50 protein-coding genes, 2 tRNA genes, 1 other RNA gene, 1 pseudogene and 1 riboswitch (1 of these 55 running past the window's edge) are annotated in these 57,671 nt (G+C 60.6%); of the genes and pseudogenes, 42 read left to right on the top strand and 12 right to left on the bottom strand.

Annotation, left to right across the window (positions count from 1 at the left end; translation table 11 throughout):
• The first annotated feature begins 210 nt into the window (after positions 1–210).
• The 4 genes from I2G43_RS05240 (at position 211) to I2G43_RS05255 (ending at position 3,343) form a co-directional block, all read left to right on the top strand.
• The gene (locus I2G43_RS05240) at positions 211–549 is read left to right on the top strand and encodes a hypothetical protein (protein WP_195535356.1); all 339 of its coding nucleotides are present in this window, start codon (positions 211–213) and stop codon (positions 547–549) included.
• 83 nt (positions 550–632) lie between these two features.
• Positions 633–1,328 (top strand): Bax inhibitor-1 family protein, encoded by a 696-nt coding sequence (locus I2G43_RS05245; RefSeq protein WP_195535357.1) that lies wholly within the window; start codon positions 633–635, stop codon positions 1,326–1,328.
• A gap of 139 nt (positions 1,329–1,467) precedes the next feature.
• A complete protein-coding gene (locus I2G43_RS05250; RefSeq protein ID WP_195535358.1) occupies positions 1,468–2,604 on the top strand; it encodes a TIGR02452 family protein in 1,137 nt (378 codons plus the stop codon).
• A 79-nt stretch (positions 2,605–2,683) separates the two neighbouring features.
• Positions 2,684–3,343 carry an SGNH/GDSL hydrolase family protein gene (locus tag I2G43_RS05255; protein WP_195535359.1) on the top strand — a complete coding sequence of 220 codons (660 nt, stop codon included), beginning with the start codon at positions 2,684–2,686 and terminating at the stop codon, positions 3,341–3,343.
• A 248-nt stretch (positions 3,344–3,591) separates the two neighbouring features.
• Here the strand turns inward: I2G43_RS05255 and thiD are convergent, their stop codons facing one another.
• Positions 3,592–4,422: a bifunctional hydroxymethylpyrimidine kinase/phosphomethylpyrimidine kinase gene (gene thiD, locus I2G43_RS05260; RefSeq protein WP_195535360.1), complete on the bottom strand. Its 831-nt coding sequence runs from the start codon at positions 4,420–4,422 to the stop codon at positions 3,592–3,594.
• Positions 4,423–4,600: 178 nt separating this feature from the next.
• Positions 4,601–5,935, bottom strand: a complete 1,335-nt coding sequence (gene thiC, locus I2G43_RS05265) for a phosphomethylpyrimidine synthase ThiC (protein ID WP_099431544.1) — start codon at positions 5,933–5,935, stop codon at positions 4,601–4,603.
• A riboswitch (TPP riboswitch) is annotated at positions 5,928–6,043 on the bottom strand. Its footprint overlaps the gene before it by 8 nt.
• Positions 6,044–6,106: 63 nt before the next feature.
• Between thiC and I2G43_RS05270 the strand changes: the two genes are divergently transcribed.
• A complete protein-coding gene (locus tag I2G43_RS05270) occupies positions 6,107–6,622 on the top strand; it encodes a hypothetical protein (RefSeq protein WP_195403970.1) in 516 nt (171 codons plus the stop codon).
• A gap of 40 nt (positions 6,623–6,662) precedes the next feature.
• On the opposite strand, the gene I2G43_RS05275 is transcribed toward I2G43_RS05270, so the two are convergent.
• Entirely contained in the window at positions 6,663–7,472 is an 810-nt protein-coding gene (locus I2G43_RS05275) for a YaaA family protein (protein ID WP_195535361.1), read from the bottom strand.
• A 103-nt stretch (positions 7,473–7,575) separates the two neighbouring features.
• Positions 7,576–8,973, bottom strand: coding sequence for an aminopeptidase (locus I2G43_RS05280; protein WP_118094086.1), 1,398 nt, complete (start codon positions 8,971–8,973; stop codon positions 7,576–7,578).
• A 166-nt stretch (positions 8,974–9,139) separates the two neighbouring features.
• Between I2G43_RS05280 and polA the strand changes: the two genes are divergently transcribed.
• Complete coding sequence (polA, locus tag I2G43_RS05285; RefSeq protein WP_195535362.1) at positions 9,140–11,884, top strand: DNA polymerase I; 2,745 nt, start codon at positions 9,140–9,142, stop codon at positions 11,882–11,884.
• A gap of 211 nt (positions 11,885–12,095) precedes the next feature.
• On the opposite strand, the gene I2G43_RS05290 is transcribed toward polA, so the two are convergent.
• Positions 12,096–12,923, bottom strand: coding sequence for a Cof-type HAD-IIB family hydrolase (locus I2G43_RS05290; protein ID WP_195535363.1), 828 nt, complete (start codon positions 12,921–12,923; stop codon positions 12,096–12,098).
• 553 nt (positions 12,924–13,476) lie between these two features.
• On the opposite strand from I2G43_RS05290, the gene I2G43_RS05295 reads away from it, so the two are divergent.
• From I2G43_RS05295 to ndk, 4 genes are all read left to right on the top strand, one after another.
• On the top strand, positions 13,477–14,703 hold the full coding sequence (locus tag I2G43_RS05295; protein WP_195535364.1) for an argininosuccinate synthase: 1,227 nt from the start codon (positions 13,477–13,479) through the stop codon (positions 14,701–14,703).
• 233 nt (positions 14,704–14,936) lie between these two features.
• Complete coding sequence (locus I2G43_RS05300) at positions 14,937–15,107, top strand: hypothetical protein (RefSeq protein ID WP_156058436.1); 171 nt, start codon at positions 14,937–14,939, stop codon at positions 15,105–15,107.
• Between the two features lie 118 nt (positions 15,108–15,225).
• On the top strand, positions 15,226–16,656 hold the full coding sequence (gene argH / locus I2G43_RS05305; RefSeq protein ID WP_195535365.1) for an argininosuccinate lyase: 1,431 nt from the start codon (positions 15,226–15,228) through the stop codon (positions 16,654–16,656).
• A gap of 377 nt (positions 16,657–17,033) precedes the next feature.
• Positions 17,034–17,438, top strand: coding sequence for a nucleoside-diphosphate kinase (gene ndk, locus I2G43_RS05310; RefSeq protein WP_195535366.1), 405 nt, complete (start codon positions 17,034–17,036; stop codon positions 17,436–17,438).
• A 183-nt stretch (positions 17,439–17,621) separates the two neighbouring features.
• Here the strand turns inward: ndk and rpiB are convergent, their stop codons facing one another.
• The gene (gene rpiB, locus I2G43_RS05315) at positions 17,622–18,089 is read right to left on the bottom strand and encodes a ribose 5-phosphate isomerase B (RefSeq protein ID WP_055251633.1); all 468 of its coding nucleotides are present in this window, start codon (positions 18,087–18,089) and stop codon (positions 17,622–17,624) included.
• Between the two features lie 270 nt (positions 18,090–18,359).
• On the opposite strand from rpiB, the gene I2G43_RS05320 reads away from it, so the two are divergent.
• Positions 18,360–19,679 carry a serine dehydratase subunit alpha family protein gene (locus I2G43_RS05320; RefSeq protein ID WP_117629410.1) on the top strand — a complete coding sequence of 440 codons (1,320 nt, stop codon included), beginning with the start codon at positions 18,360–18,362 and terminating at the stop codon, positions 19,677–19,679.
• Here I2G43_RS05320 and I2G43_RS05325 read toward each other — a convergent pair.
• Positions 19,676–20,434 (bottom strand): HAD family hydrolase, encoded by a 759-nt coding sequence (locus tag I2G43_RS05325; RefSeq protein ID WP_324249503.1) that lies wholly within the window; start codon positions 20,432–20,434, stop codon positions 19,676–19,678. The genes I2G43_RS05320 and I2G43_RS05325 overlap by 4 nt on opposite strands.
• A 316-nt stretch (positions 20,435–20,750) precedes the next feature.
• Between I2G43_RS05325 and rpsA the strand changes: the two genes are divergently transcribed.
• The 3 genes from rpsA to I2G43_RS05340 all read left to right on the top strand — a co-directional run bounded on the left by rpsA (position 20,751) and on the right by I2G43_RS05340 (position 23,454).
• Complete coding sequence (gene rpsA, locus I2G43_RS05330) at positions 20,751–21,917, top strand: 30S ribosomal protein S1 (RefSeq protein ID WP_022095232.1); 1,167 nt, start codon at positions 20,751–20,753, stop codon at positions 21,915–21,917.
• Positions 21,918–22,240: 323 nt separating this feature from the next.
• Positions 22,241–22,602: RNase P RNA component class A (rnpB, locus tag I2G43_RS05335), an RNA gene on the top strand.
• 213 nt (positions 22,603–22,815) lie between these two features.
• A complete protein-coding gene (locus I2G43_RS05340; RefSeq protein ID WP_195535368.1) occupies positions 22,816–23,454 on the top strand; it encodes a YigZ family protein in 639 nt (212 codons plus the stop codon).
• Between the two features lie 67 nt (positions 23,455–23,521).
• Here the strand turns inward: I2G43_RS05340 and I2G43_RS05345 are convergent, their stop codons facing one another.
• Entirely contained in the window at positions 23,522–23,968 is a 447-nt protein-coding gene (locus I2G43_RS05345) for a C-GCAxxG-C-C family protein (RefSeq protein WP_117635734.1), read from the bottom strand.
• Between the two features lie 233 nt (positions 23,969–24,201).
• On the opposite strand from I2G43_RS05345, the gene I2G43_RS05350 reads away from it, so the two are divergent.
• The 4 genes and pseudogenes from I2G43_RS05350 to I2G43_RS05365 form a co-directional block, all read left to right on the top strand.
• The gene (locus I2G43_RS05350) at positions 24,202–25,485 is read left to right on the top strand and encodes an O-acetylhomoserine aminocarboxypropyltransferase/cysteine synthase family protein (RefSeq protein WP_195535369.1); all 1,284 of its coding nucleotides are present in this window, start codon (positions 24,202–24,204) and stop codon (positions 25,483–25,485) included.
• Positions 25,486–25,626: 141 nt separating this feature from the next.
• Positions 25,627–26,931 (top strand): MFS transporter, encoded by a 1,305-nt coding sequence (locus tag I2G43_RS05355; protein ID WP_195535370.1) that lies wholly within the window; start codon positions 25,627–25,629, stop codon positions 26,929–26,931.
• A gap of 157 nt (positions 26,932–27,088) precedes the next feature.
• Positions 27,089–27,667, top strand: coding sequence for a xanthine phosphoribosyltransferase (locus tag I2G43_RS05360; protein ID WP_195535371.1), 579 nt, complete (start codon positions 27,089–27,091; stop codon positions 27,665–27,667).
• Between the two features lie 156 nt (positions 27,668–27,823).
• Positions 27,824–28,132: pseudogene (locus tag I2G43_RS05365) on the top strand (peptide chain release factor-like protein); the annotation flags it as partial.
• Between the two features lie 87 nt (positions 28,133–28,219).
• Here the strand turns inward: I2G43_RS05365 and I2G43_RS05370 are convergent.
• Together I2G43_RS05370 and I2G43_RS05375 are read right to left on the bottom strand one after the other, a co-directional pair.
• Entirely contained in the window at positions 28,220–29,182 is a 963-nt protein-coding gene (locus tag I2G43_RS05370) for a diacylglycerol/lipid kinase family protein (protein ID WP_195535372.1), read from the bottom strand.
• A gap of 86 nt (positions 29,183–29,268) precedes the next feature.
• Positions 29,269–30,690 (bottom strand): chloride channel protein, encoded by a 1,422-nt coding sequence (locus I2G43_RS05375; protein ID WP_195535373.1) that lies wholly within the window; start codon positions 30,688–30,690, stop codon positions 29,269–29,271.
• Between the two features lie 211 nt (positions 30,691–30,901).
• Between I2G43_RS05375 and glp the strand changes: the two genes are divergently transcribed.
• From glp to I2G43_RS05455, 16 genes are all read left to right on the top strand, one after another.
• The gene (gene glp / locus I2G43_RS05380; RefSeq protein ID WP_195535374.1) at positions 30,902–32,164 is read left to right on the top strand and encodes a gephyrin-like molybdotransferase Glp; all 1,263 of its coding nucleotides are present in this window, start codon (positions 30,902–30,904) and stop codon (positions 32,162–32,164) included.
• A 10-nt stretch (positions 32,165–32,174) separates the two neighbouring features.
• Complete coding sequence (locus tag I2G43_RS05385) at positions 32,175–32,654, top strand: MogA/MoaB family molybdenum cofactor biosynthesis protein (RefSeq protein WP_195535375.1); 480 nt, start codon at positions 32,175–32,177, stop codon at positions 32,652–32,654.
• Between the two features lie 204 nt (positions 32,655–32,858).
• The gene (modA, locus tag I2G43_RS05390) at positions 32,859–33,731 is read left to right on the top strand and encodes a molybdate ABC transporter substrate-binding protein (protein WP_195535376.1); all 873 of its coding nucleotides are present in this window, start codon (positions 32,859–32,861) and stop codon (positions 33,729–33,731) included.
• 245 nt (positions 33,732–33,976) lie between these two features.
• A complete protein-coding gene (modB, locus tag I2G43_RS05395; RefSeq protein ID WP_229071603.1) occupies positions 33,977–35,242 on the top strand; it encodes a molybdate ABC transporter permease subunit in 1,266 nt (421 codons plus the stop codon).
• A gap of 3 nt (positions 35,243–35,245) precedes the next feature.
• A complete protein-coding gene (locus tag I2G43_RS05400) occupies positions 35,246–36,316 on the top strand; it encodes a sulfate/molybdate ABC transporter ATP-binding protein (protein ID WP_195535377.1) in 1,071 nt (356 codons plus the stop codon).
• Positions 36,317–36,745: 429 nt separating this feature from the next.
• Positions 36,746–38,029 (top strand): double-cubane-cluster-containing anaerobic reductase, encoded by a 1,284-nt coding sequence (locus I2G43_RS05405; RefSeq protein ID WP_195535378.1) that lies wholly within the window; start codon positions 36,746–36,748, stop codon positions 38,027–38,029.
• 154 nt (positions 38,030–38,183) lie between these two features.
• Positions 38,184–39,347 carry a double-cubane-cluster-containing anaerobic reductase gene (locus I2G43_RS05410; protein ID WP_195535379.1) on the top strand — a complete coding sequence of 388 codons (1,164 nt, stop codon included), beginning with the start codon at positions 38,184–38,186 and terminating at the stop codon, positions 39,345–39,347.
• Positions 39,348–39,447: 100 nt separating this feature from the next.
• The gene (locus I2G43_RS05415; RefSeq protein ID WP_195535380.1) at positions 39,448–40,212 is read left to right on the top strand and encodes an acyl-CoA dehydratase activase; all 765 of its coding nucleotides are present in this window, start codon (positions 39,448–39,450) and stop codon (positions 40,210–40,212) included.
• A 12-nt stretch (positions 40,213–40,224) separates the two neighbouring features.
• Positions 40,225–41,457 (top strand): glycosyltransferase family 4 protein, encoded by a 1,233-nt coding sequence (locus I2G43_RS05420; RefSeq protein ID WP_195535381.1) that lies wholly within the window; start codon positions 40,225–40,227, stop codon positions 41,455–41,457.
• Complete coding sequence (gene selD, locus I2G43_RS05425) at positions 41,450–42,499, top strand: selenide, water dikinase SelD (protein WP_195535382.1); 1,050 nt, start codon at positions 41,450–41,452, stop codon at positions 42,497–42,499. Before I2G43_RS05420 ends, selD begins: the two co-directional genes overlap by 8 nt.
• 60 nt (positions 42,500–42,559) lie before the next feature.
• On the top strand, positions 42,560–43,186 hold the full coding sequence (yedF, locus tag I2G43_RS05430) for a sulfurtransferase-like selenium metabolism protein YedF (RefSeq protein WP_195535383.1): 627 nt from the start codon (positions 42,560–42,562) through the stop codon (positions 43,184–43,186).
• A gap of 19 nt (positions 43,187–43,205) precedes the next feature.
• On the top strand, positions 43,206–43,457 hold the full coding sequence (locus tag I2G43_RS05435) for a DUF3343 domain-containing protein (RefSeq protein ID WP_195535384.1): 252 nt from the start codon (positions 43,206–43,208) through the stop codon (positions 43,455–43,457).
• Positions 43,454–44,593 (top strand): aminotransferase class V-fold PLP-dependent enzyme, encoded by a 1,140-nt coding sequence (locus tag I2G43_RS05440; RefSeq protein WP_195535385.1) that lies wholly within the window; start codon positions 43,454–43,456, stop codon positions 44,591–44,593. Before I2G43_RS05435 ends, I2G43_RS05440 begins: the two co-directional genes overlap by 4 nt.
• Before the next feature lie 77 nt (positions 44,594–44,670).
• Positions 44,671–46,029: a branched-chain amino acid transport system II carrier protein gene (brnQ, locus tag I2G43_RS05445; RefSeq protein ID WP_195535386.1), complete on the top strand. Its 1,359-nt coding sequence runs from the start codon at positions 44,671–44,673 to the stop codon at positions 46,027–46,029.
• A gap of 91 nt (positions 46,030–46,120) precedes the next feature.
• Positions 46,121–46,197: transfer RNA gene (locus I2G43_RS05450), tRNA-Pro, on the top strand.
• Between the two features lie 6 nt (positions 46,198–46,203).
• Positions 46,204–46,277: transfer RNA gene (locus I2G43_RS05455), tRNA-Gly, on the top strand.
• A gap of 767 nt (positions 46,278–47,044) precedes the next feature.
• Here I2G43_RS05455 and I2G43_RS05460 read toward each other — a convergent pair.
• Positions 47,045–47,500, bottom strand: coding sequence for a PIN domain-containing protein (locus tag I2G43_RS05460; RefSeq protein WP_195535387.1), 456 nt, complete (start codon positions 47,498–47,500; stop codon positions 47,045–47,047).
• Complete coding sequence (locus I2G43_RS05465) at positions 47,493–47,816, bottom strand: type II toxin-antitoxin system RelB/DinJ family antitoxin (RefSeq protein WP_117765829.1); 324 nt, start codon at positions 47,814–47,816, stop codon at positions 47,493–47,495. The genes I2G43_RS05460 and I2G43_RS05465 overlap by 8 nt, the downstream gene beginning before the upstream one ends.
• 429 nt (positions 47,817–48,245) lie before the next feature.
• On the opposite strand from I2G43_RS05465, the gene I2G43_RS05470 reads away from it, so the two are divergent.
• The 8 genes from I2G43_RS05470 to I2G43_RS05505 form a co-directional block, all read left to right on the top strand.
• Positions 48,246–48,764, top strand: a complete 519-nt coding sequence (locus I2G43_RS05470; protein ID WP_022095206.1) for a 4Fe-4S dicluster domain-containing protein — start codon at positions 48,246–48,248, stop codon at positions 48,762–48,764.
• 76 nt (positions 48,765–48,840) lie between these two features.
• On the top strand, positions 48,841–51,063 hold the full coding sequence (gene fdhF / locus I2G43_RS10610; protein WP_082421866.1) for a formate dehydrogenase subunit alpha: 2,223 nt from the start codon (positions 48,841–48,843) through the stop codon (positions 51,061–51,063).
• Positions 51,064–51,141: 78 nt separating this feature from the next.
• Entirely contained in the window at positions 51,142–51,759 is a 618-nt protein-coding gene (locus I2G43_RS05480) for a 4Fe-4S dicluster domain-containing protein (RefSeq protein ID WP_195535388.1), read from the top strand.
• Positions 51,752–53,770, top strand: a complete 2,019-nt coding sequence (gene hyfB, locus I2G43_RS05485; RefSeq protein ID WP_195535389.1) for a hydrogenase 4 subunit B — start codon at positions 51,752–51,754, stop codon at positions 53,768–53,770. Before I2G43_RS05480 ends, hyfB begins: the two co-directional genes overlap by 8 nt.
• A gap of 12 nt (positions 53,771–53,782) precedes the next feature.
• Positions 53,783–54,709 carry a respiratory chain complex I subunit 1 family protein gene (locus tag I2G43_RS05490; protein WP_195535390.1) on the top strand — a complete coding sequence of 309 codons (927 nt, stop codon included), beginning with the start codon at positions 53,783–53,785 and terminating at the stop codon, positions 54,707–54,709.
• Positions 54,710–54,724: 15 nt separating this feature from the next.
• Complete coding sequence (locus I2G43_RS05495) at positions 54,725–56,182, top strand: hydrogenase 4 subunit D (protein ID WP_195535391.1); 1,458 nt, start codon at positions 54,725–54,727, stop codon at positions 56,180–56,182.
• Positions 56,183–56,195: 13 nt separating this feature from the next.
• A complete protein-coding gene (gene hyfE, locus I2G43_RS05500; RefSeq protein WP_195363860.1) occupies positions 56,196–56,849 on the top strand; it encodes a hydrogenase 4 membrane subunit in 654 nt (217 codons plus the stop codon).
• A gap of 3 nt (positions 56,850–56,852) precedes the next feature.
• A protein-coding gene (locus tag I2G43_RS05505; RefSeq protein WP_195535392.1) for a hydrogenase 4 subunit F crosses the window boundary here: on the top strand, positions 56,853–57,671 show its 5' portion. The gene runs 741 nt beyond the window's last position; the window shows 819 of its 1,560 coding nt (coding positions 1–819); the start codon lies at positions 56,853–56,855; its stop codon lies beyond the right edge, outside the window.

Consider the following 57,671-nt stretch of genomic DNA (forward strand, 5'->3'; position numbering starts at 1 on the left):
AACTGCGGGAACGGCCTATCCGCTCAATGTGTTCGGCTGAGATCGGAAATCAACCAAGTGAATTTTTGGCACTAAAATTGAGTATTGCCCTGTTGACCGTGGGTGTTCTTTTTGCTAACACGCCATGAGGACACGCGTGCGCGCCCCGACACTTCAAAACCACAGTCTGTTCGCTTTACAACATGCAAACATGCGTTCGATAATAGGGGCATGGAATATCGACAGACAGATGGCAAAACACGGCGCGTGCACAAGCAGTACGTGGACGTCGTGGCCCGCATCCTCGCGGGCGGACAAGTCGTGCCGGTCACCGTCTGCTGGGTCGACGGCCGTTGCTTTACGATTGACGAGATCGTCTCGACCACCGGGTTCGGTCTGACGGTTCACGGCATCCGTACGGCAACATATAAGGTTCGTTTTGGCGGGCATGCGACCGAGTTATATCTGGAGGACCAGGCGCGCGAACGGGCGGATGGCTCGCAGGCGCATGTGATGCGTTGGTGGGTATGGGCGTTCGACCGCACACTCGAGGGGGAGCGCCGTAGGTAAGAGCACGCAGCATTCGGGTACAATGGCAGAAATCTTGTCATCTACGGCGCCGTCATTCGCGGCGCTTTTTGAAAGGACGAAGTATGAACGATATTCAGGGTTATCAGAACGGCCCCATCGAGACCGGTGCAAGCCGCGCTAAAGAGATGTCGCCGCGTGCGTACAACCTTGCCATGTCCGCCCTCATCTTCTTGGGCTTTTGCGTCATGGGCGCCGGCGCCTACTTTACGAGCACCATGTCGTTTGCCCGCATGATGATGAGCGGCGCCGCTCTGCCGCTGGTCTTTGGCTCGTTTATCCTGACCATTGTCGGCATCGTCATGATGTCGGCCGCTGCTAGCAAGCAGTCGGTGGGCCTGTCCCTTGTGGGCTACGTGGTCTTTGCGAGCACCTTTGGCCTGACGGCGTCGTTTGGTCTTGCCAACTACGACCTGCCCACCATCAACACCGCCTTTATCGCCACTGCTGCCATCACCTTTGTCTTTGGCGCGCTGGGCGTAACATTCCCCAAGTTCTTCCGACGCGTATATGGCATTGGTTTTGGCATTCTGCTCGCCACCATTCTGGTCGAGATCGTGCTCATGTTCATGGGCGTTTCGCAGACCATCACCGATCTGATCGTGATTGTGGTGTTCGCCGGCTTTATTGGCTACGACACCTATGTTGCCACGACGGTGCCGCCCACGCTGCCCAATGCGGTGCTTATGGCGTCCAACCTGTTCGTGGATATCATCAACGTGTTCCTGCGTGTTCTGAATATCCTCGGTCGTCGCGACTAGTGCGATGCCTTGCGTTGCTCTTATCGGGCGCGGTAAAACGATGCGAAAGGCGGTCCTTCGGGGCCGCCTTTTTTATGCGTGGCGGGGTATCATGGATGGAAAAAGCCGATAGCGGCAGCGACAGGAAAGGTGACCACTTATGGCAGACGTCGACAACAGGAACCGTAACCGCAGGCCCAACCGCGCGGGGCAGCCGAACCCTAAGCGTGAGGCTCGCGCCAAGGCTGCCGAGCGTCATGTGGCGGCTGTGTCCGAGGCCTGCGCCAAGGATATCGAGCGCTCGCTTGCCGGCGTTCGCGAGTTCGACGGCATGCCCGCCGGCTTTGTCGCGGCGATGAAGGCCAAGGCCCAGGCGGTCGTGGCTGCTGAGGAGGCGGTTGTCGAGGAGACGAAGGCCGCCGAGACCGTTGAGGTCGACGCCGCCGAGGTCGAAGCTGCGGTTGAGGCCGAGCCTGCGCCCGCCGAGGATACCGCCGAGGATGCCGCCGAGCCTGCGCCTGCCGAGGAGCCCGCTCCGGTCCTGCCCGAGGTCACCGTGCTCGATGCTTCGGCCACGCAGGCCATCCTAGACAACGGCCGTGGCTATGCGCAGTTCTGCGATATGGCCGTGCTCGCCTTTGCCTCGTTTACCAATCCGGGCGGCGGCTATATCCAGGGTTATCTGGGCCAGGAGGCGACGCTCTGCGCCGATTCGTACCTGTACAACGTGCTCGACAAGCAGCGTAAATGGTATGGCGAGAACCGCCGTCGCAACATCAACTGCGAGCTCTACCGTAACCGCGCCCTGGTGGTGCCCGCCGTGCGCTTCGACCGCAACCACGTGCATGCGTATGCCGACGTGATCGTGGCCGCAGCGCCCAACGTCAAGCGTGCCCGTCAGGAGTACCGCGTGAGCGACGACGCCCTGCTGGACGCCCTGCGCGACCGTATCCGCTTTGTCCTCGCCATCTGCGACGAGCTGGGTCGCGAGAAACTCGTGCTGGGAGCTTGGGGCTGCGACAACAACGGCTTTGACGCCGAGGCTGTGGCAGAGCTCTTCCGCAAGGAGCTCGCGTCGGGCGACTTTAAGGTCAAGCAGGTCTTCTTCGCCGTGCCTTCCACGCGCTGGGACGAGGACTTCGCTAAGTTCGAGCACGTGCTGGCAAACTTCCCCGAGCGCAACGAGGAGTCCTATGCCCAGGTTGCCGCCCGCGCCGCGGCTGCCCGTGCTGCCGAGCAGGCGAAGTCTGCTGCTGAGGATGATGAGGACGAAGACGATTGGCGCAAGTACCTGTAGGGCGACGCGCGCGATGTGACATGCCAAGCCGGCGGGAGGAGCTGCTCCTGACGGCTTTTTACTGAGTGAGGAGCTCAAGATGAAAAACGTTCTGTGCTTTGGCGACAGCAACACGTATGGCTACGATCCGGCGGGTATGCGCGACGGCACCGCGGTGCGCTATGCGCAAGATGTGCGCTGGTGCGGTGTGGCCCAGCGCGATCTGGGCGAGGGCTGGCATGTGATCGAGGAGGGCCTGAACGGTCGCACGACGGTGCGCGACGATATGTACCATCTGGACACCAACCTCAACGGCATTCGCGCGCTGCCGATGCTGCTGGAGTCGCATAAGCCGCTGGATGCCATTGTGATTATGCTGGGCACTAACGACTGCAAGACCGCTTTTAACGTAACGGCCACCGATATCGCTGACGGTGCCATGGCACTCGTTCGCACGGTCCGCGTGTTTCCGTGGACTGATGCCGCACCCTGCCCGCGCATTCTGCTGGTGGCTCCCATCAAGATTAAGCCGCAGATTGCCGATGTGTATATGACCGAGTTTGGCGAGCATGCCGTGGAGGCGTCGGAGCATTTTGCCGAGTACTACGCGTGGGTGGCCGAGCAGCTCGGCTGCGACTTTATGAATGCCGCCGACTTTGCCGAGGCGGGGGATATTGACTATCTGCACATGATGCCCGAGGGTCACGAGAGCCTGGGCCACGCCGTGGCGGCCAAGCTCCAAGAGATGCTCGGTGAGTAGTCCGACCCCAAACCACCACAGCCATCTTTGCGGTGGTTTGGGGCGTTTGTTTGTCTCGATCTGTAACATCTGGGGTTGATTTTGCCGAGTAATTGTTACAGATTGAGATAAATAAAAGGGTGCGAATAAAAAATCTCGATCTGTAACAGGTAGACCTAGAAATGGACTCTAACTGTTACAGATTGAGATATTTGCGGGAACCACCACGAAGGTGCCTGTCCCCTTTGTGGTGGTTTTGACTGTGGGTTTTAGTACTGCCACATGTGGTTGACGGGGCCGGAACCTTTGCCCATGTCCAGGCCGGCGGCGAGGGCGCCTGTTAGGTAGGCTTTGCCGGCATTGATGGCGTCGGCGAGGTCCATGCCCTGGGCCAGCGCGCAGGCGATAGCGGACGAGAGCGTGCAGCCAGTGCCATGCGTGTTGCTGGTCTCGATGCGCTTGTGACGGAACCACGTGGTGAGCGGATCACCCAGGTGGTTTCCCTCGTCATCGAGCGGCGCGGGCTCGGCCAGCACGTCGTTGGCCTCATTGACAAAATGCCCGCCCTTAACGAGGGCCGCGCAGCCAAAGCGGCGGGTGAGGAGCATGGCGGCATTTTGCTGCGTACGCTCGGAATCGACCTCATAGTCGAGCAGCGCCATGGCCTCGGGAATGTTGGGCGTGATAACCGTCGCCAACGGGAATAGGCGGCGGGTGAGCGCCTCGGCGGCATCTTCGGCAATCAGCCGTGCGCCCGAGGTGGCTACCATGACGGGGTCGACTACCACGTTTGTCGCGTTCCAGGCGCTCAGGCGGTCGGCGATAACATCGATAATCTCGGCAGCCGAAACCATGCCAATCTTGACGGCGCTCGGGCGGATGTCGTCAAAGACCGCATCGATTTGCGCAGCGACGATATCAGGGGAGATATTCTGCACGGCGGTGACACCGAGCGTGTTTTGTGCGGTGATGGCGGTGATGGCCGTCTCGGCATACAGGCGGTGCGCCGTGATGGTCTTGATGTCGGCCTGAATGCCGGCGCCACCGCTGGAATCGGATCCTGCGATGGACAGGACGGCAGGTACCTTACTGCGATCCATGTTTGCTCCCTTGTTCGGTCGGAATCAAATGGGTCTTTAAGCCAGCATTATAAAGATGCCCGGGCCGACTCTATGTCGAACCCGGGCGGGCGATGCAATCTTTACGCAAGTGTAAGCAAATGTTCACACGTCAACAATTGACGAACACCATGTTACCGATTGTGGCTCCGGTGACGAGTTAGTCCTCCATGCCGAGGTCGATCGTCGTGCCTTCGAACACCTTGTTAACGGTGCGGACGGCGCACATCTTGCCGCACATGGTGCAGGTGCCCTCGGTGGCGGCGGGGGATTCTTCGTAGCGTTTCTTGCCGGTGACCGGGTCGAGAGCACACTTCCACATGGCATCCCAGTCGAGCTTGCGGCGTGCCTGGCCCATCTTGTCGTCCATGTCGCGGGCGTGCGGCACCTTCTTGGCGATATCGGCGGCGTGCGCGGCAATCTTAGTGGCCATGAGGCCATCGAGCACGTCCTGGGCGTTGGGCAGGCACAGGTGCTCGGCCGGCGTCACGTAGCACAGGAAGTCGGCACCGGAGCTGGCGGAGATGGCGCCGCCGATGGCAGCGGTGATGTGGTCGTAACCCACGCCGATATCGGTCACCAGCGGCCCGAGCACATAGAACGGGGCATTGTGGCACAGGCGCTTCTGCAGTTTCATGTTGGCGGCGATCTCGTCGAGCGCCATGTGACCCGGGCCCTCGACCATGACCTGGACGCCGGCGGCCCAAGCGCGCTTGCACAGCTTGCCCAGCTCGATCATCTCAGCGGTCTCGGTGGCATCGTTGGAGTCGTAGAGGCAGCCCGGACGGCAGGAGTCGCCGAGCGAAATCGTCACGTCGTACTCGTGGCAAATCTCGAGCAGCTCGTCAAAGTACTCGTAGAAGGGGTTTTCGTTGCCGGTGACCTCCATCCAGCCAAACAGCAGCGAGCCGCCGCGACTGACGATGTTCATCAGGCGGCCGGTCTCCTTAAAGGTCTTGGTGACCGACTTGTTGATGCCGCAGTGGATGGTCATAAAGTCCACGCCGTCCTCGGCGTGCGCGCGCACGACCTCGAACAGGTCGTCCTTGGTCAGCTTGACCAGCGGCTTTTCCATGTAGCCGATGGCGTCGTACATGGGGACGGTGCCCACCATGAGCGGCGTCTCGTCGATGAGCTGCTGGCGGAACTGGCGCGTCTTGCCCGAGTTGGAAAGGTCCATGATGGCGTCGGCGCCAAAGTCCTCGGCGATCTTGACCTTCTTCCATTCCTCGGCGGCATCGGCTTTATCGCCCGAGATGCCCAGGTTGACGTTGACCTTAGTAGACAGGCCCTCGCCGACACCAAAGGCGCGCATGCCTTTTTTGATGTGCACGATGTTGGCGGGAATGGCGATGCGGCCGTCGGCCACGCGCTCGCGGATGTACTCGGGGTCGCGATGCTCGCGCTCGGCGACTTCCTTCATCTGCGGCGTGATCTGCCCGGCGCGGGCGAAGTCGATTTGCGTGACGAGCTTGGGCTCGGTCTGTGTGCTCATTGGCACGGCTCCCTTCGTTGGCATTACCCATATCAGGTTTGCGGGTCAGGGCGGGCGCGCCCAGTCTCAGCCTGCCGTCTTGTCCTGCAAGCTCCCCGTTTATGTAATGGGCTCAAGTATAGCTCGAATGGGTACGATTGGCCTAACGAGCGTGCCTGTGGGGAGGCGAACATGGAAGACAAGCATCTATATCGAGAGACGCAATGGGATGTATCGGCCGAGGAAAGCCGTGCGCACCATGGCCTTGTCGCGATTGGTTTTGCGGTGCTTGCCGTGCTGGTGATTGCCTTTTGTATCTGGACGTTTGGCGGTCACGGCGGCGCTGCATGGGAGTTCGAGGCCGACGATGCCCTGCCGATCATGACAGTGAAGGTTACGGGCGGCAATACCGTTGCCGCGCCGGGCGACTATTGGTATCCGCGCGACGAGTTTGTGCAGCTGCAGTTGAGCGGCGGGTCTATTCCGGGCGAAGAAATCGAACGCGTGACGTATGATGCGGCGCTCAAAACGCTGACGGTGAAGCTCAAGAATCAGGGCGACGTGCCTACGACTATGGATATCGCGCTGACGGAATGGCGCTTGGAGCCCCCATCGGGTGTTGCGGTGTCCGAGGTAGAGCACGTTAAGATTACCTACCAAGATGGCTCGACAAACGAAGTTGCCAAAGCCGACGGCTTGGCGGAATAGACGCCGTGCCTAGGCAGCACATTCAAAAGTAGCGGTGGTCCTACAAGGTCTGTTCGTTCAGGAAGACCAAAGTGTTCTTATTTGAAAGCTCGGGAAAGTGACGATAACCAACATCAAACGCGGTGAGCCCGCTTACATCCTCGAGCTTGTTTTCTGCCATCCAGCGCACCATGGAACCACGTGCCTTTTTGCTGGCGGTCGAGCGCTGGATGGGCTTGCCGTTGCGGATGCCTTCGCCAAAGAGGCACGTGACGACCGTGGCGTCGCCCGCGAGATGGGGCAGAACGGCTTTGGCGTACTCTACGCTGGCGAGGTTGACGATCGTGGTGTTTGAGCCTGCCGGGGCGATAGTCCGCGCGAGCTTGTCGCTCCAAAACGCATAGAGGTCTCGGGCATCGTCAACGGCGAGCTTTGCGCCCATTTCCAGCCGATATGGTTCGACGGCATGAAAGGGGCGAACGCACCCGTAAAGGCCCGAGAGGATCCACAGATGGTCTTGCAGCCATGCGAGCTGCGCGGAATCCATCACCTCGGGCGCCATGCTCTGGTATTGAATGCCGTGGTAGGACATGACGGCAGGGGAGAGGTGACAGGCGAGTGCGGGATTGTCGAGATCGCCGTTTTTCAGGATGGGCCCGAACTCATGCAGGGTGTTGAGGCAAGGCCCCAGCAGTTTGTCACTCACGTTCCATAGCGCCTGCAGGCTGTCGCTGCCTTCATTCCGCTCGATATCTAGCAGTGCGCGGTGGAGGCGAGCCGTCTCGCGCGCAAAGGGTGGAATGCCCAGGACTTCAAAAGCATCTTGGGCCGCGCGCATCTGCTTGGCGGGCGAAATGACGACCTGCAGCATGGACTCTCCTCTGCCAAAAAGGAAGTTGCGGTGGAATACGGTCTGTTTTGGCCGTTTATGGGCCAGTTTAGTCTGTATTTCACCGCAACTGATGAAGGGTTGGTTACGCGCGCTCGATGAAGGCCTTGTAGCCGCGATAGGCCTCGTAGATATCGGCCTTGTTAGCGACCTCCCACAGGGCGTGCATGGACAGGACGGCAACGCCAGAGTCGATGACGTTCATGCCGTACTTAGCCATGATGTATGCGATGGTGCCGCCGCCGCCCGCGTTGACGCGACCGAGCTCGCAGGTCTGGAAGTCCACGCCGGCCTCGTCCATGATGTCGCGGATGAGGGCCACATACTCGGCGTCGGCGTCGTTAGAGCCGCCCTTGCCGCGGCTGCCCGTGTACTTGTTAAAGCACAGGCCGCGACCCATAAAGGCTGCGTTCTTGGTTTCGAACTTGCCGGCGTAGCCCGGGTCGAAGCCGGCGGACACGTCGGAGGAGAGCATGCGGCTGCGGGCGAGCGCGCGGCGCAGGGCCAGCGGGCTATCCTCGCCGGCGAGCGTCATGATCTCGGCGACGGTGTTCTCGAAGAAGCGGCTCGTCATGCCGGTGGCACCCACGGAACCGATCTCCTCCTTGTCGACGATGAGTGTGATGCTCGTGCGCTCCACGTTGGCGACGTTGATCTGGGCGAGCATGGACGGATAGGCGCAGACACGGTCGTCGTGGCCATAGCCCAGAATCATGGAGCGGTCGAGGCCCATGTCACGGGCGGGGCCGGCGGGCACGACCTCGATCTCGGCGGAAAGGAAGTCCTCCTCCTCGACGTCGTACTGCTCCTTGAGGATATCCAGGAACATCTGCTTGACGGGCTCCTTGGGAGCGTCCTTGTCGTCCTCGTCAAACTTGACGGGGCGGCCGCCCACGATCACGTCGAGGATCTCGGCGTCGACGGCGTCCTTGGCGGGCTTGGCCATCTGCTCGCTCGAGAGGTGGATCAGCAGGTCGGAGATGGTAAAGACCGGGTCGTCGGCCTTGTCACCGATGTTGATGTCGACGGTGGTGCCGTCCTTTTTGCAGATGACGCCCACGAGTGCGAGCGGGGAAGCGACCCAGTGGTAGCTCTTGACGCCGCCATAGTAGTGCGTGTCGAGATAAGCCATGTCGCCGGCCTCGAAGGCGGGGTTCTGCTTGAGGTCCAGGCGCGGCGAGTCCACGTGGGCGCCCAGGATGTTAAAGCCCTGCTCGAGCGGGGCGGTGCCCAGGTTGACGAGCATGAGGTCCTTGCCGTGGTTGGCGGCGTACACCTTGTCGCCGGCCTTGAGCGCGCGGCCCTCGGCGATCACGGTCTCCAGATTGACGTATCCCGCCTCCTCGGCCATCTTGATGCCGGCCTTGACGCACAGGCGCTCGGTCTTGTTCTCACTCAAAAACTGCTTATAGCCGCGGCAAAGCTCCTCGAGCTCCTCGATTTGCTGTGGCGTGTACTTTTTCCATGCGCAGGGACGCTCCATGACGCAGGCTCCTTTCGGATCGATCGTGCTGGTTGATGTACCGTGAGCCATCGTATCACGCGCGGGCCCGCGGCGGCAGGGAAGCCTGATGTGCGGTGGCCGCGGGGCGGGGAGCGTGTAAACTGGTGTGAGCAAACCGTGCCCAGCCCAAAGCGAGGTATTCAATATGTCTGAAAAGCGCCGTACCTTTGCCGTCATCGACGGCAACTCGCTCATGCATCGCGCCTTCCACGCCGTGCCGCCGACCATGAACGCGCCGGACGGTCGCCCCACCAACGCGATCTTTGGTTTTCTGAACATGTTCCTCAAGATGATCGATGCCTTTAATCCCGACGGCGTTGTCGTGGCGTTTGACAAGGGCAAGCCGCGCGTGCGTATGGAGATGCTGCCGCAGTACAAGGCGCAGCGCCCGCCCATGGACCCCGACCTGCACGCGCAGTTCCCCATGATCAAGGAGCTGCTCGCCGCGCTCAACGTGCCCATTTTGCAGTCCGAGGGCTGGGAAGGCGACGATATCCTGGGAACCATGGCGCGCCTGGGCGAGGAGGCCGGCTGCGACATGCTGCTGGTGACCGGCGACCGCGACATGTATCAGCTCGTGACCGAGCACGTCAACGTGGTCTCGACTCGCAAGGGCCTGTCCGACGTGGCGATCATGACGCCCGAGAGCGTGGACGACCTGTATCACGGCATCACGCCGGCGCTCGTGCCCGATTTTTACGGTCTGAAGGGCGATACGTCGGACAACATTCCCGGCGTACCGGGCATCGGCCCCAAAAAGGCGAGTGCGCTCATCGCGCAGTACGGCAGCCTTGACGAGGTCATCGCGCATGCTGACGAGGTCAAGGGCAAGATGGGAGAAAACCTGCGCGCACACATCGACGACGCGCTGCTGAGCCGTAAGGTGGCGACCATCCGCACCGATGCACCCGTTGAGCTCGATTTTGAGGCGACGTCCTTCCCGGCGTTTTCCGCCGATGAGGTTTCCGCGGCGCTGGGCACGCTTGGTATCACCGCCATGCAGAACCGTTTCTTGGCGCTGATCGGCGGCGAGGGCGGGGCAGCTGCCAGCACGTTTGAGATTCCCGCCGTTTTGCGCGCAGCCGCCGGCGATGCTGGCGCGCTTGGTGCCGTTGCGGCTGAGGTCTCCCGCGTGATTGATGCCGGCGAGTGGGTCGCCGCCGTGGTGGACGATGACAAGGAAGAGGGCGCGCTCTTTGGGCTGACGCGCACGCTGTGGTTGGCGACGTCCAAGGGCCTGTTTGCGCTCGAGGAGGGCGACAGCGGTGCGGCGGCTGAGGTTGAGGGCTTCAACTTCGCCCACGGCGTAATTGCCGGCGTGCTCGCGCGTCTGTTTATGGAAGGCCGTGTGGCGAGCCCGGATATGAAGGCGCTTCTGCATGAGCTTTCGCCCATCGATTCTTCTGAGCTCGAGCTCATGGATCCGCTGGCAGTCGATTCCACGCGCATCTTCGATACCGTTGTTGCCGCCTACCTGTTGGATTCCGACCGCTCCGAGTTTGACGAGGTGTATCTGGCCGATACGTATCTGCAGATGGCGCTGCCTGCGGCGCGCGGCGCAGAGGGTGCTGGCGAGGACGCTCCTGCGCCCGCCGCTCGCACGGCGGCCTTGACGCTGGCGCTGGTTGCACCGCTGCGCGAGCGCATGGCGCGCGAGAACGCCGCCAACGTGTTCGACGGCATCGAGATGCCGCTCGTGCCGGTGCTCGCCAAGATGGAGCGCGCAGGCATGCTCGTGGACCCCGACCGCCTGCACAGTCTGTCCGAGGGCCTGGCGACCCAGATTGCCGATGTCGAGCGCAGCATTCGCGACCTGGCCGGCGACGAGACCTTTAACATCGGCAGCCCCATGCAACTCTCGCACGTGCTGTTTGATGTTATGGGACTTCCGACCAAGGGCCTCAAAAAGACCAAGCGCGGCTACTATTCGACCAACGCCAAGGTGCTGAGCGACCTTGCCCGCGACCACGAGATCGTGCGCCTGATTTTGGACTGGCGTGAGAAGTCCAAGATTAAGTCGACCTATCTGGACACGCTGGGCCCGCTGCGCCGTGGTGACGGGCGTGTGCACACCACGTACAACCAGACCATCACCGCGACGGGGCGTTTGTCTTCGAGCGACCCCAATCTGCAAAACATTCCGACGCGCTCGGAGCTGGGGCGTACCGTCAAGACGGCGTTCTCGGCGGGCGAGGGCAGCGTCTTTTTGGCGGTGGACTACTCGCAGATCGAGCTGCGCCTGCTCGCGCATCTTTCGGGTGACGAGCACCTGGTGCGCGCCTTCAACGAGGGCGAGGACTTCCATGCCGAGACGGCCGCGCGCGTATTTGGCGTGCCGGTGTCCGAGGTGACACCCGACCTGCGTAGCCGCGCCAAGGCCGTGAACTTTGGCATCGTGTACGGCCAGCAGGCCTATGGACTGTCGCAGTCGCTGCACATCTCGATGGCCGAGGCGCGCGATATGATCGATCGCTACTACGAGGCCTACCCGGGCGTGCGCACGTTCCTCGACAATGTGGTGGCGCGAGCCAAGCAGACGGGCTATGCCGAGACCATGTATGGCCGCAGACGCCATATTCCCGAGCTCAAGGCCAAAAACCCACAGCTCCGCGGCTTTGGTGAGCGCACGGCCATGAACCACCCCATGCAGGGCACCGCCGCCGACATCATCAAGATCGCCATGGCCCGCGTAAGCCGTCGCTTGGAAGAAGAAGGCTTTGCCGCCCACATGATCCTGCAGGTACACGACGAACTGGACTTTGAGTGCCCCGTCGACGAAGTCGAGCGCCTCACCGCCATGGTCCGCGACGTCATGGAACACGTAGTAGACCTCCGCGTACCGTTGATCGCCGAAGCCAGCACCGGCATAACCTGGGCCGACGCGAAATAGGGAAGCACTCCGTAAGGCAAGCTCGCCCAAGACGCAAGCCCCCACATACTTAAGATTTGGGACAAACACTACTGATTAATTTGTCCCACAGTAACCAAAACAGAGGGGAGCCCCTCCCAACAAGGAGCTCCCCTCTGCTCAAATCATTTCAGCTAAGTATCTAGACACTCAAGACGCCATCTTGGCGCCCGGCCGGGTCCGACGAGCTCCGTTAACGGGCCGCCAAGATGGCGTCGATGAGCGTCAGTACGCCCCCGTCGTTGTTGCTCGGAATGCGCCATTTGGCATGCGCGTTCATGTGCTCCTCGGCATTGTCCACGATAAAGCTATGCCCGACGTGCTCCAGCATGGGGATGTCGTTGTACGTATCGCCCACGGCAGCGGCGTCGGCGATATCGATGCCCAGGCGCTCGCAGAGATGTGCTACGCCCGACCCCTTGTCGACGCCCAGGTTCATGAAGTCGATCCACTCGCGCCCGGCGTTGGTGACGTAGAGCTTGTCCGAGAACTCGGGGCTGTAGTCCTCGCGAAACGCTGGCTCGGCATCGTAGGCGGGGAAGAAGATCGAAATCTTGTTGGACTCGATATCAAGGCCCTCAAAGCTATCGACGTAGTTGATCGTGTTGTAGTACACGCTGATCTCGTCGTGGTACTGATGGTCGCGGGCGAGCACATAGAACTCGTCGTAGCAGCACAAGACGGGAACGGCACGCGGGTCCTCCGAGGCACGGGCGAGCACCTGCTGATACAGCGCCACATCGATGTTGCTCTTATAGATATAGCTGCCGCGATAGATGACGCAGGCTCCGTTGTCGGGACAAAAAGCAAGGCGGTTCTTAATGCTCTCGAACATTTCCTCGAGTTTGGGGGCGGGGCGTCCGCTGGCGGGGCAGAATACAATGCCTGCGTCGGCGAGCTTGTCCAGGCGCTCATCAAGACCCTGCGGCAGTACGCGCTCGTCGGTGAGCAGCGTCTTGTCCATGTCGACGGCGATGAGTTTGATGTTGCCGATGTTGGCGTCTGATTCATAAGTCTGCATAAATGCGCCTTTCCGTTTCCAGATTGTTTCGGGCGTAATGACCCTCTGCTATGTAATCGAGCGTATTTTCGCAGGAATGGTGCGTACTTGCACTGCAATTCACAAACTAATGAAAAAACTTTTCAGAAATTTGAATTTGTCGCTTGTACAGCAGGCACTTTAGCGTAATATAGCAACCATCGAAAACGGAGACGGCAAAAGCACCGCTTACCGAGGAAAAGGTACCGTTTGCGATATTAGAATTGCGCCCGGCGATAGGTGAAAGGAGAGGCAGATGCAGTTCGTAAAGATCATCACTACTGCAGACAATGCCATCCGACGCCAGCGCGCAATTTCCCGACGACGATAACAATCGTCTCTGTCCGTATGGGGCGAATTGCCTCAACAGAGTCATTTTGAGGTCGTTGGGTTTTAGCACGACATTGCTGCATGTTTCTAGGGCATGTTGTGCTGCTTTTTGCTATTTAACCTGATATTGCACGGTTTTTGACCTCGAAATGACTTGCAACTGACCGATGTTCTAACTAGCTACCAAGGGCGAAAGGAAACAGCCATGAGCAAGGAAAAAGTCGTTCTCGCATATTCCGGTGGTCTTGATACATCCGTATGTGTCAAGTGGCTCCAGGACGAGAAGAATCTCGATGTTGTTTGTGTCTGCGGCAACGTGGGCCAGGAGGAGACCGGCTTGGATGCCAAGAAGCAGAAGGCGCTTGACCTGGGCGTTCTCGATTGCCAGGTGCTCGACCTGCGCGACGAGTTCTCCGATGAGTTCCTGACTAAGGCCATCGCCGCAAACTCCATGTACGAGAACAAGTACCCGCTGCTCTCCGCGCTGTCTCGCCCGCTGCTCGCCAAGAAGCTTGTCGAGGTCGCCCACGAGTTTGGCGCGACCTATGTCGCCCACGGCTGCACCGGCAAGGGTAACGACCAGGTCCGTTTTGAGGCCGCCGTCAAGGCCCTCGACCCCGAGCTCAAGGTTATCGCCCCGGTTCGCGAGTGGGACCTGAAGTGCCGTCCCGACGAGGTCGCCTATGCCCACGCCCACAACGTGCCGGTTCCCGAGGGTGCCAACGACAACCCCTACTCCATCGACGACAACCTGTGGGGTCGTGCCATTGAGTGCGGTCACCTGGAGGATCCCTGGAACGAGCCGCTCGACGACGCTTGGGTTATGACCAAGAATCCCGAGGACACGCCCGACACCCCGACCTACACCGAGATTGAGTTTGAGGCCGGCAAGCCCGTCGCCGTCGATGGCAAGAAGATGAAGCTCTCCGAGATCGTCATCGCCCTCAACAAGATTTCGGGTGACACCGGCTTTGGCCGTCTCGACCTGGTCGAGGATCGTCTGGTGGGCCTCAAGAGTCGCGAGTGCTACGAGGTTCCTGGCGCCCTGACGCTCATCACCGCCCACAAGGCGCTCGAGGACATCTGCGTCGAGGGCGACCTGCTCAAGACCAAGATTAAGCTCGAGCAGGATTGGGCCACCGCCGTGTACAACGGTCAGTGGTACAGCCCGCTCAAAAACGCGCTCGATGCCTTTATGGCCGACACCCAGAAGTTCGTGACCGGCACCGTCCGTCTGAAGTTCTTTAAGGGCAACTGCCATGTCGTCGGCCGCAAGAGCCCGTTTAGCCTGTATGACTACGGTCTGGCTACCTACGACCGCGACACTACGTTTGACGAGAAGGCCAGCGCCGGCTTTATCGAGATCGATACGCTGTCGCTCAAGACGTGGGCTAAGGTCCAGGGCCCTAGCTCTGCTGCCGCCCAGGCCTAGCGCCTCCTTCCTTTGGTATCCGCGCGGCCCATCCGCGTGATACATAACGGGCACATGGGGTCCCTACCTTTCGTTATGCTTGCTGACACTTCTTAACATCGGTGGCCCCTACGTTCCGCCCGCATATATGATGCCGCGTCTGCGGCTGAGTCCGAGCCCCGCCGGGGTTGTCCGGCGGGGCTCCTCCTATCAATTTGACGGCCCTGCGCCTATATATATGGGGAGTATCCATTATGTTCAATGCTATCGCGCATGCTTTACTTGCCCTCGCGCCCGAGTTCGATGCTGCAAAGGTCGAGGACGTTCCTATGAGCCTAAAGGCCTGGATCGATGGTTCGCAGGGCAACATTCGGAGGGAGACGTTGGGCGCCAAGTGCATGGCGCGTCACTTCTTTGCAAATTAGCTATATGGCCTCGCACATGGTGGGGAATATGCAAAACTAGCGGTTGAGAAATCGCTTTAGCGACAGGGCGCATTGCTTTGGGCGCTTGTTTTGGGATTTGATGAAAGGGGACGGTTCCATGGCTCTTTGGGGCGGTCGTTTTGAGGCAGGCGTGGCCGAGGTCACGCAGGAGTTTGGCGCATCGTTGCCGGTTGACAAACATCTCTATAAGCAGGATATCGCCGGATCTAAGGCACATGCCAAGATGCTGGCGGCCCAGGGCATTATCAGCGCCGAGGACGAGCAGGCGATTGCCGAGGGCCTGACCGGAATCGAACAGGATATCGATGCCGGCAACTTCACCTTTGATATCAACGACGAGGACATTCATATGTCCATCGAAAGCGAGCTGACGCGTCGTATCGGCGAGGCTGGCAAGCGCTTGCATACTGGGCGTTCGCGCAACGACCAGGTGGCGACCGATACGCGCCTGGGCGTCAAGGCGCTGGCCAAGGAGCTCATGGAGGCCAATCTTGAGCTGCGCCATGTGCTGGTGGATGCGGCCAAGAAGTACGACAAGGTGATTCTTCCGGGCTACACGCATATGCAGCACGCTCAGCCCGTGCTGCTCTCGCATCATCTGCTGGCGTATTCCTGGATGTTCGCGCGCGACTTTACGCGCCTGAAGGCCGCCTTTGATGCCGCCGACAACTGCCCGCTGGGTGCTGCCGCGCTTGCCGGTACGAGCTATCCGCTCGATCGCCAGATGACGGCTGCCGAACTTGGCTTTGCGGGCGTGATTCCCAACTCGCTCGATGCGGTTTCCGACCGTGATTTCTTGCTCGATCTGCATTACGCCGGATCCGTCATGGCGATGCACCTGTCGCGTCTTTCCGAGGAGATCGTGCTGTGGTCGAGCTCCGAATTTGGCTTTATCACGCTTTCAGACTCCTACTCCACCGGCTCGTCCATCATGCCGCAGAAGAAGAATCCCGACTTTGCCGAGCTTATCCGCGGTAAGAGCGGTCGCGTGTACGGCAACCTGGTGCAGCTGCTGGTAACCATGAAGGGCCTGCCGCTCGCTTATAACAAGGACTTGCAGGAGGACAAGGAGGGCGCGCTCGATACCGCTCGCACGCTCATGCAGTGCCTGTCCGTTATGGCGGGCATGATCTCGACCTGGACTGTCAACGAGGTCGCCATGGCGCGCGAGTGTGGCGTGGGCCACTTGGCAGCCACTGATGTTGCCGATTACCTGGCAAAGCGCGGCCTGCCGTTCCGTGAGGCGCATGCCGTGGTGGGCCATCTGGTCCTGATGTGTGAGAAGCGCGGCTGCAATCTTGAGGACCTGCCGTTTGAGGTGTTTCAGGAGGCAAGCCCGCTCTTTGAGCGCGATATTACCGAGGCGCTCGACATCCCGTCGATCGTTGCCGCGCGCACGACCGAGGGCGGCACCGCTCCTGCCGCCGTTGCCGTGCAGTTGGGGCGCGCCGAGACGCAGCTTGCGGCCGATGAGGGCGTGTTTGGCTCGTTGACCAAGGTCGTCGAGATGGGCCACGGAGCTAATTAGCTTATTGGATGCGTCTGTCTGGTGCGTTCATCATATCTTGCCTTTACGGGTGCCTGCTACGGTGGGCGCCCGTTTTGTTATAGAGAAGGAAGGAGCTTGTCGAAAACTTTTGTAGGACATTTGCGCAGGTTGTGAAGGGGGTACGTTCGCGGGTGGCAACCGACCGCCCGCTCTGTTCGATGTGGTTGATGAGCGGTCGGATGGTACTCTAATCGGGCTTCGAAACAGAAGTGACACATATGGAGCGCTTTAATAAATTGCAGCGTTTCAATAAACAGCTTTTTGTTTAACTGCAGCTAAAACTCTGTTACGATGCAGTCCAGGCGGGTGCCGGAATGGGACTTGGGCACGCGCGAACCTACTTGAAAGGCTACCTTATGGCTATCGAGAAGACCTTCATCATAATTAAGCCCGACGCCGTGCGCGACCGCAAGATCGGCGAGATCGTTGCTCGTATTGAGCGCAGCGGCCTTGTCATCGAGCGCATGGAGATGACCACGCTCGAGCGCGCTACCGTCGAGGAGCACTACGCCCATCTGGCCGACAAGCCCTTCTTTGGCGGTCTCTGCGACTTTATGACGAGCGGTCCGGTCGTCAAGATGGTTGTTTCCGGTCTTTCCGCTGTCTCCAAGATGCGCACCCTTATGGGCTCCACCAACCCGCTTGATGCTGCTCCTGGCACCATCCGCGGCGACTTCGCCGTCGATGTCAACGCCAACGTGATTCACGGCTCCGACTGCCTGGAGAACGCCGAGATCGAGATCAAGCGCTTCTTTGGCTAAACCAGCTTTGACTCCTTAAAGCTGTTAGCGTGTGGCTTGGGCGCCGCGGAACTCCATCCGCGGCGCCCTTTTATATTCCAGTAGATTTTTGGGACATGCCTAGAAATCTACTAAAGAGCCCCCGCCTGGAATGTGCGTGCATTCCAGGCGGGGGCTGTCGCTAGCGTATGGCGTTGTAAGTCTTTAGGCCTCGTCGACGACCTTGAGACCGCGGGTCTGGTCGATCTCGTTGAGGAGGTTGACGCGACGCTCGTGACGGCCGCCCTCAAACTCGGCGTCGAGCCACTCGTCGACGATCATCTTGGCGAGCTCGGAGCCAACGACGCGGGCGCCAAAGGCGAGCACGTTGGTGTTATTGTGCATGCGCGAGAGCTTGGCGCTGAAGGGCTCGGAGCACACGACGGCGCGTACGCCCTCGACCTTGTTGGCAGCCAGGCTGATCCCGACGCCGGTGCCGCAGATCAGGATACCCAGGTCAACGTCGCCGTTGGCAACGGCCTTGCCCACTTTGTAACCGGCGATGGGGTAGTCGAAGCTCTCGGAGGTGTCGGTGCCAAAGTTCACGACCTCGCAGCCGCGCTCCTTCAGGTGCTCGGAAATGATGTTCTTGAGCTCGACGGCGGCGTGGTCGTTACCGATACCGATCTTCATGGATGGTTCCTCTCTGGTCTGTGCGGCGCAAATGCTAAAGGTGTTTACCGCGTTCGACTGCATGATAGCGCGACTTTTGCGTAAACGCTCGGGCGTTTTTTGGTCAAACGCTTTAGCAGGCAACAAGACCGGCCTCTCATGAATAATGCCGCCAATTTGTGCTTGAGCGCCGTCCGCCGGAACCGTGGTTGCGGTTTTTGATGCATTGTTATCAAATAAAGGAGCCAACTTTTTTGAGAGTCCAGCCCGTTATGCAAGTAGGAGATACCTATGCCTACCGATTCCATCCGTGATGCCGCGTTTTGCGATGTTTTGAACCGCGAGCTTGTCTGTGCACTCGGCTGCACCGAGCCCATTGCCGTTGCCTATGCAGCGGCGCTGGCGAGCCAGACGCTCGGTTGCGAACCCGATCATATGGATGTTGCCTGCTCGGGCAACATTATCAAGAACGTTAAGAGCGTGACCGTGCCCAACTCGGGCGGTATGCACGGTATTGAAGCCGCGGCCGTGCTGGGTGCCGTGGGCGGCGACGCTAAGAGCGCGCTCGAGGTGCTCGAGAGCGTTAACGATGAAGACCGCGCTCGCGTGGCCGAGCTCCTCGCCGACGCCGGCTACTGCGATGTGTCGCTTGTCGAGGGTGTGCCCAACCTCTACATCAAGGTGACTGCGACGGCCGGGGGCCATACCGCGGTCGTCGAGATTACCGATCACCACACTAATGTCACGTGCCATACGCTCGATGGTATTCCGGTATGCGGCAAGTCGGCGGGGGAGTGCGCCGCCTGCGCCGAGCGCGTGGTGGCCGAGCGTGCGGCAGATAACGCCGATACGCCCATGTCCATTGATTCCATCATCGACTTTATCGAGGACGGTGACATTGAGGGCGCCCGCGCTGCCGTTGAGCGTCAGATTGAGCTGAATGGCGCAATCAGTGCCGAGGGCCTTGCGCACGCTTGGGGCGCCGAGGTGGGTCGTACGCTGCTGGGTGCTCGTGCCGATGACGTCGCCTGCCGTGCCCGTGCCCGTGCGGCCGCCGGGTCCGACGCCCGCATGAACGGTTGCGCGCTGCCGGTCGCCATTGTGTGCGGCTCGGGCAATCAGGGCATTACCTGCGCACTGCCCGTCATGGAGTATGCCGAGTACCTGCGCTGCGACCACGAGCGCCTGGTGCGTGCCGTGATGCTGTCCGATCTCATTGCCGTGCATATCAAGAGCTACATTGGTGCGCTCTCGGCGTTTTGCGGCGCTATTTGCGCTGCGTGCGGTGCCGGTGCCGCGATTACCTGGCTGTGCGGTGGCACGCGCGAGCAAATCGGTGCGACGGTCTCCAATACGCTCGGCAATGTGGGCGGCATCGTGTGCGATGGCGCCAAGGCGAGCTGTGCCGCCAAGATCTCGGCTGCCGTCGATGCAGCGATTCTGGGCCATGATATGGCCATGCAGGGTCGCGGCTTCCGCGCCGGCGAGGGCCTGATCCAAGATACCGTTGAGCAGACAATCGCCAGTATGGGCTACGTAGGCCGTGTGGGCATGAAAGATACCGACGTCGAGATCCTCAACATCATGATCGGCAAAACCCAAGTGTGCTAGGACAGTTCGTCGGCTACTTGGTGTTCGTAGAAGGCTTCTACTACGGCGTTAAAGTCGCGGGCGAAGCCTTCCATGGTTCCGCGCCAGGTGACTCGGTTGGGCTTGCCCTGGCCTACATAGGCAGTCTGAATGCCGCAGGCGGGGCTGGGGAAGTCGCGTTTGGGATCGTTGCCCACCATAAGGACCTCGTGCGGTTCGAGCCCCATCACCTGAAGCTGCTCTAGATAGTAGGTGGCATCAGGCTTGCAGCGGGTGGCGTTTCCCATGTGCGTGACGAGCTCAAAGGGGGCGTCGGCCAGGTCGCCCCAACCCATGCGGCACTCGATGGCCCCCTGCGGAAAGCTGGGGTTGGTAAAGAGCGCGCAGCGCAGCCCTGCGTCCTGTACGGCCTGAAGCGCGGCGTGTGCGCCCGGCATGGCATGGGCGTTGATGAATTCGTCATTCTTGTACGGAAGAACTTCGCGGTCGTAGTAGGTAAACGCCTCGTAGATAAGTGGGTCCGAGAGGCAAATCCCGCATCGGCGCTCGACCTCTTCTTGGTAAAACTCAAGATTGGTGCGGTTGTCCGTGCCGCTGCGGCGATTGGCGTTGAGGTCGACCAGGATGGTGCCGAGGCGTGCCATCGTGCCACCGCGGCTGCGGCGCCCGATATCCGCGAGCATCGAAGAGACATCCTTAAAATAGCGAAGGATGAACGCGTTGAGGTTGATGCTAAGAAGCGTTTCGTCCATATCGAAAACGACTGCTTTGAGCACGCGGGCACCTTTCTCGAAAAATCGATCTAGAATCGTTGGCTCCGGATACTTTACCCCAAAGCCGAATGCCTGGCTGGTTATCGTCAAGTTGCGGAGACGTGTGTTCATAAGATTACGAAAAAGTCTCCACACGAGTAAAAAATCGCAGTTCACGCTTGAAATCGAACTCATTTCCCCGTAACCTATACGAACGTGATTGCATAAGCGTCACAATTAGTATCTGTCGGCTCCCGAGTGTTCCTAAACGTTGTGTGCTTGTCGCACCCTTCTGTAGGTCCTAGCAATCGGGGCCCCGTAGTTCGAAAGGGGTCCACCTTTGAGTGAGATTCAGAACTCGTCCATTTTCTCTCTTGACGATGTCAACGAGGAGGAGATGAACAACCTCATCGACGGTACGATTACCGACTTTGATGAGGGCGATCTCGTTAACGGCACTGTCGTTAAGATCGAGCATGACGAGGTGCTCGTTGACATCGGATTCAAGTCCGAGGGCGTTATCCCGGTCCGCGAGCTGTCCATCCGCAAGGACGCTAACCCTGCAGACATCGTTGCACTCGGTGATCCCATCGAGGCTCTGGTTCTCCAGAAGGAGGACAAGGACGGTCGTCTGGTCCTGTCCAAGAAGCGTGCCGAGTACGAGCGTGCTTGGAACCGCATCGAGGAGAAGTTCAACTCCGGCGAGAACGTCGAGGGCGAGGTTATCGAGGTTGTCAAGGGCGGCCTGATCCTCGACATCGGCCTGCGTGGCTTCCTGCCCGCTTCCCTCGTCGACCTCCGTCGCGTCAAGGACCTCACCTCCTACATGGGCACCCGCATCGAGGCCCGCGTCATCGAGATGGACCGCAACCGCAACAACGTTGTCCTCTCCCGTCGCGTCGTGCTCGAGGAGTCCCGTAAGGCCGAGCGCTCCGAGATCCTGTCCAAGCTCAAGTCTGGCATGCGTCTCCAGGGCACCGTTTCCTCCATCGTCGACTTCGGCGCCTTCGTCGACCTCGGCGGTATCGACGGCCTCATCCACATCTCCGAGCTCTCCTGGAACCACGTCAACCATCCTTCCGAGGTTGTCAAGGTCGGCCAGGAGGTCGAGGTCGAGGTTCTCGACGTCGACCTCAACCGCGAGCGCATCTCCCTGGGTCTCAAGCAGACCACCGAGGATCCGTGGCGCGCACTGGTCAAGAAGTACCCCGTCGGCGCTATCGTCGAGGGCACTGTGACCAAGCTTGTCCCGTTCGGCGCTTTCGTTGACCTGGGCGAGGGCATCGAGGGCCTGGTGCACATCTCCGAGATGGCCAACAAGCACGTGGACCAGCCTTCTCAGGTCACCCACGTTGGCGACAAGGTTCAGGTCAAGGTCATGGAGATCGACCTCGATCGTCGTCGTATCTCCCTGTCCATGAAGTCTGCTGCTGAGACTCTGGGCGTCGAGATCGAGGTTACCCCGCTGCCTTCCGAGAAGAAGGACGAGGAGACCGACGCCGAGTAAATCGGTTTGACGATCACTTGTTTTAAGGGATCCGTCCGTAATGGACGGGTCCCTTTTTGCATTTGGCACCGAGATGCGCAATGCTGCCGGGCTGTCCACAGGCTATTGGATTGTCGGTGCATGAAAAAAGCCGACATCCCGCCTCGGGGAGGAGGCGGGAACACACCGAGTAGACGGAGGGGTGCGGAGCGCGGTCGCGTCTCGACTGACGACGTTGCCCATCGACAGGATCATTGTAACGCATGGCGGTTCTTGGTTTATCGTGTCGAGCGTTTGCGTTGTGCCATTGCCTGCGGTAACGGTGTGTTACACTCTTGCACTGCTGAGTGGGCCAGACGGTCGCGCGATGTGCTGCTTGCAGTACGCGTGAGGAAAGTCCGGGCTCCAGAGGGCGGGATGCCGGCTAACGGCCGGGCGGAGTGATCCGACGGAAAGCGCCGCAGAAAAGAAGACTCCCACCTGCGCCGCAAGGCGTAAAGGGAAAAGCTGAAACGGTGGTGTAAGAGACCACCAGCGTCGTGGCAACATGGCGGCTTGGCAAGCCCCATCCGGAGCAAGCGCGAATAGGAACGCTATGGGCCGGCCCGGTCCGCGTTCGGGTAGCGTGCGTGGAGCTGCACGGTAACGTGCAGACAAGATAAATGACCGTTCACGACAGAACCCGGCTTATCGGCCCACTCGGCACTTTGTTGACGCTGCGAACCCGTCAGCGCGGCAATCTGCCTTTCAAACCTTCGGGCATGACCATAAGGTCAATGCCCTCGGCTTTCAAGGCACCTTGCTCGCGCTGACGGGTTCTCGCTTTCGTTGACGGAATCATCGGCGTTGCCATTCTTTTTACTAGGGTTATCGTATTATTGAGGCTGTTTGTTGCTGCGCTTTATTTTGTTGAGGGGCTTTGTTGGACAGCTATTTTACTCTGCAATCGAATATTGAGGCTTCGGGCGAGTTTGTGGACCGCAAGAGCCGGTTTATTGCCCAGCTGGTCCATATTGAGTCCGAGGACGAGGCGAATGCCTTTATCGAGATGGTTCGCAAGCGTCATTACGACGCTCGACACAATGTTCCCGCGTGGATTTTGGTCGATGGGCGTGAGCGCCAGAGCGATGATGGTGAGCCGAGCCGTACGAGCGGTATGCCGACACTCGAGGTGCTGCGTGGCGCGGGGCTCAAAAATGTTTGCTGCGTAGTGACACGCTATTTTGGTGGTACGTTGTTGGGGCCCGGTGGCTTGGTACGCGCCTATACCGCGGCGACGCAGGCGGCGGTGGCCGCGGCTCAGGAGGCCGGGCAGATCGTCGAGATGACGAGTGTCGTGCCTGTTGACGTGCATGTGGCCTATCCGCAGTATGAGCAGGTGCTTCGCTTGGCCCAGGATTCCGGTGCCAAGGTTTCGGATACCGAGTACGCGGATGCCGTGACACTTCATTTGGTGTTTAAGGCGGGGGAGCAGGGGTCGTTTTGCGCTAAGATGCGCGAGCTTATGGCGGGGCGCGAGGAGATTGAGGTCAGCACTCCCGAATTTGCCGAGTTCTAACGGCGACGGTCGGCGTGCTTTTGGACGGATCCCAAGCACACCGACCGTCGTTTTATGTCGCTGCCGTTTACTCGGCGAGCTGCTTTAGTACATCACAGGCGATTTCGACGGCATCGTCGATGCAGCCGGGGCAGCTGCGGAGCGGACCCTTGTCCGATCCGATGCCCTTGAGCGTGCCGCAGACGGTCGTCGTGTTCTTCTCGCCAAAGCGCTTGGCAATCTCGCGCGACAGTTTGTAGGTCTGGCCCTTGGTCTTGGGGTTTTCCATGCCATCGCTCATTACAAAGCCCATGATGGCCACGGCGCCCGAGATGGCACCGCAAGTTTCGGTCATGCCGCCCATGCCGGCGCCAAAGCCCTCGGTGAGGGTAAAGGCGACCTGGGGGTCGAGCCCGACGGCGGGCGCGAGCGTGCAGGCGACGGCCTGCGCGCAGTTAAAGCCGCGGGCGTGGTATTCGGCAGCCTGAGCCTGGCAGGTGGCAGTGTTGAGCTGAGTGGTATCAATCTGCTTCATCGGTGTCTCCTTGATTGCGGTGTACCCGCCTATGGTACCCTTGCTGGCGCATTCGCTTATCGAGACCGCAGTGCATATCTCATTGTTTTTCGCCATCGAACACTTTCTTAAGATTTGGGACAAATAAACCTGATTAATTTGTCCCATAACCTATCGGCGGGATGGGTTGAGAGGGGTGCGGGGTAGCGGTATTGTGAACCGAATAAAACAAAACCCAAGTAAGGGAGTTGGATATGTGCGAGCAGACTATCGGTACCACGTGCGTTCAGGGCGGCTATCATCCGGGCGATGCGGAGCCGCGCCAGGTGCCCATCTACCAGTCCACCACGTGGAAGTACGACACGTCCGAGCACATGGGCAAGCTGTTTGACCTAGAGGAGTCGGGCTACTTCTACAGCCGTTTGCAGAACCCCACGTGCGATCTGGTTGCCGCCAAGATCTGCGAGATGGAGGGCGGCACCGCTGCGATGCTCACGAGCTCGGGCATGGCTGCGAATTTCCTCGCGATCTTTAACGTGGTCGGTGCCGGCGATCATGTGGTCGCGAGCTCTGCCATTTACGGCGGTACGTATAACCTGCTCGCCCACACCATGGGCCGCATGGGCGTGACCTGCACGTTCGTCGCCCCCGACTGCACAGATGAGGAGCTCGAGGCAGCCTTTGAGCCCAATACCAAGCTCGTCTTTGGCGAGACGATCGCAAACCCCGCCCTTGCCGTGCTCGATATTGAGCGCTTTGCCAAGGCCGCGCATGACCACGGCGTGCCGCTGATGGTCGACAACACCTTCCCGACGCCCGTGATGTGCCGTCCCTTTGAGTGGGGCGCCGACATCGTTACGCACTCCACCACCAAGTACATGGATGGACATGCTGCCTACCTGGGCGGCGTGATCGTTGACCACGGCCAGTTTGACTGGATGGCCCATGCGGATAAGTTCCCGGGTCTCACCACGCCCGACGAGAGCTACCACGGCGTGACGTATGCCGAGAAGTTCGGTCGCGAGGGTGCCTTCATTACCAAGGCCACCGCGCAGCTCATGCGCGACCTCGGCCCCATGCAGAACCCGCAGGCGGCCTTCTTCCTGAACAGCTCGCTCGAGAGCCTGCATGTACGCATGCCGCGTCATTGTGAGAACGGCCTGGCCGTTGCCAAGTTCCTGCAGAGCCATCCCAAGGTACGCTTCGTGAGCTATCCGGGCCTGGAGGGCGATAAGTACTATGACATCGCTCAGAAGTACATGCCCAACGGTACCTGCGGCGTCGTGAGCTTTGGCTTTAACGGTGGTCGCGCGGCGGCCGAGACCTTTATGAAGAGCCTTAAACTCGCCCAGATCGCCACGCATGTGGCCGATGCTCGCACCTGCTGCCTGCATCCCGCTAACGCCACGCACCGTCAGATGAACGATGAGGAGCTCATCGCCTGCGGCATCTCCGCCGACATGGTGCGCCTGTCGTGCGGCCTCGAGGACACGGCCGATCTGATTGCCGACCTTGAGCAGGCGCTCGAGCAGTGCTAGGCTAGCTTCTCGTATGAAGCGACGGAGCCTCTTGGGGTTCCGGTGACATATAGTTCCGATTCCGTAGGCGGGACCCCAATCGCGACTGTTCGCAGGCGATTGGGGCCCCGTTTTTGCGTTGCACCACTCGAAAGGATGGATATGGAGAAAACTGCAGAGCAGCTGCGCCGCGAGCACATTGCCCTTGAGGGCGATACCCATGGCAAGAACAAATGGGCGATTCTGTTTACCGTGCTCATCATGACGTTTATGTCGTGTCTGGATTCGACCGTCGTGACCGTGGCGTTGCCCGTGATGCAAAAGGAGCTGGGCGTGGGCCTCGATCGCATTCAGCTGGTAAGCTCTGTGTATCTGCTTGCGACGTGCGTGGCTATGTTGCCGTTTGGCCGTCTGGGCGACGTGCGCGGCAAGGTGAATGTGTTTCAGCTGGGCGTCACCGTCTTTTCGGTCGGTTCGCTGCTGTGCGGCCTTTCGGCCTCGCTCGAGGTTCTTATCCTGGCACGCATTGTTCAGGGCGTCGGTTGCGCGGCGGCCATGGCTAACAACATGGGTATCATCACCGAGTCGTTTCCGGCGCGCGAGCGCGGTCGTGCCATGGGTATTCTCGCGACCTTCGTGGCCCTCGGCATGATGTGTGGCCCCGTGCTGGGCGGCATGCTGGTGGCAAGCTTTCCCTGGGAGAGCATCTTCCTCATCAACCTGCCCATTGGCGTCATCTCGTTTATCGTGGGGCTCTATACGCTGCCACATGTTAAGCCGGAGGCTGGCGAGCGCCCCATGTCCCTGATCGAGGCTGCTCGTCGCTGCTTTGCAAATTCGGCCTTCACCATCAACCTCGCCTGCATGCTCATCGTGTTCGTTGGTATTGGCGCATCAGAGTTTATCCTGCCGTTCTATTTTCAGGACGCCCACGGCTTTGGTTCCGACATCTCTGGACTACTCTTTTTGGCGTTGCCGATGGTGAATGCCTTTATCGGCCCGCTTTCGGGTACGGTTTCGGACCGTGTTGGCTGCGAGGGCCCCACGGCGGTCGGCCTAGGCGTGTACGTATGCGGTCTTTTTGCGGTAAGCACGCTCGACGAGCACTCTTCCATCCCTGTGATCGTGCGTTGCGTCGCGTTTATGTCGTGTGGCACGTCGATTTTCCAGAGTCCCAACAACTCGCTGTACATGGGTTCGGCCCCGCGCGAGGCGCTCGGTTTTGCGGGCAGCCTGGGTAGTCTGGCGCGCTATGCGGGTATGGCGCTGGGTATTACGGCAGGTTCGCATATCCTTTATGGGCAGATGAGCGTGGCGATGGGCGAGGCCGTGACCAGTTTTGTTACAGGCCGTCCGGATGTATTCCTATTCGGCTTTCGCTCGGTGTTCTACGTGCTTATGGCTGTGGCCGCCGTGGGCTTTGCGCTTGCCATGGTGCGTTTGGTGAAGATGCGCGCCCGCCATTAGCGTGTTGGGAGGCTGTCTGCCACGATTCGCGCCGTCCCAAAAAGACTGGTTTGTGGTGCGATGCGGCTTGTGGGGCGGGCGGGGGTCGGTCCGTGGTAGACTATCGAACAACGTTTATTAATCGCGCGGTATCGTTGCCGCGAGAAGGGGTTGCGCCATGCAGGAGCTTGAGGATCGTATTCGCCATGACGGCATCGTAAAGGCCGGTAACGTCCTTAAGGTTGATGCCTTCCTCAACCACCAATGCGACGTTGAGCTGTTCGACCACATGGGCGCCGAGTGGGCCCGTCTGTTCGAGGGCGTCGAGATCAACAAGATCCTGACGATCGAGGCTTCGGGCATTGGCATGGCTTGTATTGCAGCCCAGCATTTTGGCGGCGTGCCGGTGGTCTTTGCCAAGAAGGCGCAGTCCATCAACCTCGACGGCGAGCAGTATGCCACGACCATCTACTCCTTTACCAAGCAGAAGGAGTACCCGGTCATCGTCGGCAAGCGCTTCCTGTCCGAGGGCGACAAGGTCCTGATCATCGACGACTTCCTGGCCAACGGCTGCGCGCTTGAGGGCCTTATTAAGATCTGCGAGGCTGCGGGCGCCGAAGTTGCCGGCATTGGCATCGCCGTTGAGAAGGGCTTCCAGGGCGGCGGCGATAAGCTCCGTAAGCGCGGCTTCCGCGTTGAGAGCCTGGCCCGTATCGCCGATATGGACTGCGAGAACGGCGAGATCGCCTTCGCCTAAGCGCGCAACACAAGCGATTGGTATGCGATGTGACAAAGGGACTGTCCCTTTGTCACATTTTTTTGTATGAGGGGAGGTGCTGATATGGACGAGAACAAGATGGAATGGCGCGAGTATGCGCGCTATGCCGAGATGTCGGCCGAGGAGTTGGCGCGCGATTGCGAGGTGCAGGTGTTTCGTGCGACGGGTCCGGGCGGGCAGGGCGTGAACACGACGGACTCGGCGGTGCGTATGAAGCATGGGCCCACGGGGATTGTTGTGACGGCGCGCGAGAGCCGTAGTCAGTTTCAGAATCGCGCGAGCTGCCTGCGTAAGCTGCGCGCAGAGCTTGAGCGTCGTGGCCGTCCGCCGCGCCGTCGCGTCAAGACCAAAGTGCCCCAGCGATCGCGCCAGCGCAGGCTCAACGACAAGCACTTCAATGCGATTAAAAAGGCTAACCGTCGCAAGCCGGGCGGGGAGGAATGATCTTCTCAATAAGTTGCGGTGAAATAGGGACTGTTTCGCGGCTTTAACTGCATAAACAGTCCCTATTTCACCGCAACTTAGGTGGGGTTAGCGGGTTGGGTGCCAGACTTGGAGGGCGCCGGGTAGGATGTCGACTTCGATGCGCGAGGCGACGATGGGCTCGCCGTCGGCCTGGATGGGGTAGTCGGGCTCCTCAAAAGTTAGCTCGGCATGGCGGCAGCGGCGCATGCGAACCGGTGGCAACTTGGTATGGTGGCCGTCCTTGGCCGAAAGGAACATAGGCAGGGCTACCGCGCGAGGGACGGGGCCGCGGGCGTAGCAGACGTCGAGCATGCCGTCGCAGGGGTCGGCATCGGGGCAGATGCGATAGCCCGAGCCATAGGTAGGACCAAGCTGAATCGCCATGATGATCGCCCTCACGCGCTCGGCGGGCGCGCCGTCAAAGCTGACTGTCATGGGGTAGCTGCGATAGCGCAGGCCAAACTGCTCAAGTCCCGAAAGGGTGTAGAGCGGCGCGCCCGTCAAGCCGGTCTTTTTGCGCAGCTCGGTGGTGCCAAGGCCGATGGCGGCATCAATACCGACGGAGAGCGTCTGGTCGTAATACTCGACGATCGCCTCGCCGCTGCCGCTTGCGGGGTTCCATGAGCGAATCCGCCCGATGTCCTGACGCTGCAGCTCGCAGGTGAGTAGCGCGCCAAAATCCTTGCCGGAGAAATCTTCGATATCGAGCGTCTGGGCAAAATCGTTGCCGGAGCCCACGGGCAGGACGGCAAGAGCGGGGCGGGCGTCCTCCTTTTGCGTCATAAGCCCGTTGACGACTTCGTGGATCACGCCGTCGCCGCCGAGTGCGATAACGGTGCGATAGCCCTGAGCCTGTGCGGCAAGCTCCTTGGCGTGTCCCATGTGCTCGGTTAGCACCAGGTCAAACTGGGATGCGCGCGCGGTCATATCCAAAAAGCGCTGCAGGCGCTCGGCAACCTCGCGCGCGGCGCCCGACTGGGCGGCGGGGTTGGCGATGATGAGCGTGCGGCCAAAATCAGTTGCGTGCATGGGGCGACTCCCGGCGTGTGGCATGACGGTGCGGTCTCGCTCAGGTCGAATTGCCCCCGATTGTGGCTGCACGGCGATTATTACATCTACTCTATCAGGTCGTTGTGGCGCTCGATAGCATCCGCTACCGTACCGCCCTCATCCACAATAAGCGAACGGCGCTTGGGTGAGATGATGCGCTGGGCAGGGTACACGCCGCGGTGTCCGCCGGTTAGGTAGCTGATAAAGGCCACGATGACAAAGAACCCGGCGGCCGTGCCGTGGAACAGGTCGATGGCCATCATGCAGGTGGTGATGGGCACGTTGAGGCCGGCGCAGAACACGCCGAGCATGCCGAGAGCCGCCAGAAAACTGGGGTCAAGCCCGGTAAGGCAACCGATCCAGCCACCGAGTGCCGCACCGATGCCAAACAGGGGCGTGACCTCGCCGCCTTGGAAGCCCGCGCCCAGGGTAAGCGCTGTGACGACCAACTTGATGGCTGCGTCCGCCAGGGTGGTGTTGCCTGCAAATCCGGCGCCGGAAAGCCACGTGGAAAGGCCGGCGTAGTTCCAGGCGTCGAGGGGGGCATAGGCGGCCAAAACCACGAGTGCGCCTATGAGTGCGCGGACGAGGTAATTGGTGATAAAGCGACTGTACAGGCTTTTGACGGTTCGAACCGACCAGGCAAAGAGGCGTGCCGTCAGGCCGAAAATAATGGCGCTGATAACAACGATGACAACCGTCCGTGGTGTCATGTTGGGAACGCTGGCGATGACATTCGCCTCGTACTCGGTTCCCAAGGCAAGCGACGTAAAGTAGCCGGTAAACGAGGCGACCAGGCAGTAGATGCCCGCGGTGTAGTCGATCTTGCCAATAAAGCACATCTCCATGCCAAAGAAAGCTCCAGCAAGGGGTGAACCGAATACGGCGCCAAAGGCCGACGAGATGCCGGCGAGCATGAGGTCGTGGTGGTCATGCTTTTTGAGGTGGGCGAGGTTCGAGATGTTGCTGGCGATGGTGCCGCCAATCTGCACCGCGGCTCCCTCGCGACCGGCCGATCCACCCGTTAGGTGCGTGAGCGTAGAGCAGACGAAGGTGAGGACGGCCATGCGCATATGGATGAGGCGTGTGCCCAGAGCGGAGTCGATGACCAGGTTGTTGCCTCGTTTGGCAGCAAGGCCGTGGTTTTTGTACACCCATGCGGTGGCAATGCCCACAACGGGGAGCAATGCGTAGACCCACGCGTGGTGCTCGCGATAGTCGGTCGCGATATTCAGCGAGGCCAAAAACGCCCAAGCGGCAACGCCCATGGCGAGCGAGACGATGACGACGAGCGCGAGCAACTTGGCGCTCGCGAGTAGGTTGCGGGCGTTGCGGCGAGTGTCGGCAGCCAAGAGATGCTCGGAGCGGGTGAGCTGTTGTCTGCCTGTCATGATGACGTCATTAAGGGAGAAAAAGCCGCCGTCGTCGAGCGACTGGGAATGATCCTGCGCCTCGTTTGCGCTTTCGGGTTTGTCGGTAAAAGCCATACGTTCCTCTTTTGGGTTGCAACACGAGCATTATAGAACGTGCCATACGTGACAAACCGGCAGGTTGGTTTTGGTTTTGTTTCGCGGCTTGCGGCCGACAGATGTATTTGCGGGTACAGGCCAAGTCGCGGTCGCGCGTCGAGGGATTATACTGAGAGAAACATAAAGAATCGGCGCTTTTGTTGCGCGCCGCAGCATGCTAGAGGTGTATATGGCTGAGAAACTCATTCCGTTGGAGGACGCGCAGGCGATCGTCTTGTCGCACGTGAATCGCACCGAAGTCGTCGAGATTCCCGTGTGGCAGGCCGCCGGTCTTCCCTTGGCAGAGGATGCTGTGGCCGATATCGACATCTCGCCGTTTGCCAACAGCGCTATGGACGGATATGCCGTGCGCTCGGCGGACTTGGCGCAGGCATCTGGCGAGGCGCCGGTGACGCTCGACGTTATCGGACACGAGGCTGCGGGCCATGTGTTTGAGGGCACAATCGGCGCGGGCGAGACGGTCCGCATCATGACGGGCGCGCCGGTACCCGAAGGTGCCGATGCCGTGGTGAAATACGAGATCGTCGACGTGCTCGATGGCGACGGCAACGAGGGCTCGCGTGTGAGGTTCTCGGCGCCTGCCAAGGTAGGGGAGAACGTTCGCTCTGCCGCCGAGGAGGCCCATGCCGGCGACGTCGTGATGCGTGCCGGCGAGGTTGTGGCCCCGGCCGGCGCTGGCCTGCTGGCAAGCGCCGGTTACGCGAGCGTGAAGGTCCATGCTTCTCCGCGCGTGGGCATTATCTCGCTGGGGACGGAACTGGTCACGCCGAGTAAGGTACCGGCGCGCGGTCAGATTCGCGATTCCAACTCGTCGGCGTTGATGGCCGAGGCGCTCGATGCAGGAGCCGAGCCCGTGTTCTACGGCATTGCGCCCGATGATGAGCAGGCGATTGCCGAGCTGGTGCATCGTGCCGTGCAGGAGTGCGATTTTGTCATTACGAGCGGTGGCGCCTCGGCGGGCGATTACGATTTCGTGACGGCGCTCGTCCGGCGCGAGGGCGAGGTGCTGTTTGACCGCATCTCGATGCGTCCGGGCAAGGCCATCACGTTTGGCTTGCTCGGCGGCAAGCCGTATCTGGGGCTTTCGGGCAATCCCGCGGCGGCGTATGTGGGCTTTGAGATGCTCGCGCGCCCGGCGATTCGCAAGATGCGCGGTTTTGCCGAGGGGGCGCGTCCCGTGCAGCAGGCGACGCTCACGCACGGCGTGAAAAAGCGACAGCATCGCCGCTTCTTCGATCGCGCCACGGTTTTGCGCGACTCCGAGACCGGTGAGCTGTTGGTGACCGAGGCCAAGACGCAGAATTCGGCGTTGCTCGGCACGATGCAGCGGGCCAACTGCCTGCTGCGTATTGACGAAGGTCCGTGTGAGCTCAAGGCGGGCGACGTCGTGGATGTCGTGCGTGTCGACCTGCCTGAGGGCGCCGTGTTGTAGGAGGAATGCTATGGAGCTGAAGATATCGATCGTGACGTGTTCGGATACGCGGGACCTTGCCCAGGACGAGGCTGGAGCCGCACTCGAGGAACTTATCGAGGCGCAGGGCTGGACGGTCGTCTCACATGTGGTCGTGCGCGACGACGTCAGCGAGATCGGTGATGCTATTGTGGAAGCCGCCGATGAGTGCCACGCCAATGTCGTGCTCACCTGCGGCGGCACGGGGCTTTCGATGCGCGATGTGACGCCCGAGGCGACGCGTGCCGTCTGCGATCGCGAGGTGCCGGGTATTGCCGAGGCGATCCGTGCGTACTCGATGACCAAGACGCGCCGCGCTATGCTCTCGCGCGCTATTTGCATGCAACGAGGTCATACACTTGTCGTAAACTTTCCCGGTTCTACTAAGGCCGCCCGCGAAAGCTGGGAGGCCATAGCGGACCAGCTGGAGCATGCGGCTCAGATGACAGCGGGCGGCGGACATACCAACTAAGCGGTTTACCTGCGGCGGAGCGACCTGAACGGCTGCTCCGCCTTTTATTTGCGCCCAAGGGGACGGCATTCTGTAGGCATGCTTGAAACTATATTCTCAGACGAGAATAATTTCTCATAATCATTATTCGCATCGAAGTATAATCTAATTACAGAATAAAGCCCGCGGTGGGGTACCCGGGCACAAGGTCCGAAAGGGTTGAACATGTTCGATATGGTTTCTCGCCGCGGATTCGTCTCACTCTCCGCTGTCGCCGCTGCCGGCCTTGGTCTTACCGGCTGCTCCGGAAACAAGGAGCCTGAGTCGACCGGTTCCGATGCCGGCTCCGCCAAGATTTCGTCCAAGAAGGCTGTCGAGATGCAGGTCTTTGCCGCCAACTCGCTCGAGAAGGCTCTGCCCGAGGTTCAGAAGCTCTACACCGACCAGACCGGCACCGCCTTTGCCGACACGCAGTTTAAGGCGTCTGGCGACCTCGTTGAGCAGATGCGTGCTGGCGCCACGGTCGACGTGCTCATCACCGCCTCCAAGGGCACCATGGACGACGCCGAGGCCGCCGAGCTCGTCGATGCCGACACCCGTGAGGATATGTTCGTCAACGACCTCGTGATCATTCGTGCCGAGGGCTCCGACACCAAGGTCGAGGCCATCGCCGACGTCGCGAATCTGGACGGCAAGATCGCCATTGGCGACGCCAAGACCGTTCCTGCCGGCAAGTACGCCAACCAGGCGCTGGCTTCTGTGGGCCTCTATACCGGCACCGAGGGCGACGACGGCGAGTATGCGCCCGAGATCGCCGACAAGGTCGCACTGGCAGACAAAGTTGGTACCGCCGCCGCCTATGTGTCCACAGGCGACTGCGTTGCCGGTTTTGTCTACAGCTCTGACATCTACCGCTACAACGGCATCGAGGAGGCCTTCGTGTGCCCCGAGGACTCGCACAAGCCCATCGTGTATCCGGGCGCCGTTGCCGAGAGCTCCGAGCATGCCGACGAGGCTAAGGCGTTCATCGACTTTTGCCTGTCCAACAAGAAGGCTCAGAAGATTTGGGCTAAGTACGGCTTTGAGCTTTCCGCGTAGTGCGGCTTGGCGCGATAATTCCATCGTTTTGTGTTTCACTCCGTCCTTGTATTCGCTTGGAGCTTTTCGTGCTTAATAGATTCCGCATACTTGTCGCTTGTGCTTTGACCCTCGCGCTTTGCTGGGTGCCGGGATTTGCGGTTGCTGGGGACGCTGAGGACGGGGCTCAGGTTGCTGCGACCGCTCATGGGCTTTCCTATGGGATCGAGGGTTTTGAGCGGTTGGCCAAGGGGACTGCTCGTGCCATGGAGGGCCAGCCTGAGGGCTACCGGTTTCCCGTTGACGAGGACGTGGACCTTGTAGTGGCGCCTGCTGCCGATCGTGTTGTGGTGTGGATATCGCCCAAGGCGGCCGAGAAGTATGGATTGGATCCGCAGGACAACGAGTGCGTATCGGGTCTCAAGGCCCTCGTCTGCGAGCTCGACAGCGCAAACTCCATGGGAGGTGCGCAGCTAGGGGACGTTGATCTTCCTTGGTATGTTACGGCGGAAACAACGTTTGATGCCGGCGGTTATACCTATGGCTTTGACGAGCGCGGTGCGGATGGGGACCGCTATGTGGTGATTGCATCGGCCTCGGGTGATGCCAAGGGCGGCGCGCGTTGGCTTGATAGCGCTCAAATGGTAGAGGCATCGTCTGTCGTGTTGCGGGATGAGCAGGGGCCCTTGACCTCTCTGGCCTCCTATTTAGGCGGCATCGACTACCGCCCGTTTTGGGTGTCTATCAGAACGAGCGGCCTTGCCCTGGTGATTGCCTTTGCACTGGGCCTGTTTGCCGCGTGGAAGACTATGGGTACCTCGAGTCGCATCAAGGGCCTGCTCGATTCGGTCTTTACGATTCCTATGGTGCTGCCGCCCACGGTCTGCGGCTTTCTGCTCCTCATGCTGTTTGGCCGCTCGACCGGGGTGGGCCAATGGCTCATCGCGCACGGCATCTCGATCGTCTTTACCTGGCCCGCGGCGGTCATTTCGGCTGTCGTTGTGTCGTTTCCGCTGGTCTACCGCACGGCGCTGGGAGCCTTCGATAGCCTCGACACGCAGATGCTCGACGCCGCGCGCACGCTGGGATGGTCCGAGCGACGCATCTTTGCCAAGCTCATGATGCCGCTTGGCTGGCCCTCAATCGCGGCGGGCACGGTGCTCGCCTTCGCTCGCGCGATGGGCGAGTTTGGCTGCACGCTGTTCTTTGCGGGCAACTACGCCGGCATTACGCAGACCATTCCCATTGCGATTTACTTTGAGTGGATGGGCGGCAATACGTCGGTGGCTCTCTTCTGGGTCGTGGTCGTAATAGCGTTCAGCTTCCTGGTCATCCTATTCATCAACATGTACACGGCGCATTCTCAAAAGTATCGCGAGCGGGGCCTTTCCCGTGCGGAGCGCAAGCAGGCCAAAGAGCTCGCCGGACAGGGCGATTCGCTTGACCCGGTGGGCGGTGATGCCTTGCGTATCGATCGCGAGGCGCTGGCCGAGCTTATGCGCGATGGCGCGGTCGCAAAGGGAGGTCGATAAGCCATGTCGCTCGTTCTGGATATCAAAAAGCGCTATCCGGGCTTTACCCTCGACATTCAGCTCGATGCCGGCGAGGAGCGTGTGGCGCTGCTGGGCGCCTCGGGTTGCGGCAAGAGCTGCACGTTGCGCTGCATTGCCGGCGTGGAGACACCCGACGAGGGCAAGATCGTCGTCAACGGCGTGACCTTTTTTGACTCGGCGGCGGGTATCAACCTGTCGCCCCAGGAGCGAAAATGCGCCCTGCTGTTCCAAAACTATCAGCTGTTTCCCAACATGACGGTGGCCGATAACGTTTGCGCCGGTGTTAAGGATGCGGGTGACGCCGCCGCGCGCAAAAAGCTCGCCGAGCGCTATCTGGGCATTTTCGGTCTGGCCGATTTTGCCGACCGCTACCCCGCGCGCCTCTCGGGCGGCCAGCAGCAGCGTGTGGCGCTTGCTCGCATGGTGGCGGCACACCCGGGCATTTTTATGTTCGACGAGCCCATGAGCGCGCTCGACGCGTATCTCAAGAGCGCGCTTGAGCAGAACATGCTCGACCTGTTCGACGTCTGTAACCGTACCGTGCTCTACGTGAGCCACGATATTGACGAGGCATGCCGCCTGTGCGAGCGCATTTGCGTGATGCATAACGGGCATGTGGAGGAGATCGGCTCCGTCGAGGACGTGGTCCGCCGGCCGCAAACCTTGGCTGCGCTGCGCCTGACGGGCTGCAAGAATACGAGCTGCGCGCGCAAGATCGGCGACGAAGAAGTTGAGGCCCTCGACTGGGGCATGACCTTCAACGTGGGCCGTGAGGTTCCCGATAACGTGGCGTACCTGGGTATTCGTGCGAGCTACTTCCATGTTGACAACCGTGCTGAGCGGGGCCGCAACAGCTATGATTTGCATGTGGCTCGCGTGAGCGATTCGCGTTTTGAGCGCTTGGTGCTGTTGGACGTGCCACGTGTCGATGCGCCGACGCGCCTGCAGTGGAAGGTCAACAAAGTGGGCATGCCTGTCGACGAGCTGCCGCAAGCAGGCGAGACGCTGCGCATGCATTTTGATGCCAGCAGGATCCATTTGGTTTGTCGATAGCGCCGGGTAATGCCGTCGGGGATATAAGCCTCGGCGGCTTTGTCTTGCCGTTCGCCGAATGAAGGATGACAAACTCTTATCAATCAAGATAATTATTTATTAAACGACGGCACACGACGCTGTCGTACGAATGTCAACGGTGTTCGCATGGTCGATGACCGTTGATATAGTTGACCTCAACTTGTAAAGGAGGGTGCGCACATGCCGCAGACGACATATATTCGCCGCGTTGCCGCGCGCGCCCTGTATATAGCTCGGAGTCGCATATGAGCAGGTATGTTCACGGCTCCGGGAGAGACGACGCACAACTAAATAATCGACCGCAAAGCAGGTTCCCTAAAATTCCGGGTTTGAGCACGGTCGGGCAATCGCCGTCCGTCGTGCATCGATACCGCTGTTATCCGTTTTTGGTTCGAGAGGGGAACCGTTATGGCTGAAGAATTCGATTTTCATCCGATGTGGGAGAGCCTCGGCATGAATCTTGCCGACCACGACATGCTGCTGGGCGCCGTGGGCCAGATGTACGGCGATATGTTCCTGACGCAGAACAATCGCCCCAAGTCCACGTCCTACCTGGATTTTGTCGCCACCAACATCCACAGCGGCCGTATTAAGGAGATGCTCGACAAGAAGGAGGCCGGCGAGGCCACCAAGATCGTGGGCAGCTTCTGCGTCTACGTGCCCGAGGAGATTGTGCTCGCCTGCGACGGTATCCCCGTGGGTCTGTGCTCGGGTGCCGATTGGGCGACCGACAAGGTCGAGGAGCACTTGCCGCGCAACACTTGTCCGCTCATCAAGAGCTTTGCCGGCTTTAAGCTGGGTGAGGTCTGCCCCTACATTGAGTCGAGTGACTTGGTGGTAGGCGAGAACACCTGCGACGGCAAGAAGAAAGCCTACGAGTTCTTTGCCACGCAAAAGAACATGTACGTCATGGATATTCCCAACGTACACGACGAGTCGACGCTTGTGACCTGGAAGGCCGAGGTCAAGAAGCTCGCCGCCAAGATTGAGGAAGAGTGCGGCGTCACGATTACGCCTGAGCGTCTGAAAGCCGCCATCCACGCCGTCAATGAGAAGCGTCGCGCCCTGCAGCGCCTCGCTGCCACGCGCGCTGCCGACCCAGCGCCCATCAGCGGTCTCGACAGCCTGCTGACCGTTCAGGCCGCCTTTATGGACGACACGCCGCGTCTGACCGGGGCCATCAACGATATGGCGGCTGAGTGCGAGCAGCGTGTCGAGGCCGGCGAGGGCGTGGCGCCCAAGGGGACCAAGCGCATCCTGTACACCGGCACGCCCATGGCCGTGCCCAACTGGAAGCTGTTCAACCTCATCGAGAAGGCCGGCGGCGTTGTGGTGGGCGAGGAGTCCTGCACGGGTTCGCGCTATTACAAGGACTTGGTCGATGAGTCCGGTGAGACGGTTGACGAGATGCTCGATGCTATCGCCGAGCGCTACTTTAAGATCAACTGTGCTGTCTTTACGCCCAACGACCAGCGTATGAAAGACATTGTCCAGATGGCCAAGAACCTGCATGCCGACGGCATTGTCGACGTGGCCCTGCAGTTCTGCACGCTCTACGAGATGGAGTCGTTTGCCGTGGAGAAGGCCGCCGAGGAGGCAGGCATTCCATTTATGCACATCACGACCGACTACGCCGGCGAGGATGCAGGCCAACTGCAAACCAGGATTGAGGCTTTCTTGGAAACCATTTAGGACTATTCGTCCCGGCGGCTTCCCCGGGCACCCGATCTTGCTGTTCAAACCGTCGCTTGCGTACCAAAGTACGCGACGCTCCTCTTTCACGGCAACCTCGGGCACCTGGGAAAGCCGTTTCCTTGGTTGGTTAAAAGGTTTGTTAAGGAGTTATATGTCGGAAAATATTGAGCAGCCGTTGCCGTCCACGTTTGAGGAGTTCAACGAGCAACGCAAGGCGGCGTTTATTCGCGTCAAGGATTATAAGCAGGCGGGTAATCGCCTGGTCGGCTTTTTGTGCAGCTATACGCCGCTCGAGATTATCGATGCCGCGGGGGCTGCGAGCGTGGCTCTGTGCGGTACGTCCGATGAGGTGATTCCCGAGGCCGAGAAGGTGCTGCCGGCAAACCTGTGCCCGCTCATCAAGTCGACCTACGGTTTTGCCTACTCGCAAAAGTGCCCGTTTACGTACTTTAGCGACATGATCATCGGCGAGACCACCTGCGACGGCAAGAAGAAGATGTACGAGCTACTCAACGAGCTCAAGCGCACGCACATTCTGCATCTTCCGCAGGGTCGCGATCGTGCCTACGAGCGTGAAGGCTGGTACGAGGAGTGCCGCCTGCTCAAGGAGGAGCTCGAGGGCTTCTACGGCATCACGATTACCGACGATGACCTGCGCGCTGCCGTCCGTCGTCGCAACCGCTTGCGTGCGGCCCAGCTCGAGATGTTTGCACTGCAGGCTAACCAGCCGGCGGCCATGAGCGGCGTCGACCTGATGAGCACCATGTTTGCCGGTACGTTCAGCTTCGACATCGAGGCCTATACGCAGCAGCTGGAGCAAAAGGTCGCCAAGCTGCGCGAGGCCTACGACGCGGGCGAGCGCCCGGTCGCGGTGGATGCCAAGCGCATTCTGATCACCGGCTGCCCGGTGGGCGGCGTGATCAACAAGATCGGTCGCACCATCGAGTCCAACGGCGGTGTGGTCGTGTGCATGGACGACTGCTCGGGCGAGCGCACGGCGGCCATGATGATCGACCCGGAGGCTCCCGACATCCTGCGCGCCATCGCCGACCGCTACCTGGATATCAACTGCTCGGTCATGACGCCCAACGACGGTCGTATGGAAAACACGCTGGCCATGTGCGAGAAGTACCACGTCGATGGCGTGGTGGAGAGCGTGCTGCAGGCCTGCCACACCTTTAACGTGGAGAGTGCGCGAATGCAGGAGGTTGTCGAGGGTGCGGGTATTCCGTATATGAAGATCGAGACCGACTACAGCAACGGTGACATGGGCCAGATCGAGACCCGAATCGCCGCCTTTATCGAGACCTTGTAGGAGAATGTGACAAAGGGACTGTCCCTTTGTCACATGTGAGGGAGGATGCCAAGGCGCCTGAACGCGCCGCTACCTTTAATGTTTAGATTGGGAGAGAGCCATGATGGGGATCGGGATCGATATCGGGTCGACGGCTGCGAAGGCTGCGGTGGTGGATGGTGAGGGTGCCATTGCGTGGACTTGCGTTATGCCGACGGGCTATTCGTCGGTCGATGCGGCTGAGCGCCTGCGCGGCGAGCTTGCTGCGTCCGGCTACGACGTAGCCGCCGACGACGCGCGCGTGATCGCGACCGGCTACGGCCGTGTCGCCGTGCCCTATGCGCACAAGGTCGTGACCGAGATCACCTGCCATGGCACCGGCGCTGTGGCGCTCTTTGGCGACCACGGCACCGTGATCGACGTGGGCGGCCAGGACACCAAGGTCATCCAACTTAAAGGCGGCCGCGTGGCCAAGTTTGCCATGAACGACAAGTGCGCTGCCGGTACGGGGCGCTTTTTGGAGATCATGGCCGATCGTCTGGGCATTTCTCAGCAGCAGATGGCAGACCTCGCCCGCTCTGGTGAGCCAACCAAGATCAGCAGCATGTGTACGGTGTTTGCCGAAAGCGAGGTCATTAGCCTGATCGGTCGTGGCGAGCCGCGCGAGAATATCGCGCGCGGTGTGATCGAAAGCGTCGTGTCGCGCGTGGCGACTATGGCCGGGCAGGCAGCGGGCGCCCCGTACTACCTGACCGGCGGCCTGTGCGAGAACGCTTACGTTGTGGAGCGGCTGGGAGCGCTGCTGGGCTCGCCGGTGACCACCTCGCCCCAGGCTCGCTTTGCCGGTGCGATCGGCGCGGCGATTCGCGCGCAGGCACTCGCGTAAGGGGTCGGGTTCATGCGCATCCTCAACATCTCGGCGCAAAAGCCCGATAGCACGGGAAGCGGTACCTACCTTGCCGCACTGGTGGCTTCGCAGATCGCGGCGGGCCACGAGGCGGCGGTGCTTTGCGGCGCGGCTCCTGGTGACACACAAGGGGAGCTCGATCCCGCCGCGCATGTGTTTACGGTGCCGTTCGAGACGCCCGAGCTGCCGTTTCGCATCTGCGGCATGTCGGACGTTATGCCCTATCCCTCGACACGCTACCGCGATCTGACGCCTGCGATGGCGGCGGCCTTTGAGCGGGCCTTTGGCACGGCAATCGATCGTGCCGTCGCCGCCTTCAATCCCGATGCCATCATCTGCCACCACTTGTACCTGCTGTGCGCCCTGGTGCGCGAGCGCGTGCGGGGGATTCCCGTGTGCGGCGTGTGCCATTCGACCGATATTCGGCAGATGCTGACCCATGGACTCGCCCATGATCGCATTGTCACGGCGGTCCGCTGCCTCGATGCCGTCTTTTCGCTTCATGCCGAGCAAGCCGAGGAAATCGAGCGCGTTTATGGCGTTGACCAGTCGCGTATCCATGTGATTGGTACGGGCTATGACCACTGGGTGTTTTGCCGTGATGCGCAGGCGGCAAAGGTTACCGGGTCGCTTGTCTTTGTGGGCAAGGTGTGCGTTAAGAAGGGCGTCGAATCGCTCGTGCGCGCGATGGGGCGCTTTGGCGAGGACTCTGATACGGCGTACAAGGTGCGCCCGAGTCGGCTTTTGCTGGTGGGAGGCCATGGCGATACGGATGAGTATGAGCGCATCGCTCGGGCCGCCCGGGATTCTCCCGTGCCGGTGGAGCTCGCCGGTCGTCTGAGTCGCGATGAGCTGGTGCGCGCTTATCGCGAGGCCGAGGTGTTTGTACTGCCGTCCTTTTACGAGGGCCTACCGCTGGTGCCGATCGAGGCGATGGCCTGCGGATGCAAGGTCGTTATGACCGATCTGCCCGGCGTGCGACCGTGGATCGAGGCTACCTTGCCCTGCGCGCCCGTGACGTGGGTGACGCCGCCGCGTATGACGGATGTCGATACGCCCGATGTGCTCGATTGTCCGCGGTTTGAGCATGCGCTGGCAGATGCCGTGGCTCGGTCGCTCGCGGAACCCATCTCGTCCTTTGACCCATCTGCGGTTTCGTGGGATGCCTGCTGGGCGCGTATACTGGAGCAGTTGTCAAACTTGAAAGGAGGTATCGATGGATAAGGATCAGATTAGGCTCACGTCTATGACCGCCGCGAGCGGTTGAGCCGCTAAGTTGGCTCCTGGAGCCCTCGCCCAGGTCCTGGGCGACTTACCCAATGTGCATAACGACAACCTGCTCGTGGGATTCGATGCCTCCGACGATGCGAGTGTCTTCCGCGTTGGCGAAAACCTGGGACTCGTGCAGTCCATCGACTTCTTCCCGCCGATGGTCGACGACCCGTTCCTGTTTGGTCAGATCGCCGCGGCAAACTCGCTGTCGGATATCTATGCCATGGGCGGACGTCCGAGCCATGCCATGAACCTGCTGTGCATTCCCAGCTGCCTGGGCGTTGAGGTCGCGGGGCAGATCCTGGCGGGTGGCGCCGACAAGTGCGTCGAGGCCGGCTGTTCCATCGCGGGCGGCCACACCATCAACGACGACGAGCCCAAGTACGGTCTGTCCGTGAGCGGTTTTGTGCCGCTCGATCGCATGCTCGCCAATAGCGGCGCACGCGTGGGCGATGTTCTGCTGCTGACCAAGGCGATCGGCTCGGGCATCATCACCACCGCCATTAAGGGCGAGCTCATCGAGCAGGACGAGGCCGCAGTCATGTTTGACTCGATGCGCACCCTCAACGAGGCGCCGATTCGTCTGGCCGAGGGACTTGAGCTTCACGGCTGCACCGATGTCACGGGCTTTGGCCTGATCGGGCACGCGTGCGAGATGGCCGAGGGCTCGGGCGTGCAGGTTGAGCTTGCGTCGGGAGCGGTACCGCTCTTTGATCAGGTGCTCGACATGGCGCGCCTGGGCATTATCCCCGCGGGCTCCTACCGCAACCAGGACTTCTTTGGCCCGCGTGTGGCTGCCGGCGAGGACCTGGAGCCGGGCATGTTGGATGCGCTGTACGATCCGCAGACCTCGGGCGGCTTGCTCATCGCGGCGCCTGCTGCCGATGTGGATGAGCTTGCGCGCCGTCTGCATGCCGAAGGACGTATCGCCTCCGTCGTCGGCCGCGTGTGCGAGCCGGTGCCGGGCGGTTCTGCCGTTCGCGTTGTGCATTAAGGAAAACTGTTTATGCGACTGGCTACTGTTCTGGGCGGTCCCTTTTGAAAGGATGTAACTATGTCTACCAAAATTGAAGTCAATGCCATGGGCGATGCCTGCCCGCTGCCTGTCGTCAAGACGCTCAAGGCTCTGAAGCAGCTCGACGGCGAGGGCGCCGTCGTGACCTCGGTCGATAACGAGACCGCCGTCAAGAACATCTCCAAGATGGCGCAGGAGAAGGGCTGCGCGGCCTCGGTCGAGAAGGTTTCTGACGCCGAGTGGCACGTGACCGTGGCGACCTCTGGCGCCGTTGCCGTGGCTGATCCCGAGCAGGATGGCGCTGCCTTCTGTGATGCCAGCGCCGGCAAGGGCAAGCTCGTCATTTCCGTCTACACCGACTGCATGGGCCGTGGCGACGACGAGCTGGGTCACAAGCTCATGAAGGCGTTTATCTTCGCCGTGACGCAGCAGGAGGAGCTGCCCGCGACCATGCTGTTCTACAACGGCGGCGCCAAGCTCACTGTCGAGGGCTCACCGGTACTCGACGACCTGAAGGGTCTGGCCGAGCAGGGTGTCGAGATCCTTACCTGTGGTACCTGCCTCGACCACTATGGCATTAAAGACCAGCTTGCTGTGGGCGAGGTCACCAACATGTACGTGATCGTGGAGAAGATGGAGCAGGCCGTGCGCGTCGTGCGCCCGTAGCGTATTGGTTGGAGTTGCCATGAGGGAGAAGCGCCCGGCGCTTGTCATCACGTTTCCCACCACGGCGGCCGCCATGGGGTGCGAGACCCTATGCATCGAGCGCGGACTTCCCGGGCGCGCGATTCCCGTGCCCGGGGAGGTCGCTGCCGGCTGCGGCTTGGCGTGGAAGGCGCTGCCTTCGGATGAGGGCCTGCTGCGCGGCGAGCTTTCCGCGGCGGGCGTCCCCACCGAGGGTTTTACGGTGATCGACATGTGGGAGGTCGTGCGATGATCTACCTGGATAACGCGGCGACGACCATGTATAAGCCGCAAACGGTCATCGATGCCGTGACGCAGGCTATGTGCTCGCTCGGCAATGCCGGGCGCGGTGCCACGTCGGGTGCGCTCGATGCGGCGCGTACCATCCACGGCTGCCGCGCCAAGCTTGCGCGCTTGTTGGGCTGCCCGCGTGCTGACCATGTTTGTTTTACGCCCAACTCCACCGCGGCGCTCAACACCGTCATCAATGGCGTGGTGCGCCCCGGCGACCGCGTGGTCACGACGGTGCTCGAGCACAACTCCGTGCTGCGCCCGCTCAATCGTCTTGCGGCTGAGCGGGGCGTGACCGTTGAGCATGCCGGATGCGACGCCAACGGCGTGCTCGACTATGACGAGCTTGAGCGCTTGATGACGCCGGGTACGCGCGCCGTCGTGGTGACGCAAGCATCCAACGTGACCGGCAATGCGGTCGATATCGTGCGCGTGGCGGCTATGGCACACGCCGTCGGCGCGCTGGTGATTGTCGATGCGTCGCAGTCTGCCGGTACGGCGCAGATTGACATGCAGGGCATGGGACTCGATATCGTGTGCTTTACCGGCCACAAGGGGCTGATGGGTCCCCAGGGCACCGGTGGCCTGGCTGTGACGGAGGGCGTCGACGTAGCGCCGTGGGCCATGGGCGGCACGGGCGTGCACAGCTTCGATGCGCTGCAGCCGCATGAGTGGCCGACGCGCCTGGAGGCGGGCACACTTAACGGCCATGGTATTGCCGGTCTTTCCGCTGGACTCGATTTTATCGATACCCAGGGAGGGGTCGAGGCGATTGCTGCCCACGAGCGTGCGCTTGCCGATCGCTTCCTTGCCGGCGTGCGCGAGATTCCGGGGATTAAGCTCTACGGTGCCTTTGACCAGCCGACGCACTCTGCGATTGTGTCGCTCAACGTGGGCGATATCGATTCTGCCGAGATCTCGGATGCGCTCATGCAAGGGTGGGGGATTGCGACGCGCCCCGGCGCCCATTGCGCCCCGCTCATGCACCGTGCGCTGGGAACCGAGCGCCAGGGCGTCGTCCGCTTCTCATTTGGGTATTTCAACACGACCGAAGAAGTCGACACGGCTATCGATGCTCTGTGCGATTTAGCCTGCTAAAGCTGCTAGAGCGTATATACTTGCGGGACGGGTGTTTTTGCCCGTCCCGTTTTTGTTTCGACCCGAAAGGTGTGTCTATGGCCTCATCCGCGCCGCGCGGTCTGCGCTCCGACCATGTCGTCACCGTCGGCATCGCCCTGTTCTCGATGCTCTTTGGCGCCGGCAACCTCATTATTCCACCACTGCTGGCGCTGCAGGCAGGTTCTGCCACGCCGGTCGCCATGCTCGGCTTTCTCATCGCCGCCATCGGCCTGCCCGTCATGGGCTTTATCGCCGTGGCGCTTGCCGGAACGGCGCGCGAGCTTGCCGGCCGCGTGCACCCCAAGTTCGGTGAGTTCTTTGTCGCGGCGGTCTATTTAGCGATCGGCCCGTGCCTGGCCATTCCGCGTACGAGCTCCACGGCCTTCGAGATGCTGGTGCCGCTGCTGCCCGAGGGCGTCTCGCTTGGCACGGCTCGCCTGGTGTTTGCCGTTGGCTTCTTTGTCGTCGCGTTTGCGCTCACGCTGCGTCCGGGCGTCATCACGCGCGTGCTCGGCCGCATTACGGGCCCCGCGCTCATTGCGCTCATCGTGCTGGTTGTGGGTGCTGCCGTAATCTCGCCGCTGGGACCGGCTGCTGCGCCTCAGGCTCCCTACGATGCGGGCGCTGCCGTGCAAGGCTTTTTGACCGGGTACCAGACCATGGACCTGCTCGCGTCGCTCGCCTTTGGCATCATCATCGCCGAGACCATCCATGAGCTTGGTGTTACCGACGATAAGCGCGTGGCCTTCGAGATCTCGCGCTCCGGTGTGATCGCCGGCGTGCTCATGGCCATCATCTACTGCGGCCTGGCGCTTGCCGGCATGCAGCTCGGCACGGTTATGCCCGACGCCACCAACGGCGCCGCCATCCTTGCCCGTTCGGCCTCCATGCACTTTGGCCTAGCCGGCACGGTCGTGGTCTTTGCGATCTTCTTCCTCGCCTGCATGAACGTGTGCATCGGCCTCATCAGCTGCTGCTCGCGTTACTTCTGCGAGACGTATGTGGTCGAAGGGGGAGCGGAGGCTTCCGAGGAGGCCATGCGCCGTCCCTTCGCGATTCTCGCCTTTGTGTTCGCGGCGTTTTCGTGCGTGCTCTCCAACGTGGGCCTCGACGTGATCCTTATGTTCTCGGTGCCCATGCTTAATGCCCTGTATCCCGTTGCCATTGTGCTGGTACTTATGGGCCTGATGCACGGCTTTTGCGACGCGCATCCGCAGGTGTGGGTCTGGGTCGGCGGTGTTGTCGCGGTGCAGAGTGTGATCACCTCGGTCCGCGATGCGTTCTTTGCGGGCGCGTGGCTGCCGTTCGATGCGTTGCCGCTGGCAGATATCGGTGCTGCGTGGGCGCCGGTTGCTGTGGTGGCGTTTGTGATCGGTCTGGTTCATAGCCAGTTTGTCACACATTCGAGGAGCTAGGGTTTCTGCGCTTGCACAGGCGGGGAGTCTCCCCTATAATTTCTTTCGCTTTGGGACACGCAAGGTTTATGCCTTAGCTGCTCAACACCTTCGGGACGTGGCGCAGTTTGGTAGCGCGCCTGCTTTGGGAGCAGGATGTCGCAGGTTCAAATCCTGTCGTCCCGACCATATCTTGCGGGCGTAGTTCAATGGTAGAACCCCAGCCTTCCAAGCTGATGACGCGGGTTCGATTCCCGTCGCCCGCTCCATAAGATAGCTTTAACGGCTCTGGCTCCATTTGGTGCCAGAGCCGTTTTCATAAGCGTGCCGGGCGACGGGAATCGAACCCGGCAGGGTGCGAAGCTGAGAAAATGCGTGAGCATTTTCCAGCGCAGCACGCAAGGGCCAATGGCCCGCAGCGAAACAAGGGTTTGCGAAGCAAACCCTTGGACTTCCCGTCGCCCGCTCCATAAGATAGATGAATGGCTCTAGTTCCTTTTGGGACCAGAGCCATTTTCGTAAGTGTACGAGGTGCGGGAATCGATGCCGCCTCACCTAAGTTGCGGTGAAATACGGGCTGTCGTTTGGCTTTTGCGAACCCATTGAAGGCCGGGGTAGCTAATTTGGGACGGGGCTGTTTTGACTACTCTAGCGATAGGCTGGCAAATGTGGTCAAAAAAGCCCTGTCCCTAAATGACTGGTCCGGTGCTGAGCCACGAAAGCGGCCCATCTACTACGTTTGGCCCGCAGGGGTCGACCATAGCGGCATTTTCGGAAAATCAGCAAGCCGTCTACCAGCGGTTTTGATATTTCGGATTTCGGTATGGTCGAGGGTAATCGGTTAAACGTAGTAGATAGGCCCATTTCGTGGCGAACAGTAGGATTCGCGGTCCAAGGCTGTCGGTTTCGGATGGCCAACCTGGAAGTTGCGGTGGAATAGTTCCTAAAAGGCCCGTGGAAGCTTGAAAACAGGAACTATTTCACCGCAACTTAAGAGGGGATGGGCTGAGGGGCGGGCGATGCCGTTGTCTGTCGGTTAGTGGCGACCGTGGTGGCGGAGCTTGTCGATGGTGGAGTCGGTGCTTCGGCTGCGGGCTTCGGCTGCGGTTTGGCGCTTGTGGCGGTAATCGATCATGCCTTGGATGATGGGCTTGCCAAAGCTCACGACATCATCGTTGTAGATGGCGGTTCGGGCTGCGAGGAGGCAGTCGGTAAAGTCCATATGGGTCTTGCCAAAGAGTTTGACGGCAAGGGCGACAACGGTGGGCTCGTCGACCATAACGTCATCGAGCAGCCTTTTCATGGCCGCGGCAATCTCAACGCGGGGAACCTTATAGACGTCGCGCAGCGTGACCACGACGCGCGTGATGATTTCGGGGTAGACACGAGCGGTGCGCGTGGCGATGACCTTGGCGGCGCGCGGTGACAGGACCTCGTCGTCGTTAAGCAGGTAGCGCAGGATGACGGTCTCGTCGATGATGGTGCTACTCATGGATATCTACTTCCTCGGGACCCAAAATCGAATCGTCGCTTTCTGTGGCAAGGTACTCAATCCAGGCATTGCGCTCCTCGGAGCGGCGATTGGGGTCCCCATAGGCTTTGAGCGATCCATAGGCGGCGGTGCCATCCTTTGAGCGCACGGCGACCGGCTGAAAGGGGAGCTTGCGCATCAAAATGCTTTGCGCGACAAATAGACGGACAGCCTCGGCGAGCGATGTGCCCATGGCGTCGTAGAGACGCTCAGCATGCTGCTTGTCTTCCTCGCGAATGCGCACCTGCAGGATGGCTCGTTTTTGAGTCGATGACATCACTGGCCTCCCTTAATGAGCGTGCAATTTGAATAGTCAAATACAGCAGTGGCTAATAATAGCCAATCTTACAACCACTACTTTATTGCACTAGAGTAATTGAGTGTAAACGATATTACAAACGTACTACATCCTTCAGAAATGAGCGTGAAATCTTTCTTGGGCGTACGCGTGTAATACACTCACCTTTATATCCTATCGAGAATAATTCCAACCTGCCAAAACCCCTGCAATACACCCGTATTGCAGGGCCTATCCTCAAGTTTGCCACCTGCAACTGCGTATATTTAACCTGTATATCGTTGGAGGAATTCTATCGAAGTGCCTGTTTCGCCGCATGCGCTCGATACGCCGATGCCGGACCACGGGCGGTCCGGGGCAACGTCGACAGGGTCTCTCCGGCATGGGATTCAGGAGGGAGTGAACAACATGGGCAATAAACGAGTCGTAGCCGATTCTTCGCGCTGCATTGGGTGCCAAACCTGTATGGCGGCGTGCATCGAGGCACACGATATTCCCGGCAACATCGCCGCACCTCGCTTGCGCGTAACGCGCACCTACGAGATCTCCGCGCCGGTGGCATGTCACCACTGCGAGGACGCTCCGTGCGCGAAGGCCTGTCCTACGGGCGCCTTGTTCTTTGATCCAAAGAACCATCGTATCGGCGTCAACGAGGACAACTGCATCGGCTGCAAGAGCTGCGTCATGGCATGCCCCTTTGGCGCCGTGAGCGTGGCGACCACGCAGGTCCCCGTCTTGATGGGTGACGTGCGCGTGGGTTCGCAGACCAAGAGCTTCGTGCTCAAGTGCGACCTGTGCGTGGACCGTCCCGGCGGTCCGGCGTGTGCCGAGGCGTGCCCGACCAAGGGCCTCACCCTGGTAGACGAGGAGCGCCTGGCAGAACTGACTGCCGAGCGTGCCCGCGCCACCATCGAAAACGAGGCGTAAACGGCCGGCCATACAGGCCCAATGATTGTCAAATAAGAACCGAGTATTCGGTAGCAGAGAAAGGAAGGAGGGTGTCATGGAGAAGCATAAAGTGATCTGCCCGTACTGCGGCGCCGGTTGCCAGTTTAACCTCCTGGTCCAAAACGGCCAGGTCGTGGGCACCGAACCGCTCAACGGCATCACCAACCAGAGCGAGCTGTGTCTTAAGGGCATGAGCGGCTACGACTTCATCAACGACACCAAGATCTTGACTCCTCGCGTACTGCACCCGATGATCCGTCGCACCAAGGGCGCGGATCTTGAGCGCGTAAGCTGGGACGAGGCACTGGATTTCACCGCATCTAAGATGCAGGCCATAATTGACGAATATGGTCCTAACGCTGTCATGACCACCGGCTCTTCGCGAGGCGGCGGCAATGAGGCGAATTACGTCATGCAGAAGTTTACGCGTGCGTGCATCGGCACCCACAGCGTGGACAACTGCGCCCGTACTTGACACGGCCCTACTGTCCTCGGTCTGATGGACACGGTTGGTTCAGGTTGCATGTCATGCTCCATCCCCGGTATGGAGGATGCGGGCTGCATTTTCCTCTTCGGCTATAACCCTGCCGATTCGCACCCCATCGTCGCAAGGCGTATCGTGCGAGCCAAAGAAAAGGGTTGCAAGATCATCGTCGCCGACCCGCGCCATATCGAAACCGCGCGTATCGCCGATCTCTACCTTCCGATCAAGAACGGTTGCAATGTTGCGTTCCTCAACGCCTTTGCCAACTGCTTGGTCAACGATGGCCTCTACGACAAGGAATTCGTCGCCGAGCACACGAACGGCTTTGACGAGTGGTGGGAGACCATCAAGAACTACACTCCCGAATCCGTACAGGACATCACGGGTGTCGAGCCCGCGTTGATCCACCAAGCTGCCGAGATGTACGCCACGGCGAAGCCCTCTGCCATCATTGGCTGGGGCATGGGCGTATGCCAGCAGAAGCAGAACCTGAAGACGGTGCACACCATCGCCTCCATCGCCTGCGTTGCCGGCCAGATCGGCAAACCCAACTCCGGCCTCGCGCCCGTGCGTGGCCAGAATAACGTCCAGGGCTCCTGCGATATGGGCATGCTGCCCAACCTGTACCCTGGCTACCAGAAGGTCACCGACCCGGCAGTGCGTGCCAAGTTTGCCAAGGCTTGGGGCGTGCCCGAGGAAAAGCTCCCGCTCGAGGAGGGCTACAAGCTCACCGACCTGGGCCACCTGGTCGACGAGGGCAAGGTGCACTGCTTCTACAACTACGGCGAGGACCCGGTGCAGACCGAGCCCGATTCGGCCGGAATGCGCAAGACGCTCTCCGAGCTGGATCTGTTCATTTGCCAGGACATCTTTATGACGCAGACGACCATGCTCGCCGACGTCATCCTGCCTGCCACCTCTTGGGGCGAGCACGAGGGTGTCTTTACCGCATCCGACCGTAGCTTCCAGCACTTTGACGCGGCCGTTCCGCCCAAGGGCGAGTGCCGCCACGACTGGGAGATCTTCGCGGACCTGTCTACGCGCATGGGCTATCCCATGCACTACGACAACACCGAGCAGATCTGGAACGAGTGCATTAGCCTGTGCCCCAACTTTGTGGGCGCAACCTACGAGAAGATGGCTCCCGAGGGCGGTTACGCCCAGTGGCCGGTCAAGAGCACCGATGTGAACGACCACGGTACGCCCGACATGTTCGCTGGTGGCAAGTTCACCACCAAGGACGGTCGCGCCAACCTGATGGCGCACGACTGGGAGGCGCCCTCCGAGCTTCCCGACGATGAGTACCCGCTCATTCTGTGCACCGTCCGCGAGGTCGGCCACTACAGCTGCCGTTCGATGACCGGCAACTGCAAGACGCTGGCGCTGCTCGCCGACGAGCCCGGCTTTGTCCGCATGAATCCCGCGGACGCCCAGGCGCGCGGCATCAAGAACGGCGACATCGTCTCGATCCACAGCCGCCGCGGCCAGGTATACAGCCGCGCCGACGTGAGCGACCGTATCAACAAGGGCACGGTCTATATGACCTACCAGTGGTGGATCGGCAAGTGCAACGAGCTGACCATTCACAAGGTCGACCCGGTCTCGCATACGCCCGAGGACAAGTTCTCTGCCTGCCAGGTCGACGCTATCGCCGACCAGGTCTGGGCTGAGGGCGAGGTCGAGCGTCAGTACACCGAGCTCAAGCAGGCTCTGGTGGACGCCGCCGCTCCTCAGGACGTTGAGCCCGGCGCCGCCAAGTTCGACGACGAGACGCACGTGAATCAAATCGTGTAGTCCCGTTCTCGTTGGCTTTTTGGGCCGGGCGTCCCGTACGTTCGGGAGCCCGGCCCGTTATTTTGAAAGGAAGTGGGGATGAACCGCTTCATCGACATCAACCCGGAGAGGTGCATCGGCTGCGGAACATGCCAGTCCGCCTGTGCCGACGCCCACCGGATGCAGGGTCTTCAGGATACGCCGCGCCTGGCGCTCGTGAAGACCGGCGGTATTTCGGCCGCCCTTGCCTGCCACCATTGCGAGGGTGCCCCCTGCGCCGAGGTCTGCCCGGTGAATGCCATCGAGCACGATGGCGACCGCATCCACGTCAAGGAGCAGGAGTGCATCGGGTGCAGGCTGTGCGCCATCGCGTGCCCCTTCGGTGCCATCCATCCCGATGGCACGTCTATCGCCGGTGTCGCAGGCATGTGCGACCCGACGCCTTCGTATCCTAAGTCCCTGAGCAGCCTGCTTACGTGGACTCCTGGCCAGTACACCTGCGCTGTCAAGTGCGACCTGTGCGCCTTCGATGCGGACGGCCCGCATTGTGTGGCGGCGTGCCCCACCAAGGCGCTGACCGTCATGGGCGGCGCGGCCGATCGCGAACTCGACGAGGCCAAGCGCCTGCGCTCGATTGAAAACGGTCCGGTCGTCGACGTTACCGCTGTGGCCCAGGGCCTGTCCGAGAAAGCAGAAGGGAGCGTAAACAATGGATAGCATGACGCTGTTTATCGCATCGCTTGCCGTCTCGTGCATCGGTGCGCTCGCCTCGGTTCTGCTGATCAAGGCCGATAACGCCGCCAAGACCGCCGGCTGCCTAATCGGCGCCGTCGCCGCGGTGCTTTCGTTTGTGGCCGGTATCCAGGCCGTGCTGGGCGATGTCACGTCGGTCGACACCATCGTGTTCTTCCCGTTTGCCCATTTCCAGCTGCTGCTCAATCAGCTGTCCGGCCTGTTCGTGGCGCTCATCTCGGTGCTCGCGTTTGCCGGTTCGATCTACGGTCTCAACTATTTTGATGAGTACCCGGGCAAAAAGGGCCGCGCCGGATTCTTCTTTAACACCTTCGTGGCGTCCATGATGCTCGTCATCACCGCCGACAACGTGTTTTGGTTCCTGGTCGCCTTTGAGCTCATGTCGCTGACCTCGTACTTCCTCGTCGTGATCGAGGAGAACGAGAATTCCATCCACGGCGGTTGGCTCTACTTTGTGATCGCGCACGTCGGCTTTGTGCTCATCATGGCGAGCTTCCTCACCATGACCAACTTCGCCGGTGGCTCGTTTGCCTTTGCGGATTTCCGCGCCACGCAGTTTAGCCCCGCGGTCGCATCCGTGTGCTTCGTGCTCGCCTTCTTTGGCTTTGGCGCCAAGGCCGGTATCATCCCGCTGCACGGCTGGCTGCCTAAGGCACATCCCGAGGCGCCGTCCAACGTGTCGGCCCTCATGTCCGGCGGCATGATCAAGATTGGTATCTTCGGCATTCTCAAAGTGGGCCTCGACCTGCTCTCCGCTTCGGGCGTTCAGGTTTGGTGGGGCCTTATGGTCATGGTCTTCGGTGCGATCTCGTCGGTTCTCGGCGTGGCCTTCGCCCTGCAGGAGCATGACATCAAGCGCCTGCTGGCCTATCACTCCGTCGAGAACATCGGCATCATTCTGCTCGGCGTCGGTGCCTCCATGGCCGCCATGGCGCTCAACTCGGTCGGTATCGCCGTCCTGGCTCTGATGGCCGCCCTCTACCACACGTTTAACCACGCGATGTTTAAGGGCGAGCTGTTCTTGGGCGCCGGTGCGCTGCTGTACTCTACGGGTACGCGCAATATGGAGAAGATGGGCGGCCTGTTCCGTCGTATGCCGGCAACGGCCATCTGCTTCCTCGTTGGCGCGCTTGCCATCTCGGCCATCCCGCCCTTCAACGGCTTTGTGTCCGAGTGGTTTACCTACCAGTCGCTCTTTAACGCCGCCATGCAGGGCGACAAGGCCGTCATGATCGTGGCCGTGTTCGCTGCCGTCGCGCTTGCCATTACCGGCGCACTGGCTGTCACGTGCTTTGTCAAGGCCTATGGCGTCTCCTTTGCCTCCGCGCCTCGCTCCGAGGCCGCGGCAAATGCCAAGGAGGTTCCCGCCCCCATGGTGTTTGCGCAGGGTCTGCTCGCGGCCATCTGCGTCGTTCTGGGCATTGGCGCTCCCGTGATCGCGCCCGTGCTGGTCGATGTCGCCGCGTCCGTGCTGCATCCGTACGGTGGCGTGTTTGCCGCCGAGGGCATGGAGCTCATGAACCAGTACTCCGGCGCTGCCACCTCCACGCCCGCGATCGCCATTGCGCTCGTGGTGCTCGTCGGCCTTGCCTGCGGTTATCGCAAGCTCAAGACCGTCGGCAAGGTGCAGAAGTCCCAGCCGTGGGCATGCGGCTATGCTCCCAACGAGCATATGCCCGTCATGGCCACGACCTTTGCCTCCGAGGTGTCCTGGTTTATGCAGCCGCTCTACACGCTGCGCGACCGCTGCACGGCCGTCTGCTGGTCCATCGCGCACTTCTTCCAGAAGCTCACCGGTGTGGCCGAGGCTGTGGAGCCCGTACCCGACAAGGTTCTCGTCGATGCCCCGCATAAGGGTGTCGAGAAGCTCGCCGACCTCGCGACTAAGCTCGAGGGCGGCAACTACAGCATCTATATCTGCTATATCGTCGCGGCACTCGTGGTGTTCCTCGTGCTCGCCGTGCAAATGGGTTAAGGAGGGGAGAGCATGAACAACATCGTACTTGCCGTTCTGCAGGGCGTGGTCGTCATGGCCGTCGCGCCGTTCTTCTCCGGTCTCGGCCGCGTGATCCGCGCCAAGATGCACAACCGTCGCGGCCCCAGCATCATGCAGGACTACCGCGACCTGGCCAAGCTCTTTGCGCGCCCCGAGTCCCAGAGCGAGGACGCGAGCTTTGCGCTGCGCATTATGCCTCCGCTGTTCTTCGCCGTCGCCTTTATGCTCGCGATGGGCCTGCCGCTCTTTACGGCACAAAGCCCCATCCCGGTCTTTGGTGACGCCATCACCATCATGTACAGCCTGGCGCTCGCGCGCTTCTTCTTCGCCCTCTGCGGTGTGGATTCGTCCAACGCCTACGCCGGTATCGGCGGCGTTCGCGAGCTGCTTATGAGCGTGCTCATCGAGCCGTCCATGCTGCTGGCGCTGTTTGCCGCCGCCCTGGTGTGTGGCTCCACCGACATCGCCACTATGGGTCAGCACATCATGACGGGCGCCGTCGACGCGCCGGTCGCCGTGATCCTCGCCGGCATCGCCTTTGCGATCGCCTGCTACATGGAACTCGGCAAGCTGCCGTTTGATCAGGCCGAGGCCGAGCAGGAGCTTCAGGAAGGTCCGCTCGCCGAGCTTTCCGGCCCGTCGCTCGCCATGGCCAAGCTCGCCATGTCCATGAAACAGGTCCTGGTCGTCGCTTGGTTCTGCGCAATCTTCATCCCTTGGGGCGAGCCCGCGACCGTGGGCACCGCCGCCGTTCTGGGTGCCGTCATCTTCCTGGTGAAGTGCCTTATCGACTTTGTCGTATGCGGCGTGATCGAGAACTCCTGCTCGCGCTCGCGTTTTAAGGTACTCGGTAATCAGACCTGGGCTGTCGTGGGCATCGCCGTTCTGGCGTTTGTCTTCGTGGTCGTCGGCGTGTAGGAGAAGGGAGAAACAATGTCATTTGCAGTCAGTCTGTCCCTTCTCGGCTTGGTCGCTATCGCGGCCCCGATGGTGGCCTCGGTGCTCGTCGCCCTGTTCCCCCGTCCGTACGCCAAGTGGTTCAGCGTTTTGGGTGCCGCCGTCTCGACGGTCTGCACCATCGCCCTCGCCGCGAATTTCGCTGGCGCCGGCATGCCCGACACGCAGGTCCCCCTGATCTCGTTTGGGCAGACCCTCGTCATGGGATTCACCTTCGATCGCATGAGCACGCTGCTCGCGCCCGCCTTTGTGGGTATCGGCCTGCTTGTCGTGATCTATTCGATCCCCTATATGAGCGAGAACAACCGTGAGCATCCCGACGCGCCGCGTCGTCGCTTCTACGCGTACCTCGCGACCTTCATCGGCGCCATGGCCGGCCTCGTGTACAGCTCGACCCTTTTGGGCCAGCTCGTGTTCTTTGAGATCACGGGCGCGTGCTCTTGGGGCCTCATTAGCTACTACATGACGCCTACGGCCAAGAAGGCCGGCATGAAGGCCCTGATCATCACGCATATCGGTGCGCTCGGCCTGTATCTGGGCGCTGCCATCGTGTTTGCCCACACCGGCACCTTCGCCATTACCGCGATTGCCGGCCTCGATGCCAAGCTCAAGGCTATCGTCCTTTTGCTCGTGCTGTTTGCGGCCTGGGCCAAGTCCGCACAGGTTCCCATGTACATGTGGCTGCCTTCGGCCATGGAGGCACCGACGCCTGTTTCGGCCTACCTGCATGGTGCCTCGATGGTTAAGGTCGGCGTGTGCGTGTTCGCGCGTGCACTCGTCTCTGCCGGCGAGATTCCCGAGATCGTGGGCTGGGTCGCCATTATCGACGCCATGGTCACCATGCTCTTTGGTTTCCTTATGTACCTGCCGCAAAAGGACATGAAGCGTCTGCTGGCCTTCTCCACGATCGCCCAGCTCTCCTATGTGTTCTTTGGTCTGGGCCTTTCGGTCTTTGGCAGCCAGCTGGCCTTTGATGGCGCCGTGTGCCACATCTTTAACCACGCTTTCGCCAAGACGCTGTTCTTCCTGATCGCCGGTTCGTTCTCCTTCACGCTCGGCACGCGTATGCTGCCCAAGCTTCGCGGCATCGTAAAGAAGTACCCGATCTCGGGCGTGGGCTTTGGTGTCGCCGCGCTCGCCATTGCCGGCGTGCCGCCCATGAACACGTTCTTCTCGAAGTTCCAGATCATCGCCGGCGGCTTCTCTGTTGGTGCCGGCAACGTTGCGATCCTGGTGCTCGTGTGCATCATGGTTGCCGAGACCGTCGCCACCTTCGCCTGGTTCCTCAAGTGGATGGGCTATTGCCTGCCCGGCGAGCCGAGCGAGGAAGTCGCCGCTGGTGCACCGCTCCCCAAGGCAATGGCATTCGTGTTCATCGTACTCATCATCATGGTCATCGTCAGCGGCCCGCTTTCGGCCAGCTGGATCGGTTAGGAGGTAGAACGACATGGGTTATTCGATCGTCAACATCCTTGGCGGCCTTCTGATCGTCACGTCCACCATGGTGGTCGTCTCAAAGAACATCAAGCACGCCATCAGCTGGTATGCGGTGCAGTCGCTGGTGCTTGTGGGGTTGCTCGCCACGCTCGGTGCCACTACCGGTGCGCAGGAGCTGCTTATGTGGGCCGGATCCGCCTTTATCACCAAGGTCGTCCTGGTCCCTTACATCCTCAACCGCGCATACAAGAAGATGGGCGAGCCGAGCGACGCATCGCTCAAGGCCGGCCTTAAGCCCGCGTGGGCCATCTGCATCATCGCCGTCGAGGTCGCGATTTGCTTTGCCGTCGTGACGCAGATCAGCCTGCCCACGGCCGAGGTCGCAACGCCTGCGCTCGCTATTAGCTTCGCTCACTTCTTTGTGGGCCTCACCTGCATCATCTCGCAGCGCAACATCATGAAGCAGATCTTTGGATACTGCCTCATGGAAAACGGCAGCCACGTGACGCTCGCGCTTTTGGCCCCCACCGCTCCCGAGATCATCGAGATCGGTATCGCCACCGACGCCATCTTTGCCGTCATCATCATGTCCATCGTCGTGCGTCGCATTTGGGACGACTCCCACTCGCTCGATGCGCGCGACCTGTCCGAGCTGAGGGGGTAGTCCATGGAAACGTTGATTCTCGCCCTGCTCGCGACTCCTTTGGTGTTCTCGCTGATCATGGCATTTTTGCCCAAGAACACGTCCTATAACGTGTTTGCCGGTCTCAACCTGGTCTCCGTCGCAGCCGTCCTGGTGCTGTCGATTATGACGGCCGGTGACGTCCTTATGAGCGGCGACACCGCGAGCGCTCTTGGCCTGTGGTTTCACCTCGATTCGCTGGGCGCCATCTTTGTGCTGCTCATCGGCTTTATCGGTTTTCTTACGGGGCTGTTCTCGCTGCCCTATGTAAAGGCCGATATCGAGGAGGGCTCCATGCCCGCCGAGCGCGCCAAGCAGTATTTTGCGCTGTTTAGCCTGTTCGTGTTCACCATGCTGCTCGCGTGCCTGTCCAACAACATGATCCTCACGTGGGCCGCCGTGGAGGCAACCACGCTTTCCACCGTGTTCCTCGTGGGTATCTACAAGAACAAGACGGCCCTCGAGGCTTCTTGGAAGTATGCGATGGTCTGCACCGCCGGCGTGGCCTTTGGCCTGTTCGGTACGCTGCTGATCTACGCCAACGCCGCCGACGTGATTCCCAACGCCCACGAGGCCGCATTCCTGTCGTGCGTGCTGCCGTATGCCGACCAGTTCGACCCGACGCTCATGCGCCTCGCCTTTGCGTTTATCGTGATCGGCTTTGGCACCAAGGCCGGCCTGTTCCCCATGCACACTTGGCTGCCCGATGCCCACTCCCAGGCCCCGAGCCCTGTTTCGGCCCTGCTCTCGGGCGTGCTGCTTAAGTGCGCCATGCTTGTGATCATGCGCTTCTACGGCTTTACC

This window comes from Collinsella aerofaciens (assembly GCF_015557435.1).
GTDB lineage: Bacteria > Actinomycetota > Coriobacteriia > Coriobacteriales > Coriobacteriaceae > Collinsella > Collinsella aerofaciens_Z.

Coding starts and splice junctions, on each gene's coding strand:
- I2G43_RS05355 (WP_195535370.1), top strand. CDS start 25,627: ATGGAGAAAACTGCAGAGCAGCTGCGCCGCGAGCACATTGCCCTTGAG.
- I2G43_RS05420 (WP_195535381.1), top strand. CDS start 40,225: ATGCGCATCCTCAACATCTCGGCGCAAAAGCCCGATAGCACGGGAAGC.
- yedF (WP_195535383.1), top strand. CDS start 42,560: ATGTCTACCAAAATTGAAGTCAATGCCATGGGCGATGCCTGCCCGCTG.
- I2G43_RS05435 (WP_195535384.1), top strand. CDS start 43,206: ATGAGGGAGAAGCGCCCGGCGCTTGTCATCACGTTTCCCACCACGGCG.
- I2G43_RS05490 (WP_195535390.1), top strand. CDS start 53,783: ATGAACAACATCGTACTTGCCGTTCTGCAGGGCGTGGTCGTCATGGCC.
- I2G43_RS05460 (WP_195535387.1), bottom strand. CDS start 47,500: ATGAGTAGCACCATCATCGACGAGACCGTCATCCTGCGCTACCTGCTT.
- I2G43_RS05405 (WP_195535378.1), top strand. CDS start 36,746: ATGGCTGAAGAATTCGATTTTCATCCGATGTGGGAGAGCCTCGGCATG.
- I2G43_RS05250 (WP_195535358.1), top strand. CDS start 1,468: ATGGCAGACGTCGACAACAGGAACCGTAACCGCAGGCCCAACCGCGCG.
- polA (WP_195535362.1), top strand. CDS start 9,140: ATGTCTGAAAAGCGCCGTACCTTTGCCGTCATCGACGGCAACTCGCTC.
- I2G43_RS05375 (WP_195535373.1), bottom strand. CDS start 30,690: ATGGCTTTTACCGACAAACCCGAAAGCGCAAACGAGGCGCAGGATCAT.
- I2G43_RS05350 (WP_195535369.1), top strand. CDS start 24,202: ATGTGCGAGCAGACTATCGGTACCACGTGCGTTCAGGGCGGCTATCAT.
- argH (WP_195535365.1), top strand. CDS start 15,226: ATGGCTCTTTGGGGCGGTCGTTTTGAGGCAGGCGTGGCCGAGGTCACG.
- I2G43_RS05240 (WP_195535356.1), top strand. CDS start 211: ATGGAATATCGACAGACAGATGGCAAAACACGGCGCGTGCACAAGCAG.
- I2G43_RS05275 (WP_195535361.1), bottom strand. CDS start 7,472: ATGCTGCAGGTCGTCATTTCGCCCGCCAAGCAGATGCGCGCGGCCCAA.
- rpiB (WP_055251633.1), bottom strand. CDS start 18,089: ATGAAGATCGGTATCGGTAACGACCACGCCGCCGTCGAGCTCAAGAAC.
- I2G43_RS05385 (WP_195535375.1), top strand. CDS start 32,175: ATGGAGCTGAAGATATCGATCGTGACGTGTTCGGATACGCGGGACCTT.
- I2G43_RS05415 (WP_195535380.1), top strand. CDS start 39,448: ATGATGGGGATCGGGATCGATATCGGGTCGACGGCTGCGAAGGCTGCG.
- I2G43_RS05320 (WP_117629410.1), top strand. CDS start 18,360: ATGCCTACCGATTCCATCCGTGATGCCGCGTTTTGCGATGTTTTGAAC.
- I2G43_RS05440 (WP_195535385.1), top strand. CDS start 43,454: ATGATCTACCTGGATAACGCGGCGACGACCATGTATAAGCCGCAAACG.
- thiC (WP_099431544.1), bottom strand. CDS start 5,935: ATGAGCACACAGACCGAGCCCAAGCTCGTCACGCAAATCGACTTCGCC.
- modA (WP_195535376.1), top strand. CDS start 32,859: ATGTTCGATATGGTTTCTCGCCGCGGATTCGTCTCACTCTCCGCTGTC.
- I2G43_RS05360 (WP_195535371.1), top strand. CDS start 27,089: ATGCAGGAGCTTGAGGATCGTATTCGCCATGACGGCATCGTAAAGGCC.
- I2G43_RS05345 (WP_117635734.1), bottom strand. CDS start 23,968: ATGAAGCAGATTGATACCACTCAGCTCAACACTGCCACCTGCCAGGCT.
- glp (WP_195535374.1), top strand. CDS start 30,902: ATGGCTGAGAAACTCATTCCGTTGGAGGACGCGCAGGCGATCGTCTTG.
- hyfE (WP_195363860.1), top strand. CDS start 56,196: ATGGGTTATTCGATCGTCAACATCCTTGGCGGCCTTCTGATCGTCACG.
- I2G43_RS05495 (WP_195535391.1), top strand. CDS start 54,725: ATGTCATTTGCAGTCAGTCTGTCCCTTCTCGGCTTGGTCGCTATCGCG.
- thiD (WP_195535360.1), bottom strand. CDS start 4,422: ATGGATCGCAGTAAGGTACCTGCCGTCCTGTCCATCGCAGGATCCGAT.
- I2G43_RS05465 (WP_117765829.1), bottom strand. CDS start 47,816: ATGTCATCGACTCAAAAACGAGCCATCCTGCAGGTGCGCATTCGCGAG.
- I2G43_RS05400 (WP_195535377.1), top strand. CDS start 35,246: ATGTCGCTCGTTCTGGATATCAAAAAGCGCTATCCGGGCTTTACCCTC.
- I2G43_RS05290 (WP_195535363.1), bottom strand. CDS start 12,923: ATGCAGACTTATGAATCAGACGCCAACATCGGCAACATCAAACTCATC.
- modB (WP_229071603.1), top strand. CDS start 33,977: ATGGAGGGCCAGCCTGAGGGCTACCGGTTTCCCGTTGACGAGGACGTG.
- I2G43_RS05280 (WP_118094086.1), bottom strand. CDS start 8,973: ATGGAGCGTCCCTGCGCATGGAAAAAGTACACGCCACAGCAAATCGAG.
- I2G43_RS05370 (WP_195535372.1), bottom strand. CDS start 29,182: ATGCACGCAACTGATTTTGGCCGCACGCTCATCATCGCCAACCCCGCC.
- I2G43_RS05470 (WP_022095206.1), top strand. CDS start 48,246: ATGGGCAATAAACGAGTCGTAGCCGATTCTTCGCGCTGCATTGGGTGC.
- I2G43_RS05480 (WP_195535388.1), top strand. CDS start 51,142: ATGAACCGCTTCATCGACATCAACCCGGAGAGGTGCATCGGCTGCGGA.
- hyfB (WP_195535389.1), top strand. CDS start 51,752: ATGGATAGCATGACGCTGTTTATCGCATCGCTTGCCGTCTCGTGCATC.
- I2G43_RS05245 (WP_195535357.1), top strand. CDS start 633: ATGAACGATATTCAGGGTTATCAGAACGGCCCCATCGAGACCGGTGCA.
- I2G43_RS05295 (WP_195535364.1), top strand. CDS start 13,477: ATGAGCAAGGAAAAAGTCGTTCTCGCATATTCCGGTGGTCTTGATACA.
- ndk (WP_195535366.1), top strand. CDS start 17,034: ATGGCTATCGAGAAGACCTTCATCATAATTAAGCCCGACGCCGTGCGC.
- I2G43_RS05300 (WP_156058436.1), top strand. CDS start 14,937: ATGTTCAATGCTATCGCGCATGCTTTACTTGCCCTCGCGCCCGAGTTC.
- I2G43_RS05410 (WP_195535379.1), top strand. CDS start 38,184: ATGTCGGAAAATATTGAGCAGCCGTTGCCGTCCACGTTTGAGGAGTTC.
- I2G43_RS05255 (WP_195535359.1), top strand. CDS start 2,684: ATGAAAAACGTTCTGTGCTTTGGCGACAGCAACACGTATGGCTACGAT.
- I2G43_RS05270 (WP_195403970.1), top strand. CDS start 6,107: ATGGAAGACAAGCATCTATATCGAGAGACGCAATGGGATGTATCGGCC.
- brnQ (WP_195535386.1), top strand. CDS start 44,671: ATGGCCTCATCCGCGCCGCGCGGTCTGCGCTCCGACCATGTCGTCACC.